The sequence below is a fragment of the Testudinibacter aquarius genome, assembly GCF_004342725.1.
Taxonomy (GTDB): Bacteria; Pseudomonadota; Gammaproteobacteria; order Enterobacterales; family Pasteurellaceae; genus Chelonobacter; species Chelonobacter aquarius.
Genome location: NZ_SMCP01000001.1, coordinates 173015 through 229177, shown reverse-complemented (window position 1 = coordinate 229177; position 56163 = coordinate 173015). Strand labels below are relative to the sequence as shown.

General features: G+C 42.4%; 61 protein-coding genes (2 of these 61 only partly in view). 38 read left to right on the top strand and 23 right to left on the bottom strand.

The genetic code is table 11. The annotated features are described in order from the left end of the window. Window positions 1–1091, bottom strand: the 5' portion of a protein-coding gene (locus tag EDC16_RS01120) for a porin (RefSeq protein WP_132964535.1). The gene continues 238 nt to the left of window position 1, outside the view; the window shows 1091 of its 1329 coding nt (coding positions 1–1091); it begins with the start codon at window positions 1089–1091; the stop codon falls past the left edge of the window. 233 nt (window positions 1092–1324) lie between these two features. Between EDC16_RS01120 and EDC16_RS01115 the strand changes: the two genes are divergently transcribed. Then, window positions 1325–1615, top strand: a complete 291-nt coding sequence (locus EDC16_RS01115; protein ID WP_132964782.1) for a YfcZ/YiiS family protein — start codon at window positions 1325–1327, stop codon at window positions 1613–1615. A 109-nt stretch (window positions 1616–1724) separates the two neighbouring features. Here the strand turns inward: EDC16_RS01115 and EDC16_RS01110 are convergent, their stop codons facing one another. From EDC16_RS01110 to EDC16_RS01090, 5 genes are read right to left on the bottom strand one after another with little or no spacing between them, the layout of a single operon-like run. Then, on the bottom strand, window positions 1725–2564 hold the full coding sequence (locus tag EDC16_RS01110) for a peptide ABC transporter ATP-binding protein (protein ID WP_132964533.1): 840 nt from the start codon (window positions 2562–2564) through the stop codon (window positions 1725–1727). After that, complete coding sequence (locus EDC16_RS01105) at window positions 2564–3628, bottom strand: peptide ABC transporter ATP-binding protein (RefSeq protein WP_132964531.1); 1065 nt, start codon at window positions 3626–3628, stop codon at window positions 2564–2566. The genes EDC16_RS01110 and EDC16_RS01105 overlap by 1 nt, the downstream gene beginning before the upstream one ends. A 49-nt stretch (window positions 3629–3677) precedes the next feature. Next, complete coding sequence (locus EDC16_RS01100; RefSeq protein ID WP_132964529.1) at window positions 3678–4571, bottom strand: ABC transporter permease subunit; 894 nt, start codon at window positions 4569–4571, stop codon at window positions 3678–3680. Next, window positions 4561–5526, bottom strand: coding sequence for an ABC transporter permease (locus EDC16_RS01095; RefSeq protein ID WP_132964527.1), 966 nt, complete (start codon window positions 5524–5526; stop codon window positions 4561–4563). The genes EDC16_RS01100 and EDC16_RS01095 overlap by 11 nt, the downstream gene beginning before the upstream one ends. Before the next feature lie 3 nt (window positions 5527–5529). After that, window positions 5530–7248 carry an ABC transporter substrate-binding protein gene (locus EDC16_RS01090; RefSeq protein WP_132964524.1) on the bottom strand — a complete coding sequence of 573 codons (1719 nt, stop codon included), beginning with the start codon at window positions 7246–7248 and terminating at the stop codon, window positions 5530–5532. Window positions 7249–7378: 130 nt separating this feature from the next. Between EDC16_RS01090 and pspB the strand changes: the two genes are divergently transcribed. From pspB to EDC16_RS01070, 4 genes are read left to right on the top strand one after another with little or no spacing between them, the layout of a single operon-like run. Beyond that, window positions 7379–7615 carry an envelope stress response membrane protein PspB gene (gene pspB / locus EDC16_RS01085; RefSeq protein WP_157330447.1) on the top strand — a complete coding sequence of 79 codons (237 nt, stop codon included), beginning with the start codon at window positions 7379–7381 and terminating at the stop codon, window positions 7613–7615. Window positions 7616–7633: 18 nt separating this feature from the next. Next, window positions 7634–8008, top strand: coding sequence for an envelope stress response membrane protein PspC (pspC, locus tag EDC16_RS01080; RefSeq protein ID WP_132964520.1), 375 nt, complete (start codon window positions 7634–7636; stop codon window positions 8006–8008). A 27-nt stretch (window positions 8009–8035) separates the two neighbouring features. After that, window positions 8036–9454 carry a YcjX family GTP-binding protein gene (locus EDC16_RS01075; protein WP_416069069.1) on the top strand — a complete coding sequence of 473 codons (1419 nt, stop codon included), beginning with the start codon at window positions 8036–8038 and terminating at the stop codon, window positions 9452–9454. A gap of 15 nt (window positions 9455–9469) precedes the next feature. Continuing rightward, window positions 9470–10582 carry a TIGR01620 family protein gene (locus EDC16_RS01070; RefSeq protein ID WP_132964518.1) on the top strand — a complete coding sequence of 371 codons (1113 nt, stop codon included), beginning with the start codon at window positions 9470–9472 and terminating at the stop codon, window positions 10580–10582. A gap of 53 nt (window positions 10583–10635) precedes the next feature. On the opposite strand, the gene metC is transcribed toward EDC16_RS01070, so the two are convergent. Next, on the bottom strand, window positions 10636–11844 hold the full coding sequence (gene metC, locus EDC16_RS01065) for a cystathionine beta-lyase (protein WP_132964516.1): 1209 nt from the start codon (window positions 11842–11844) through the stop codon (window positions 10636–10638). A gap of 280 nt (window positions 11845–12124) precedes the next feature. On the opposite strand from metC, the gene EDC16_RS01060 reads away from it, so the two are divergent. Continuing rightward, entirely contained in the window at window positions 12125–12727 is a 603-nt protein-coding gene (locus EDC16_RS01060; protein WP_132964514.1) for a peroxiredoxin C, read from the top strand. A gap of 62 nt (window positions 12728–12789) precedes the next feature. Here the strand turns inward: EDC16_RS01060 and EDC16_RS01055 are convergent, their stop codons facing one another. The 3 genes from EDC16_RS01055 to grcA all read right to left on the bottom strand — a co-directional run bounded on the left by EDC16_RS01055 (window position 12790) and on the right by grcA (window position 15891). Further along, entirely contained in the window at window positions 12790–13764 is a 975-nt protein-coding gene (locus EDC16_RS01055; protein ID WP_132964512.1) for a TerC family protein, read from the bottom strand. A 447-nt stretch (window positions 13765–14211) separates the two neighbouring features. Continuing rightward, complete coding sequence (locus tag EDC16_RS01050) at window positions 14212–15273, bottom strand: NAD(P)-dependent alcohol dehydrogenase (RefSeq protein ID WP_132964510.1); 1062 nt, start codon at window positions 15271–15273, stop codon at window positions 14212–14214. Between the two features lie 234 nt (window positions 15274–15507). Further along, the gene (gene grcA, locus EDC16_RS01045; protein WP_132964508.1) at window positions 15508–15891 is read right to left on the bottom strand and encodes an autonomous glycyl radical cofactor GrcA; all 384 of its coding nucleotides are present in this window, start codon (window positions 15889–15891) and stop codon (window positions 15508–15510) included. Between the two features lie 356 nt (window positions 15892–16247). Here grcA and ung point away from each other — a divergent pair, with 356 nt between their 5' ends. The 5 genes from ung to pfkA all read left to right on the top strand — a co-directional run bounded on the left by ung (window position 16248) and on the right by pfkA (window position 20456). Then, window positions 16248–16925 (top strand): uracil-DNA glycosylase, encoded by a 678-nt coding sequence (ung, locus tag EDC16_RS01040; protein ID WP_132964506.1) that lies wholly within the window; start codon window positions 16248–16250, stop codon window positions 16923–16925. 92 nt (window positions 16926–17017) lie between these two features. Continuing rightward, window positions 17018–17791, top strand: a complete 774-nt coding sequence (gene yaaA / locus EDC16_RS01035; RefSeq protein ID WP_132964504.1) for a peroxide stress protein YaaA — start codon at window positions 17018–17020, stop codon at window positions 17789–17791. A gap of 16 nt (window positions 17792–17807) precedes the next feature. Beyond that, window positions 17808–18395 (top strand): hypothetical protein, encoded by a 588-nt coding sequence (locus EDC16_RS01030; RefSeq protein WP_132964502.1) that lies wholly within the window; start codon window positions 17808–17810, stop codon window positions 18393–18395. A 30-nt stretch (window positions 18396–18425) separates the two neighbouring features. Further along, window positions 18426–19325 (top strand): cation diffusion facilitator family transporter, encoded by a 900-nt coding sequence (locus tag EDC16_RS01025; protein WP_132964500.1) that lies wholly within the window; start codon window positions 18426–18428, stop codon window positions 19323–19325. Between the two features lie 165 nt (window positions 19326–19490). After that, window positions 19491–20456, top strand: coding sequence for a 6-phosphofructokinase (gene pfkA / locus EDC16_RS01020; protein ID WP_132964498.1), 966 nt, complete (start codon window positions 19491–19493; stop codon window positions 20454–20456). Between the two features lie 162 nt (window positions 20457–20618). Here pfkA and EDC16_RS01015 read toward each other — a convergent pair whose 3' ends face one another. Genes EDC16_RS01015 through EDC16_RS01005 form a run of 3 tightly spaced genes read right to left on the bottom strand, consistent with a single transcriptional unit; the run spans window position 20619 to window position 23465 of the window. Further along, window positions 20619–21899 (bottom strand): TRAP transporter large permease, encoded by a 1281-nt coding sequence (locus EDC16_RS01015; protein WP_132964496.1) that lies wholly within the window; start codon window positions 21897–21899, stop codon window positions 20619–20621. After that, window positions 21896–22456, bottom strand: coding sequence for a TRAP transporter small permease (locus EDC16_RS01010; RefSeq protein ID WP_132964494.1), 561 nt, complete (start codon window positions 22454–22456; stop codon window positions 21896–21898). Before EDC16_RS01010 ends, EDC16_RS01015 begins: the two co-directional genes overlap by 4 nt. A gap of 10 nt (window positions 22457–22466) precedes the next feature. Then, window positions 22467–23465, bottom strand: a complete 999-nt coding sequence (locus EDC16_RS01005) for a TRAP transporter substrate-binding protein (RefSeq protein ID WP_132964491.1) — start codon at window positions 23463–23465, stop codon at window positions 22467–22469. A gap of 370 nt (window positions 23466–23835) precedes the next feature. Between EDC16_RS01005 and EDC16_RS01000 the strand changes: the two genes are divergently transcribed. The 13 genes from EDC16_RS01000 (at window position 23836) to tpiA (ending at window position 35702) form a co-directional block, all read left to right on the top strand. Next, window positions 23836–24849, top strand: coding sequence for a 4-hydroxythreonine-4-phosphate dehydrogenase PdxA (locus tag EDC16_RS01000; protein WP_132964489.1), 1014 nt, complete (start codon window positions 23836–23838; stop codon window positions 24847–24849). Between the two features lie 13 nt (window positions 24850–24862). After that, on the top strand, window positions 24863–25867 hold the full coding sequence (locus EDC16_RS00995; protein WP_132964487.1) for a dihydroxyacetone kinase subunit DhaK: 1005 nt from the start codon (window positions 24863–24865) through the stop codon (window positions 25865–25867). 1 nt (window position 25868) lies between these two features. After that, the gene (gene dhaL / locus EDC16_RS00990) at window positions 25869–26501 is read left to right on the top strand and encodes a dihydroxyacetone kinase subunit DhaL (protein WP_232517212.1); all 633 of its coding nucleotides are present in this window, start codon (window positions 25869–25871) and stop codon (window positions 26499–26501) included. Between the two features lie 65 nt (window positions 26502–26566). Beyond that, on the top strand, window positions 26567–27838 hold the full coding sequence (locus EDC16_RS00985) for an MFS transporter (protein ID WP_132964485.1): 1272 nt from the start codon (window positions 26567–26569) through the stop codon (window positions 27836–27838). Window positions 27839–27848: 10 nt separating this feature from the next. Then, complete coding sequence (locus EDC16_RS00980; protein ID WP_132964483.1) at window positions 27849–28769, top strand: amidohydrolase family protein; 921 nt, start codon at window positions 27849–27851, stop codon at window positions 28767–28769. 24 nt (window positions 28770–28793) lie between these two features. Further along, on the top strand, window positions 28794–29627 hold the full coding sequence (locus EDC16_RS00975; protein WP_132964481.1) for a sugar phosphate isomerase/epimerase family protein: 834 nt from the start codon (window positions 28794–28796) through the stop codon (window positions 29625–29627). A 19-nt stretch (window positions 29628–29646) separates the two neighbouring features. Further along, window positions 29647–30600 carry a sugar-binding transcriptional regulator gene (locus EDC16_RS00970; RefSeq protein WP_132964479.1) on the top strand — a complete coding sequence of 318 codons (954 nt, stop codon included), beginning with the start codon at window positions 29647–29649 and terminating at the stop codon, window positions 30598–30600. A gap of 26 nt (window positions 30601–30626) precedes the next feature. After that, window positions 30627–31082, top strand: a complete 456-nt coding sequence (gene rpiB / locus EDC16_RS00965; protein WP_132964477.1) for a ribose 5-phosphate isomerase B — start codon at window positions 30627–30629, stop codon at window positions 31080–31082. A gap of 50 nt (window positions 31083–31132) precedes the next feature. Beyond that, window positions 31133–32110: a TRAP transporter substrate-binding protein gene (locus EDC16_RS00960; RefSeq protein ID WP_132964475.1), complete on the top strand. Its 978-nt coding sequence runs from the start codon at window positions 31133–31135 to the stop codon at window positions 32108–32110. Between the two features lie 48 nt (window positions 32111–32158). Then, window positions 32159–32635, top strand: coding sequence for a TRAP transporter small permease (locus EDC16_RS00955; protein WP_132964473.1), 477 nt, complete (start codon window positions 32159–32161; stop codon window positions 32633–32635). Next, on the top strand, window positions 32635–33927 hold the full coding sequence (locus EDC16_RS00950; protein ID WP_132964471.1) for a TRAP transporter large permease: 1293 nt from the start codon (window positions 32635–32637) through the stop codon (window positions 33925–33927). The genes EDC16_RS00955 and EDC16_RS00950 overlap by 1 nt, the downstream gene beginning before the upstream one ends. 12 nt (window positions 33928–33939) lie before the next feature. Further along, the gene (locus tag EDC16_RS00945) at window positions 33940–34620 is read left to right on the top strand and encodes a cyclase family protein (RefSeq protein WP_132964469.1); all 681 of its coding nucleotides are present in this window, start codon (window positions 33940–33942) and stop codon (window positions 34618–34620) included. An 11-nt stretch (window positions 34621–34631) separates the two neighbouring features. Further along, a complete protein-coding gene (gene tpiA, locus EDC16_RS00940) occupies window positions 34632–35702 on the top strand; it encodes a triose-phosphate isomerase (RefSeq protein WP_132964467.1) in 1071 nt (356 codons plus the stop codon). Between the two features lie 12 nt (window positions 35703–35714). On the opposite strand, the gene EDC16_RS00935 is transcribed toward tpiA, so the two are convergent. Both EDC16_RS00935 and EDC16_RS00930 read right to left on the bottom strand, forming a co-directional pair. Beyond that, window positions 35715–36293, bottom strand: coding sequence for a thymidine kinase (locus EDC16_RS00935; protein WP_132964465.1), 579 nt, complete (start codon window positions 36291–36293; stop codon window positions 35715–35717). A 20-nt stretch (window positions 36294–36313) separates the two neighbouring features. Then, a complete protein-coding gene (locus EDC16_RS00930; RefSeq protein ID WP_132964463.1) occupies window positions 36314–36550 on the bottom strand; it encodes a hypothetical protein in 237 nt (78 codons plus the stop codon). A 149-nt stretch (window positions 36551–36699) separates the two neighbouring features. On the opposite strand from EDC16_RS00930, the gene dapF reads away from it, so the two are divergent. Genes dapF through xerC form a run of 3 tightly spaced genes read left to right on the top strand, consistent with a single transcriptional unit; the run spans window position 36700 to window position 39127 of the window. Continuing rightward, entirely contained in the window at window positions 36700–37524 is an 825-nt protein-coding gene (dapF, locus tag EDC16_RS00925) for a diaminopimelate epimerase (RefSeq protein WP_132964461.1), read from the top strand. 9 nt (window positions 37525–37533) lie between these two features. Further along, complete coding sequence (locus EDC16_RS00920) at window positions 37534–38226, top strand: DUF484 family protein (RefSeq protein WP_132964459.1); 693 nt, start codon at window positions 37534–37536, stop codon at window positions 38224–38226. A 1-nt stretch (window position 38227) separates the two neighbouring features. Further along, window positions 38228–39127: a tyrosine recombinase XerC gene (xerC, locus tag EDC16_RS00915; protein ID WP_132964457.1), complete on the top strand. Its 900-nt coding sequence runs from the start codon at window positions 38228–38230 to the stop codon at window positions 39125–39127. A 248-nt stretch (window positions 39128–39375) separates the two neighbouring features. Here xerC and EDC16_RS00910 read toward each other — a convergent pair whose 3' ends face one another. From EDC16_RS00910 to lsrR, 4 genes are all read right to left on the bottom strand, one after another. Beyond that, the gene (locus EDC16_RS00910) at window positions 39376–39906 is read right to left on the bottom strand and encodes a SprT family zinc-dependent metalloprotease (RefSeq protein WP_132964455.1); all 531 of its coding nucleotides are present in this window, start codon (window positions 39904–39906) and stop codon (window positions 39376–39378) included. Between the two features lie 9 nt (window positions 39907–39915). Further along, window positions 39916–40749, bottom strand: a complete 834-nt coding sequence (locus EDC16_RS00905) for a class II glutamine amidotransferase (RefSeq protein WP_132964453.1) — start codon at window positions 40747–40749, stop codon at window positions 39916–39918. A 151-nt stretch (window positions 40750–40900) separates the two neighbouring features. After that, window positions 40901–42478 (bottom strand): autoinducer-2 kinase, encoded by a 1578-nt coding sequence (lsrK, locus tag EDC16_RS00900; protein WP_255296785.1) that lies wholly within the window; start codon window positions 42476–42478, stop codon window positions 40901–40903. Window positions 42479–42595: 117 nt separating this feature from the next. Continuing rightward, window positions 42596–43558 carry a transcriptional regulator LsrR gene (gene lsrR, locus EDC16_RS00895; protein ID WP_132964451.1) on the bottom strand — a complete coding sequence of 321 codons (963 nt, stop codon included), beginning with the start codon at window positions 43556–43558 and terminating at the stop codon, window positions 42596–42598. Window positions 43559–43806: 248 nt separating this feature from the next. Here lsrR and lsrA point away from each other — a divergent pair, with 248 nt between their 5' ends. The 8 genes from lsrA (at window position 43807) to EDC16_RS12880 (ending at window position 50715) form a co-directional block, all read left to right on the top strand. Next, a complete protein-coding gene (gene lsrA / locus EDC16_RS00890) occupies window positions 43807–45327 on the top strand; it encodes an autoinducer 2 ABC transporter ATP-binding protein LsrA (protein WP_132964449.1) in 1521 nt (506 codons plus the stop codon). Between the two features lie 19 nt (window positions 45328–45346). After that, window positions 45347–46348 (top strand): autoinducer 2 ABC transporter permease LsrC, encoded by a 1002-nt coding sequence (gene lsrC / locus EDC16_RS00885; protein ID WP_132964447.1) that lies wholly within the window; start codon window positions 45347–45349, stop codon window positions 46346–46348. A gap of 10 nt (window positions 46349–46358) precedes the next feature. Then, the gene (gene lsrD, locus EDC16_RS00880; RefSeq protein WP_132964445.1) at window positions 46359–47384 is read left to right on the top strand and encodes an autoinducer 2 ABC transporter permease LsrD; all 1026 of its coding nucleotides are present in this window, start codon (window positions 46359–46361) and stop codon (window positions 47382–47384) included. A 53-nt stretch (window positions 47385–47437) separates the two neighbouring features. Beyond that, window positions 47438–48457 carry an autoinducer 2 ABC transporter substrate-binding protein LsrB gene (lsrB, locus tag EDC16_RS00875; RefSeq protein WP_132964443.1) on the top strand — a complete coding sequence of 340 codons (1020 nt, stop codon included), beginning with the start codon at window positions 47438–47440 and terminating at the stop codon, window positions 48455–48457. A gap of 27 nt (window positions 48458–48484) precedes the next feature. Beyond that, a complete protein-coding gene (gene lsrF, locus EDC16_RS00870; RefSeq protein ID WP_132964441.1) occupies window positions 48485–49363 on the top strand; it encodes a 3-hydroxy-5-phosphonooxypentane-2,4-dione thiolase in 879 nt (292 codons plus the stop codon). A gap of 85 nt (window positions 49364–49448) precedes the next feature. Further along, on the top strand, window positions 49449–49763 hold the full coding sequence (gene lsrG, locus EDC16_RS00865) for a (4S)-4-hydroxy-5-phosphonooxypentane-2,3-dione isomerase (protein WP_132964439.1): 315 nt from the start codon (window positions 49449–49451) through the stop codon (window positions 49761–49763). Further along, window positions 49764–50477 (top strand): beta/alpha barrel domain-containing protein, encoded by a 714-nt coding sequence (locus EDC16_RS00860; protein WP_132964437.1) that lies wholly within the window; start codon window positions 49764–49766, stop codon window positions 50475–50477. It begins immediately after the preceding gene. Between the two features lie 112 nt (window positions 50478–50589). Beyond that, window positions 50590–50715 carry a hypothetical protein gene (locus EDC16_RS12880; protein ID WP_255296790.1) on the top strand — a complete coding sequence of 42 codons (126 nt, stop codon included), beginning with the start codon at window positions 50590–50592 and terminating at the stop codon, window positions 50713–50715. Window positions 50716–50785: 70 nt separating this feature from the next. On the opposite strand, the gene EDC16_RS00855 is transcribed toward EDC16_RS12880, so the two are convergent. The 4 genes from EDC16_RS00855 to EDC16_RS00840 form a co-directional block, all read right to left on the bottom strand. Next, a complete protein-coding gene (locus EDC16_RS00855) occupies window positions 50786–51112 on the bottom strand; it encodes a type II toxin-antitoxin system RelE/ParE family toxin (RefSeq protein WP_157330449.1) in 327 nt (108 codons plus the stop codon). After that, window positions 51099–51371 carry a type II toxin-antitoxin system Phd/YefM family antitoxin gene (locus EDC16_RS00850; protein WP_132964433.1) on the bottom strand — a complete coding sequence of 91 codons (273 nt, stop codon included), beginning with the start codon at window positions 51369–51371 and terminating at the stop codon, window positions 51099–51101. The genes EDC16_RS00855 and EDC16_RS00850 overlap by 14 nt, the downstream gene beginning before the upstream one ends. Window positions 51372–51500: 129 nt before the next feature. Continuing rightward, window positions 51501–52655: a methionine adenosyltransferase gene (gene metK / locus EDC16_RS00845; RefSeq protein WP_132964431.1), complete on the bottom strand. Its 1155-nt coding sequence runs from the start codon at window positions 52653–52655 to the stop codon at window positions 51501–51503. A 127-nt stretch (window positions 52656–52782) separates the two neighbouring features. Next, window positions 52783–53796: a PTS sugar transporter subunit IIC gene (locus EDC16_RS00840; protein ID WP_132964429.1), complete on the bottom strand. Its 1014-nt coding sequence runs from the start codon at window positions 53794–53796 to the stop codon at window positions 52783–52785. Window positions 53797–53995: 199 nt separating this feature from the next. On the opposite strand from EDC16_RS00840, the gene EDC16_RS00835 reads away from it, so the two are divergent. The 3 genes from EDC16_RS00835 to manX all read left to right on the top strand — a co-directional run. Further along, a complete protein-coding gene (locus EDC16_RS00835) occupies window positions 53996–54607 on the top strand; it encodes an HAD family hydrolase (RefSeq protein WP_132964427.1) in 612 nt (203 codons plus the stop codon). Window positions 54608–54628: 21 nt separating this feature from the next. After that, complete coding sequence (gene rdgB, locus EDC16_RS00830) at window positions 54629–55216, top strand: RdgB/HAM1 family non-canonical purine NTP pyrophosphatase (protein ID WP_416069070.1); 588 nt, start codon at window positions 54629–54631, stop codon at window positions 55214–55216. Window positions 55217–55380: 164 nt separating this feature from the next. Beyond that, a protein-coding gene (gene manX / locus EDC16_RS00825) for a PTS mannose transporter subunit IIAB (RefSeq protein WP_132964424.1) crosses the window boundary here: on the top strand, window positions 55381–56163 show its 5' portion. 195 nt of this gene lie beyond the right edge of the window; only the first 783 of its 978 coding nucleotides appear in the window; its start codon is at window positions 55381–55383; its stop codon lies beyond the right edge, outside the window.

Here is a 56163-nt window from a genome sequence, read left to right as displayed (position 1 = left end):
TGGGCGATACCGGTACGCAGTGTGAATTGTTCGCTGAAATCATAGCTGACACCCAACGCAATCCGCGAAGCGTCTTTAAAGTTTTCATTTTTGTGGAATAACTGATTACCGTTACTGCCTTTGGCGTCTAACTCTTTAAAGCGGCTCCAAAGCGTTTGTTTATAGCTGTAAGACACGGCGAATTTGTCGGTTAAGCGGTGAAAACCGGCAACTTCCCAGTAAGCCGGCAGATTCAGTGTTAACGAACCGGGAATTACTGCACCGGCAGTTCCGCCCATTGCCAGCGGTAATTGATTGGAGAAATCGCCTTTAAACTTAATATCCACATGAGAGTGGTAGGCAAGCCCGATACGGTTGCGCTCATTGAATTCATACACCACACCGGCATTCCAACCATAGCCCCACTCTTTACCTTCCAAACGGGCAGCCACGGTGGATTCGGATAAGCCCAGCGAGCGGGTTGCCGGAGATAAATTAGCGAGTGTGCCGCGAACCCCTAAGTGGCGTTCAACCAACGCATCGGCATACACTGCGTTTAAGCCCAAACCGAAGCTCCAGTTTTGGTTCAAACGGTAAGCCCCGCTCAGATTAAAATTGATAGTGGTTAAATCGGTTTTTCCGGCGAAAACACCGGCCGAGTAGCTGGAGCCAAATTCAGTTGCCAAACCATAATTGACATTGACACCACCGCCAACAGCAAATTTTTCATTGATTGGGTGCACATAATATAGGTTTGGAATTAAGCCGCCTTTGGCAATGTTATTGTGAGATGCATCATCTTTTACTCCGGCTGCGGCATAAGCACTCATCGGGATACCGTTAACCGAATCAATTTTCCCGTTCAAATTGACGTCAGGTTTGATATAAATACCGCCGACCGAGACTTCAGGGCGTTTGAATTGGGTCATTAATGCCGGGTTGACGGCGACTACGGAGGCGTTTTCTGCAATCGCAGCATCACCGGCATACGCACGCCCCAAACCAGAGGTGGAGATTTCAGCCAGCTGAAAAGCCGCGGCAGAGGCATAGCCTGCGGAGAGGGTGATGCTGGTGGCGAGTAGCGTTTGAGTCAATTTGTTTAGTTTAAACATAATTAGGTTCCATTAATAAATAAAAAATGATCAGGTTGTAAAAATGTTAAGAATTCTAATCAATACTGATCGTTAGCGCAAATATTTTTGTTTATTTATGTGATATTAACGCATATTTACTATTGTATTGGCGGAGTTAGCGTATCAGCTTCAGTTGTTATAGATTTTTTATAGTATGGTTTTGTGATAAGATACGAGCACTTTGAGGCAATTTTGACTATTTGGAGAACATGATGACAGAGCAAAAATGTAAAGCAGAAGAGAGTAAAGTATGTTGTTGCGTCGATGTCGGTACGATTATCGACAATGAAGATTGCGGGGTACAATTTGAGCAGGTGTATGCGACTGAGCAGCAAGCTGAAGAAGCACTGCAATATTTGACCGCAAAAGCACGTCAAGCAGAAAGTGACCCTGCGACCATCAAAAGTGCGGTCACGAAGGTTGACGATGGCTATTTGCTGAAGGCGGATTTTGAATTCAGTTGCCAAGCGGAAAGTATGATTTTCCAACTTTCAACCCGCTAAGTGCTTATCAATCAGTTTTGCAACGCCGATGTTATGTCGGCGTTATTGTTATCAATATTATCTGCCTCAATACCGCACTTTGATATCGTATAGACGGTTTAACCTCTGATTATTCAAAAATGGCTGAATCCGGTTCCCAAGCGGAAGCGTCTAAGGCGTGTCCAAAGTGGCTTTCGATCAAACGGCGAGTGAAGTCGTCAGACGGATTGGTCAACACCTCGCGGGTGTTGCCGTATTCAACCATATGCCCGGCTTTCATCACCAGAATATTATCTGAAATGTGTTTGATAATCCCCACATGCTGCCCCAGATAGATGTAGGAAATCCCCAACTGTTTTTGCAAGTTAAGCAGCAAATTAATCAGTTGGGTTTTCACCGAAGCGTCCATAGAAGACAGCGCATTGTCCAACACCAGAATTTCCGGTTCCAGAATCACCGCTCTTGCCAGTGCGACCCGCTGTTTTTGGCTTTGTGACAGGGTGTAAATCGGGATATTGGCGTGGTCGGGCGAGATGCCGACCAAGCGCAAGGTCTGATAAATTTTTTGGTTGCGTTGTTCTTCGTCCCATGGGGTGCTCAAGCGCAGTGGCGTATCCAACACTTGTCCAATGTTCAAGTGCGGTATCAGGCTGTTGTCGGGGTCTTGAAACACCATGCGGATATGACGGCAGCGTGACTGGTAATCGCCAAATTCCAACTCGCGACCTTTAAACCAAATTCGTCCTTTGGTTGGTTTGGTGACGCCGCTGATCATCTTTGCCAGCGTGGATTTGCCGGAGCCGTTTGCACCGACAATCGCCAGTGTCGTGCCTTTTTCCAAGCTGAATGAAATATCGCAGACAGCGGCAAAAGAGCCACTATGCCAGAAGGCATTGTGATCACGGAAAGATTTGCTGAGATCTTCTACTTGCAATAAATAGCGATCGGAATTGATTTGTGGTTTTTCCATTATGCGTGTTCACTTGTTTCGGTAATGGTCAACGGAGTAAAGGCGTTATTATGCTGGATATTTTCATGTTCACGGATATTCAGCGGAAAATAACAGGCAAATTCGTGCTGCTTAATTTTTTTGAGTGGTGGTTTTTGTATACATTTTTTTTGTGCAAACGGACAGCGTGGGCCGAGCCGGCAGCCGACCGGTAGGTTATTCAGCAACGGCACACTGCCGCGCAAAGTGTTTAAATGGCTTTTTAACGCTAAAGGTTGGCTGAAATCCGGGATGGAGTTGAGCAATGACACGGTGTAAGGGTGGTGCGGTTTTTCTAAGATAGCTTGTCTGCTGCCGCTTTCGACCGTTTGTCCACAATAGACAATCGTAAAGCAATCGCACCATTCGCTGACGGTTTTCAACTCGTTGCTGGTTAACAAAATAGTGGTATTCAGGTTTTGATTCATGCTGGAAAGCAGTTTGAAAACCTGCAACTGGGTAGTGGCTTCCAAGGCGTGAGTCGGTTCGTCTGCGACCAATAGGCGCGGTTGGTTGATGACTGCCATGGCAACCATCACTTTTTGTGCTTCACCTTCGGTGATTTCAAACGGGTAACTGTGCATAATATCTTGGTGATCTTTAATACCGATTCGATGCAACAGCTCGATGACTTTACGGTTTTTCCAACCGAACCAACGCCACCATTTCCAGCCTGAGCCCTTGTAAGAAAACGAGGGAATCGCATTGCGCAACTGTTTACCAATTTTACGACTGGGATCCAGACAAGAGAGCGGATCCTGAAAAACCATTGCAATTTCTTTGCCGATCAGTTTGCGCCTTTTCTTCGGGTTTAATTTTAGTAATTCGATATCGTTAAAGCGAAAGCGATCGGCGGTAATTGTCCAGGAAGGTTTGGCGGAGTTGCAGATAATCTTGGCAACCAAGCTTTTACCGGAGCCGGATTCGCCGATCAAACCGCAAATGTCGCCTTCGTTAACCGTCAGGTTAAGGTTGTCGATCATTTTTACTTTACCTTGTGGGGTATTGACTTCAACGGTTAGATTACGGATATCCAGTAATGCCATAATTGGTCCTTAATTAAATCGGCTTATATTTTACGCTTATATTTTGCGCTTATATTTTACGATAGTAACGTTCAATTGCTTTTGCCAAGCCGTCGCTGAATAATAGTGCGGTAATAATCACAAATATCAAAGCGAAACCCGGCAGAACCGAAAGCCAAGGAGCCAAATAAATCAGATCGATAGACTCACGAATCAGGGCGCCCCACTCCGGCAGCGGCGGTTGTGCGCCGAGAGCGATAAAACTCAGGGCGCTGATATCCAACATCGCTAGGGTAAAAATGCGGCTGGTGAGACGAATAAAAACCGGCAGCAGATTCGGCAGCATCACTTTGCTAATCAGATAGCCTTTGGAAGCACCGTCCAAGCGCAGCATAATCACATACTCTTTATTGATTTCGGTTTGTAATGCCAGATAGACCTGATGGATAAAATAGGGCAGTGAAGCCAGCAAAATTGCCAAAATGGCATTCAGCAGGCTGGGTTGGCGCAAGGTAGCGATGATGATCGCCAATAACAAAATCGGAATCGACAGAAAAGCGTCTAGAAAATGCCCTAAAATATTTGATTTAATTCCTTGCCCGGTACCGGCGATCACGCCTAATGCCCCACCGATTAATAGCGTGAGCAGCGCTACGATTAAGCTGCCGCCAAAGCTATAGCGCAGCCCGACGATAATCCGACTGAGTAGATCGCGTCCCAGATCATCGGTGCCCAGAAAGAAACTGATTTTGCCTTCGCTGTTCCACGACGGCGGCAGCAGCTCTTGCCCGACAAACTGCATATTGATGTCATGGGGGGCGACCAGCGGCGCAAAGAACATCAGCAACAATAACGCTAACAGCAGATAGCCGCACATCAGCGCTACTTTATTACGACGAAAAAGTCGCCAAATCTCCGCCACAGGCGAAGTGAAGCGAAACTCTTCAGGCTCTTTATCTAACATACCAACCTTTGCGATTAAACGGATCTGAGATAAACATTAAAAAACCGCTGAACATGTTAATCAGGATAATGAATAAACCGATAATCATCATGCCGGCGGAGATGGCATTGTAATCCTGCTGTTCCACCGCATTGATCAGCCATTGTCCGATGCCCGGCCAGCTAAAAATATTTTCGATCAGCATACACATTGCCAACAGCATGGTAAAAGTGCGGGTTAGTTGCGGCATCAGTGGTGGCAAAGTATTTCTGAGCAAGATAATGTGTGCAATTTTCACTTTTGACCAACCACGGGTTTCTGCTACTTTGATATAGTTTTCGCTGAGCACTTTTTCGGCACGGTTTTGGGTCAATTGAATAATTTCCATCAGCGGCGCAATCGTCAACACCAACACCGGTAATGCCAAGTGCTGAAATACGTTTTGGATAATTTTCAGCTGGTAAGGGTGTTCACCAAACCAGACATCAATACTAGCAAAGCCGGTGATGGTCTTGATTTGATACAGCGGATAGTACTGCCCGATGGCGGAAATTTCCCATTGATAGCTGGCAGCAAAATATAACACGATAGGCGCAATCCAAAATATCGGCAACGAGATCCCGAACGCCGAGCCGAAACGGATGCTTTTGCCCAGCCAGTGCTTAGCATTGAATGCCCCCCAGAAACCCAGTGGTAGACCGAGCAACATCGCCAAAAACAATGCAAAGATACACAATTCGATCGTCGCAGGGAAAACTGCCAAAATTTGATCCAATAAAGGCTGCCCGTCCAAATAGCTGATGCCAAGATCGCCGGAAAACAGGTGTTGCATATAGTTGAGATAGCCGGAGTAAAAGTGCGGTTTGGCAAGAATCGCATTCAACGGATCACGCATCAAAATGTGATAGCTGATCAGCGACAGAATAAACAGCGTGATCAAGGTCAGCAAGGCACGGCGAAGAAAATGTAATAGCATTGTTTATCTCTCCTGCCGCAGTTCCAATTCGGCAAAACGCAGCGTGCCGAGTGGTGACATATTCATATTTTGTACCCGATTATGATAAATCATCAAGCGTTTGACATTGGCAATCGGCAGCAACGGCACTTGATTGAGCGCATATTGCTGTGCAATATCATAATCCAAAGCGCGTGAAATTTGCATCGGTGTTTTCAGGGCGCGATCCAGTACCTGATCGAATGCTTGACTGCACCAGTTGGCAATGTTGGTATGCGCATTGTTGGTATGACAGCTCAAAATCGGACGTAAAAAACCGTCCGGGTCAAGACTGCCCGCTAGCCAACCGCCGAGAATGATGTGGTAGTCGTCTTGCCCCGACAGTAGCAAATGCTCTAATTCGTTGCGTTGTAAATATTTCATCTTGACCTGAACCCCGGCTTGCGCCAAATCAAAGCGGATCATCTCCGCCATTTTCACCGGATTAGGGTTATACACCTGATTGTCAGTCAGTACCCAAAAGTTCAGGGTTAATTTTTTATCTTGTAAAAACTGTTTAGCAATTTCCGGCTGATAATCGTAGGCGAAAGCGCGCATATTGAATTGTGATGCCCACGAACTTTTTGGAATGATCGTATTGGCGACTTCAGCGGTGTCAAAATAGATTTGTTTGACAAGGCGTTCACGGTTAATCGCTTGCGCCAGCGCAATGCGCAATGTGGTATTTTGAGTCAACGGCTGATTCATATTAAATGCTAAAAAAGCCAGGTTCATGCCGTCCACCGAGATCGAACTAAAACGTTGTTTGTCCGAGAGTAGGTTTTCTACCTGACTGGCTTCGGGAAATGCCATGATATCGCATTCTTGATTCAACATTTTTTCTAACCGACCGGATCGACTGCTGGAGAGATCCACCACGACGGTTTTAATACCGCTCTTTTTGCCCCAATAATTATCGTTGCGCTGTAATCTGACATATTGGTTACGAAAATAGTCGCTGACTTGATAAGCCCCGGTGCCGACCGGCAGGGTATCCAGTTGAGCGATATTGTCATCGGCGCTCAGCTGCAAGGCATATTCTTGTGACAGAATTACAGCATATTGACTGGCAAGATGATCCAGAATCGAAGAGTCCGGTGCGTTCAATTCAATTTTCACCTGATAGGGCGAAACTGCGCTGACACTGGCAATTTTGCCGTTGAAATCAATGCTGTCAAAATATGGATAGCGGTTTTGGCGCGCCAGATCGTAATATATCTGATATTGCGGGTTATTTTGTTGGCGGCTCTGTTCTTGTTCCGGTGTCGGATAGGAATATAACCGCCCTAATACTCGGTTCAGGGAAAACACCACATCATCGGCGTTCAAGTCACGGCTAGGGGTAAACCAGATTGTTTGATGAAACTTTACCCCTTTGCGTAAATTGATTAACAGGGTTTTTTGGTTATCGGAAAAACGGTAGCCGGTTGCCAAGGCTGGAATAATCTTTTTGCTTTTATCATTTTTTATATCAAAAAGCTTGTTATAAATCTGTTCTGTCACCACATTCATACTGGTTCCGACATCCACTGTTTGCGGATTAAACGAGAAGCCTGTAGAGTGAGTGCAGTAGATCAAGCCATTATTCAACAGTTCATCGGGAATACGCGGCGCAGCCGACACGCTGTGACTGAGCAAACTGAAAGCTGCTAAGTTTAGGAATAAACTGAAAAAACAGAACCGCACTTTTTTATATAAACACATGGCTTAATACTGGCTTAATAAAATAGAGTTAAATTGTAATTTATCTTGTCGGAGAATGCTATTTTCTTTATGCCGATTTGATTGTCAGGCATAATTTAATATTGTAACGGGTTGTCAAAGGAGAATGTTTATGTTTTGGACAATTGTGATGTTATCAATTTCTGCGTTTATTTTCTGCCTGTTGGTGTTGCCGTTTTGGCTGTATATGCACTACAAAAGCAAGCAGCAAATCGGCGCGGGGCTAACGATGGAAGATAAAGCTAAGATCCAACAATTGAATGAACAGGCGAAAGCATTGCGTCAACGGGTTGAACAACTGGAAGCGTTGCTGGACTATCGGCAGCCGGACTGGCGCAAGTCGCAGTAGCCTGCTGAGGAGATAATCATGATTTATCGTTATCCACAACAAGGTATCATTTCTGGCGTGTGTGTCGGTTTGGCGAAAGCCAGCGGTTTGGAAACGTGGGTGGTGCGGCTGATTGCGGTGTTGCTGTTTTTGTTTGGCGGCTATTTTGTGATGTTGATTGCTTATGTCGCCGCAGCGCTGGTGTTGGACAAAGTACCTGACAGTTACTATCAGCAAGATCCGTACCAATCGCTGTTCGATCAAACGCCATTAAAAGAGAAAACTTGGCAGGCAGGGGCGAGTGCCAATCAAAAATTGGTGGATTTAGAGATGGAGTTCACCATGTTGACACGCCGCATCGGGCAGCTGGAAAATTATACCCGTTCGAGCGATTTTAAACGCCCAACGCCGTAACTATGACGATAATACAGGTTTAATTTAATGTTTGCTTCAATCCAACATTCGGTAAAACGCGAATTGAACGACTGGGTAAACCGAGGTTTTGACCGCACTTTGCGCCTTGCCGTCACCGGCTTGAGCCAGAGCGGAAAAACTGCGTTTATCACCAGTCTGGTCAACCAACTTTTAACCCTTGATCAGTATGACAACAGCCACTTGCCGTTGTTTGCGGCAGCCCGCAACAAACAAATTATGGCGGTCAAGCGGGTTGATCAAGAAAACTGGAGTATTCCGCGCTTTGATTACGAAGCCAATTTGGCTTGCCTGAAACAACAGCCGCCCGTTTGGCCGACTTCGACGCGCGGCGTGGGCGAAACCCGTTTGGCGATTCGTTTTCGTCGTAGTGATGGTTTGTTGCGTCATCTCAAGCAAGAAGGCACGTTGTATCTGGATATTTTTGATTATCCGGGCGAATGGCTGCTCGATTTACCGTTATTGGAAACCTCGTTTAAACAGTGGTCACAAAGTTTGCAAAAACTGGATTTTGGGGCACGGCAACAGTTGGCGCAAGACTGGCTGAAGCAAGTGGAAACGTTGGATTTGAGCGCCAAAGCCGACGAAGACGTGTTGGCACGGTTGGCAAAAAGTTATACCGATTATCTGTTCGCATGCAAAGCACAAGGGCTGCAATTTATTCAACCGGGACATTTTGTGTTGCCGGGAGAATATCAAGGTGCGCCGGCACTGCAATTCTTCCCGTTGACCCAGTTGTCGCCGCAGCAATGGCAAGAGTTGGAAAAAAAGAGCGGCCATGACAGCTATTTTGCACTGCTGCAAAAACGCTATGAATATTATCGCGAAAAAATCGTCAAACGCTTTTATCAAAAATATTTCAGCAAATTTGATCGCCAAATTATTTTGGCGGATTGCCTGACACCGCTGAATTACAGTCAGCAGGCGTTTAACGAAACTAAAGAGAGCTTGCGGCAACTGTTCAGTAATTTTCACTACGGCAACCGCACTTTGCTGCATCGCTTGTTTGCGCCGCAGATTGACAAGCTGTTGTTTGTTGCCAGCAAAGCCGATCATGTCACTGCCGATCAACTGCCGAACTTAATCAGTTTGATGAGGCAATTGGTGCAAGAGGGCGGGCAACACGTTAATTTTGCTGGTGTGAAAAATGATTACACTGCCATTGCCTCCATCCGGGCGACTAAGCCGGTGATAGTGAAAGATAACGGGCAGATGGTAAAAGCGTTGCAAGGGGTTCGTAGCAAAGATAAACAGATGGTGACGCTATTTCCGGGCAGTGTGCCGTCACGTTTGCCAAATGCCGATTTTTGGCAGCAAAATCGCTTTGAATTTGACCAATTCGAGCCGTTGCCACTGGAAGCAGAACGGATACCGCACTTGAGAATGGATACAGTGTTGCAATTTCTATTGGCGGATAAACTGGATTAATTAGGGGTTGTTGATATGAGCAAAAAATATTTTGAATCGTTAATAGAAGACGGACAAATGCAGTCTGAACAACCGAATTTGCAGCAGAAGAAAGAATTTGCCACTGATGAGATTTTTGACGACGTCGAGAGCGAGAGCAATCTGAGCGGATTGGATAGTGAAACCCGCTTTGAGCAACAAATTCAACGTAACATAGTGCCGCAGCCACGTTGGTGGAAAACTGCGCTGATGATGACTGTCGGGCTGTTTTTAGTTGCAGTGGTGGCGCAATCGGTGCAGTGGTTGCTGGACAGCTGGCAGCAGAATCAATGGATTCACTTCGCCTTTGCCATCGTCACGTTTTCAGCCGTGATCTTAGGCGTGGTTGCGCTGGGGAATGAATTCAGACGTTTATTTAAATTAAAACGCTTACTCCGTTTGCAACAGCAGAGTAGAGCGCTGTATCAACCGCTGTATCAACAAAGTGCGGTTGGCTCAGCGCAGCAAAGCGGAGAGCAGGCGCAACGGCTCTGTTTGCAGATTGCCGAGAATATGCAACTGGCTAAAGATGATCTGCGTTTGCAACAATGGCAAAAACAGCTCAGTGAGGTACACACAGCCGAAGAGGTGGGCTATCTGTTCAGCCAAAATGTGCTGAGTGATCGGGATCGCCAAGCACGCAGTTTGGTGAGCAAAGCTGCGGCAGAAGCGGCGATTGTGGTCGGTATCAGTCCGTTGGCGGTGGTTGATCTGTTTTTTGTGGCGTGGCGTAATTTGGCGTTAATCAATAAAATTGCCGCACTGTATGGCATTGAGCTAGGCTATTTCAGTCGTCTTCGACTGCTGCGCTTGGTGTTGTTAAATATGGCATTTGCCGGTGCTACTGAACTGGTGCATGACATTGGTATGGATTGGCTGTCAAAAGACCTGATGGCAAAACTCTCCGCCCGTGCGGCACAAGGACTGGGTGTCGGCTTGTTGACAGCTCGTTTGGGGATTAAAACCATGGAGTTTTGTCGCCCACTGGCATTTCAAGCCGATGAAAAACCCCGTTTGAGCAGTATTCATCAAGAGTTGTTATCAACCCTGAAATCAACGTTGAGCGCCAGTGTGTTCAGCAGTGATAAAACAAAAGCGGAAATGCGCTAAAATGCCTTGTTTGACCGCACTGGGTAGCGGAAAGTGCGGTCAGACTGATTTTGTTACGCCAGCGCATTAATTCGCTCAAACCCAGCCTGTAAATCAGCAATCAAATCATCGCAATCTTCCAAGCCGATATGTACCCGAATCAAGGTTCCTTCCAGTTTACGGCTGATATTTGGACGAATTTTAGCGATCTCTTCAGGTTGGTTATGCAGAATCAGCGATTCGAAGCCACCCCATGAATATGCCATGGTAAACAATTGAAAATGGTTAAAAAAAGCATCCAATTGCTGTTGATTCAATTTTTGTTTTAATTCAAACGAAAACAAGCCGCTGCTGCCACTGAAATCCCGTTTAAAAAATGCATGACCGGGACAGCTCGGCAGTGCCGGGTGAAACACCGCATGTACCTCTTGCCGTTGTACCAGCCATTCGGCAATTTTTAGACTGCTTTTGTGATGTTGTTGCAGACGAATACCTAGTGTACGTAACCCGCGAGCCGTTACATAAGCAGTGTCGGCATCAACCATTTGCCCCATCAGATAAGCATTTTCGCGCAATTGATCCCAGCAACGGGCATTGGCAACCGCTGTGCCGATCATCGCATCGGAATGTCCGACCAGATATTTGGTGCCGGCTTGGATTGAAATATCAATATCCTGTTGCAACGCTTTAAATAGCAAGCCGCCGCTCCAAGTGTTATCAATCATAATCACGATTTCAGGGTTGACCGCCCGTACGGCACGCACAATGCTTGAAATATCCGGTACCTCCATGGTCAGCGAACTTGGTGATTCCAAAAATAGTACTCGAGTATTTGGGCGTACCAATGCGGCGATTTCAGCACCGATCAGCGGATCATAGTAGCTGGTTTCGACATTTAAACGGCTCAGCACATGATTGCAAAAATCCTGTGTGGGTTCGTAAACTGCTCCACTCATCAGCAGATGATCGCCGCTTTTTACAAACGCTAAAATAGTGTTGGTCACTGCCGCTGCACCGCAAGGGAAGAGGTAGCAACCGGCACCACCTTCTAAATCGCACATTGCGTCTTGCAAGGCGAAATGGGTCAAGGTGCCGCGCCGTCCATAAAACAGGCTGCCGTTAGCGCGTTGGATCGTCGCCTGTTTTTTATCGTTCAGGGTGTCAAAAATGAGGGAAGATGCACGCTGGATCACCGGATTAACGCCATGTTGGGTATAGCGGGTTTGACGGCCGCTGTGTACCAGTCGAGTCGCCGTTTTAAAGGTCGTATCAGAATTCGCCATAAAAATCCTTGTATGCTTGACGGGGAAAAGTGCGGTTATTCATAACTCTCTGACAAATAAGATAGTCGTTATCACCGAGGGAAGCAACTGTTCGAGTAGAATTTTGCTTATGATAGTTTTAACCAATGGCAGTGATAGTGTGATATAGATCACGACTTTTACTTTTTATTTCGTTATACTATAAAAAGTCTAATGGATTAGCTCAAAAGTATTACTTTTTAAAAAGCTAGGCTAAATGGAATATAAATTAATATTTGATTCAATACATTAAGGAGAAATTATGGTTTTAGTTACTCGTCAAGCCCCTGATTTTACTGCTTCTGCTGTTTTAGGTAACGGCGAAATCGTCGATAATTTTAACTTCAAACGCCACATTTCCGGCAAACCGGCAGTGGTGTTTTTCTGGCCTTTAGATTTTACTTTCGTTTGTCCGTCAGAGTTGATCGCCTTTGATCACCGCTACAAAGAGTTTCAAGCGCGTGGCGTGGAAGTCGTTGGGGTGTCGATCGATTCACAATTCACCCACAATGCGTGGCGTAAGACTTCGACTGAAAAAGGCGGAATCGGTGAAGTGCAATACGCGATGGTGGCTGATGTGAAACACGATATTTCGAAAGCTTACGGCATCGAACACCCTGAAGCCGGTGTTGCACTGCGTGCTTCTTTCCTGATTGACAAGCACGGCGTGGTACGTCATCAAGTGGTTAATGATTTACCATTGGGACGTAATATTGATGAAATGTTGCGTATGGTCGATGCACTGCAATTCCATGAAGAACACGGCGAGGTTTGCCCTGCACAGTGGGAAAAAGGCAAAGAAGGTATGAAAGACAACCCTGAAGGTGTTGCCAGCTACTTGAAGAAAAACGCAGATTCACTGTAATCAGACCCTATGATGAACCCACTAATTTTATAGATTAGTGGGTTTTTTGTTATACAAGGGGTTTAAAGTACTTTTTTTCTGAGCGAAGCTAAAATCGACACAATTAAAATCATGAATACCATTGCCATCGACAGTGCGATAGGAATATGGATCCCTGCCATCACCAGCAGCATTTTTGCTCCGATAAAGATTAAAATCACCGCCAAACCGTATTTGAGATAAACAAAACGATCGGCAATGTCTGCCAATACGAAGTACATTGCGCGCAAGCCAAGAATGGCGAAAATATTCGAGGTCAGCACGATAAACGGATCGGTGGTGACGGCAAATACCGCCGGAATGCTGTCTACGGCAAACACGACGTCGCTTAATTCCACCATAATAAGCACCAAAACCAGCGGAGTGAACAGGCGTTTACCGTTCTCTATAGTCAAGAATTTCTCGCCGTTGAAATGTTGGCTTAGCGGCAGGCGGCGACGTAACCAGTTGAGTAAGGCATTTTTCGCCAGATCTTCACCGTCTCCTTCATCTTTTGCAGTGAAGATTTTAAATCCGCTGTAGATTAAGAAAGCACCGAAAATATACAGAATCCATTCGTATTCACGAATCAGAATGGCACCTATGCCAATCATCACTGTACGCATGATGATGGCGCCGAGCACGCCGTATAACAACACTTTGTGCTGATATTGTGGTGGTACTTTGAAATAGCTGAAAATCATTAAGAAGACAAATAGATTATCCACCGATAAGGATTTTTCCAATACGTATCCGGTCAGAAACTCCATCACTTTTTCTGCGGCGAATTTCTTGCCGTAAATTGGGTTGCCAGCCAGTTCGAAATACAGCCACAGAGCAAATAAGCAGGAGACCGTGACCCAAACCACGCTCCACCACATCGCCTCTTTGACGCTGACTTTGTGTACTCCGCTTTTTTTCAAGCTCAACAGATCAATCGCCAACATAATGACTACCACAACCGAAAATATCCCATAAAACATCGGGCTGCCGATGTCAGGTAACGCGGGATTCGCCATAAAAATCATACTCCACAAAATAAGCACGGATCAAAAAGACTGCTTAAAAAAGCAGCCGGTTTATCGACAAAATATTTGATAAGGCAAAGTAGAGGCGGATATACAATCCGCCCCAGATTATTGACAAAGATATTTGATGAGGCAAAGTAGGGGCGGATTGCATCCGCCCGTTTGCGAAGTGCGGCATAAGCACTTAATTAATAAAGGAAAAGTGTAAAGTGCGGTTCGAGCGGATATATAATCCGCCCCTACTTTTACAATATTAATCGTGTATTTTAACCTTTGTCAGCAGTCTAAGGCGGATATACAATCCGCCCTTACTTTTATAATACCACCTGTATGTTAATCTTTGTCAGCAGTCTAGCTGCTTAAAAAAGTAGTCTAGACTGGAATTTATTATCAACGATTTGATTTTTTATACAAGGTATAACTCAAATTTTAACGAAGCTACCCGTTTTTTAATGATGCCATATCAATCACAAAACGGTATTTGACATCGCTTTTCAGCATACGTTGATAGGCGGTGTTGATATCTTGCATTTTGATCAGCTCAATATCGGAAACAATATTATGTTTTCCACAGAAATCCAGCATCTCTTGGGTTTCGGCAATGCCGCCGATCACGGAGCCGGCAACCGATTTTCTGCCCAAAATCATCGGTACGGTGTTCAAGAACGGATCCAGTGGACCTAAATAGCCAACCAGAACCAGTGTACCACTGATGTTTAAAGTAGCAACATACGGATTAATATCATGCACATAAGGTACGGTGTCGATAATCAAGTCAAATTCACCTCTTACCGCCTGCATTTGTTGTTTGTCGGTGGAGATCACCACATGATCAGCGCCCAAATCCAGTGCATCTTGGCTTTTATTCGGCGAGCGGGAAAACAGCGTGACTTCCGCCCCCAGACCTTTTGCCAACTTAATTGCCATGTGACCCAATCCGCCCAAGCCGACCACTGCCACTTTGCTGCCGGAGCCGACATTCCAGTGACGCAACGGCGACCAAGTGGTGATGCCGGCACACAACAACGGTGCGGTGGCGGCTAGATCCAAATGGCTCGGTACTTTCAAGACAAAATGTTCGTCAACCACCACTTTTTCTGAATATCCGCCGTAAGTACGTTGGTTTGCCAGATGCTTGTCAGGATCGTTATAGGTGCCGGTAAAGCCGTTTAAGCAATATTGTTCCAGATCTTGCTGACAACTGGAACAGCTGCGGCAAGAGTCGACCAGACAACCGACCGCTGCCAAGTCACCGACTTGGAATTTGCTGACGTTTTTGCCGACACGAGTTACCCGCCCGACGATCTCATGTCCGGGCACTGCTGGGTAAACTGTGCCGCCCCAATCGTTTTTTGCGGTATGCAAATCGGAATGGCAAACGCCACAATATAAAATTTCAATTTCAACGTCTTGTGCCAGCGGCTCACGACGTTCAAAACTGAAAGGAACTAAATCGCTTTGGGTATCCAGTGCGGCAAAGCCGCGTACAGTAAAAGTCATATTTTTTCCTTAAATAAATGAATAAATAAAATATTACGCCCTATGCGTAGTATAAGAAATAATCGTCATTTGGAACAGCATAAACGGTGTATAGACTGATGAATTAAATTCATTCATTTTGGATATTTCGATATAAATAAAGATCAACAGACCCTAAAATTGAAGCAAAAAAACCGCCATTGACAATTTTGCCAATGGCGGTTTGATGTATAACCGGTCAGTTCAGCGAATGGATTACAAACTTTCAGTGAAAGTACGTGCGATAACGTCGCGTTGTTGTTCTTGTGTCAGCGAGTTGAAACGCACTGCATAACCAGAAACACGAATGGTCAATTGCGGATATTTTTCAGGATTGTTGACTGCATCTTCCAACGTTTCACGGCGTAATACGTTGACGTTTAAATGCTGACCGCCTTCCACTTTGACTGTTGGGGCTACGTCAACCGGCAGTTCGCGATATTCGATTTGACCTAATTCGTTGATCGCAACTACTTGATCTTCAGCAAAATCGCCTTTGGCACATAAACAACGAGCTTCGCCTTTGTCATTGTCCAGCAACCAGAAAGAGTTTAACAATGCGTCGTTAGCCGCTTGAGTAATTTGAATACCTTTAATCATGATATAGCTCCAATAAATATGAGGGATTAAGTAATTGCTCAGAATTTTATCACTATTGTTTAAGTTTTCAAATATTTTTAGGGAGAATTAACCGAGATCAACTGATTATTTTTTTGTCAAATTGATTTATTTGACCTGCATCAAAAAAATGAAAAAATTAATTCTCTTGTGTTAACGTTATATTTATTTATTGTTTACATAATAATAACATTTATTATTTTAAATTTAGCGGAAATAGTATTTTGATACCTACTCGTTGGACACAGAGGAAATCCGCATTAGGCTTTTTGCCGATCTTTATTCTATAATTTTGTTTAACTGAATCACCGGAATCAAGATAAGGTAGAAAAATAGTGATGAAAACATGGACAGAAGCGATCGGCGAGGAAAAAAAACAGGCTTATTTTTTGCAGATTCTTGAGCGGGTCGAGCAAGCCAAAAAGAGCGGTAAAACCGTTTATCCACCACACGATGAAGTGTTCACCGCTTTTCGTTTGACCGAGTTTGATCAAGTGAAGGTCGTGATCTTGGGGCAAGATCCTTATCACGGGCCGAATCAGGCACATGGGCTGGCTTTTTCGGTGAAAGCAGGCATTGCGCCGCCGCCGTCTTTGCTGAATATGTATAAAGAGTTGGAGAGCGATATTGATGGCTTTCGCATTCCCCAACACGGCTATTTAGCCGCTTGGGCTGCACAGGGGGTGTTGTTGCTGAATACGGTGCTGACGGTAGAACGTGGGCAGGCACATTCGCATGCGGATTTTGGTTGGGAAACCTTTACCGACAAAGTAATCGCTCAGTTGAACCAACAGCGCGAGCATCTGGTCTTTTTGTTGTGGGGCAGCCATGCCCAGAAAAAAGGGCGGATTATCGATCGTCAGCGTCATCTGGTGTTAACAGCGCCGCATCCGTCGCCGTTGTCGGCTTATCGCGGTTTTCTCGGCTGTCGCCATTTTTCTCAAGCGAATACCTATTTGCAGCAGCAGGGGCAAAGTGCGGTTGACTGGTGTTTGCCTTTGACGCTAGATAGTTAAATGGCCAATTGTACGAACAGTTGAAAGCCATTAGAGAAATTATGCAAGTTTTGTTACAATCGCAACCTGTTTAACTTATTGATGGAAGCACCATGTTAGCGATTATTTCCCCGGCGAAAACCCTCGATTTTCAAGCGACGACACCGCAGTTTGAATTCACCCAACCGAGCTTGACTGACTATAGTCGTCAGCTTATTGAGGTCTGCCGTCAATTGACTCCGGCACAGATCGGTTCGTTGATGAGCATCAGTGATAAACTAGCGGGGCTGAATGCTGCTCGGTTTGCCGACTGGCAAATTGAGCATAACCGGAGCAATGCCAAAGCAGCGATTTATGCGTTCAAAGGCGATGTTTATACCGGTTTGGAAGCAGAAACACTAAATCAGGATGATATTTTGTATGCGCAACAACACTTGCGGATGTTGTCGGGGCTTTACGGTTTGTTAAAACCGTTGGATTTAATGCAGCCTTATCGTCTGGAAATGGGTACTAAATTGGCGAATCCTAATGGCAAAAATCTGTATGAATTTTGGGGCGGTGTGATTACTGAGCAGTTGCAAACAGCGCTGGATCAACAACAGGATAAGCTATTGATTAATTTAGCATCGGATGAATACTTCAAAGCGGTGAAACCGGCGGAATTAAACGCACGGATTATCAAACCAATCTTTTTAGATTATAAAAACGGTAAATATAAAATTATCAGTTTTTATGCTAAAAAAGCGCGTGGTTTAATGTGCCGCTATTTGATTCAACATCGCATCGACAACGTCGAAGCGCTGAAAAACTTTGATTTGGGGAGGTATTGGTTTGATGAAAGTCAGTCGACTGCCGATGAGTTGGTGTTCAAGCGCGATGCACAATAAAAATAAGGAAATCAGTATGTGGCGCTACAGTTTATTATTGGTAGTTTTGTTGGCAGGATGTGTTACAAAACCGAGTGTCACAACACCGCCCCTACCAGATAACAGCAAGGTTTTTCGCCCAGCTAGCGAAGTTGTGCTAGACGGCAAAACCTTTGTGCCGGGCAAAACGGTAGATCTTATTGAAATGGTGAAATATGTTTATGAGCCGAAAGCAGGCACTAAAGGGGCGCTAAGCCGAGAAAAAGTAACTCTGTTTTTTGATAAAAATCTACGGAATATCAATTTACAGCAACGAATGGCGTTGCGTCAGCGCAGTTATCAGCACAGCACAAACAGCATTGCCGATCTGTCGATTCAAGATAATACACTGTATTCTACCGTGATTTATCGCCCTAGCGCGCAGTACGACTATTGGGGGGTAGAAGTTGCTAAAGGGCGAGATCTCAGTGATTGCGGCTTTTTAGAGCTGCAATATGCTTATGCGCAGAATAAACCGAAATTAATCAATGATGAGAAGGCTTTTTTGAACAGCCAAATTTATCCCAATGCTCGTCAATATTTGTCTAAATTGCAGCAGCAACCTTGGTTGTGGCAGTGTGAATAAGAGAACATGAATAAATAATAGAATGCCATTATGTATGAAAAATATAGTCGCTTGGTGCGCCGAGCTTCATTGTTGGCGGTGGCGACCGCACTTTGCCTGATTTTAATCAAGAGTGTGGCATGGTGGCAGACTGGTTCGGTCAGTATGCTTGCCTCGATTATTGATTCATTGCTTGACTTGCTGGCCTCGTTTACCAGTATGTTGATTTTGCGTTTTTCGCTGATGCCGGCGGACGACAATCACTCTTTCGGTCACGGCAAAGCGGAATCATTGGCAACCTTGATTCAAGGAGCGTTTATTTCGGGTTCGGCAATTTTACTGCTGTTGCAAGGTGTTGAAAGGGTGATCAACCCGCAGCCATTGCAAGCGGCGGGTCTGGGGATTACCGTAACCGTAGTAACACTGTTGATGACCTTAGGGTTGATCCGCTATCAACGTTATGTGATCAAAAAGACTCAAAGCCCGGCAATTAAGGCGGATCAACTACATTACCAAACCGATTTACTGATGAATGTGGCAGTGTTGTTGTCATTGGGATTGAGTGCCTTTGGTTATGTGTATGCAGATGGTATTTTTGCACTGATTATTTCGGTATATATTTTAATCAGCGCGCTGAGAATGTTGCTAGACGCGGTACAGCTGCTGCTCGACCGAGCTTTGCCAGACAGTGAAATTGAGCTGATTTGGAAAATTGTCTCTGCACAAAATAATATCATCGGTGTGCACGATTTACGCACTCGTCGTTCCGGCGCCGTGCGTTTTATACAATTGCATTTAGAATTGGACGATCATCTACCGCTATGGCTAGCACATCAAATCACTGATAATCTGGAAAACCGTTTATTGATGGCGTTTCCGATGTCGGATATTATTATCCACCAAGAGCCGACCTCAGTGGTGCAGCAAGAGCCGCAGGCAAGGCAAAAATGAACTGTTTTCGGTTTGTCATAAAATCAAGACATAAGATTGTAAAAATGTTAACAAACAATAAAAAAATAGCAGAAATATGATTTTTTTATAGAGAGTCATTCAGGGATCGTGTACTCTACGCACAATTATTTTAATCGTTTAAATTAAATTAGAAGGTAACTCAACATGGTACAAAAAGTTGCTATTTTAACCAGTGGCGGAGATGCGCCGGGTATGAATGCGGCAATTCGCGGCGTGGTGCGTTCTGCACTATATGCAGGATTAGAGGTATATGGTGTTTATGATGGATATTATGGGCTATATCATAACCACATAGAAAAATTAGAACGCTACAGTGTTTCTGACATTATCAATCGTGGGGGGACAATGCTTGGTTCTGCTCGCTTCCCAGAATTTAAAGATCCAGCGGTACGAGCTAAAGCAGTTGAAAATTTACGTCAGTATGGCATTGATTCTTTGGTAGTCATTGGTGGTGATGGTTCTTATATGGGGGCCAAGTTAATTACCGAAGAGTATGGTTTCCCATGTATCGGAATTCCAGGTACAATCGATAATGATGTCGCTGGAACCGACTATACTATTGGTTTTCAAACGGCGCTAGAAACAGCAGTTACCGCAATTGATCGTTTACGCGATACTTCTAGCTCTCATCATCGGATTTCTATTATTGAAATTATGGGGAGAAATTGCGGCGATTTAACACTGTCAGCAGCGATTGCTGGTGGATGTGAATACATTGTTGTATCTGAAAAACAATTTAATAAAGTAGATTTGATTGAAAAAATTGAGCGTAGCATTGCAAATGGAAAGCGGCATGCTTTAATTGCAGTAACTGAACATATTTGTGATGTTAATGCACTTGCTAAAGAAATTGAGGATAGAGTTAACCTTGAAACTAGAGCAACTATTTTAGGGCACATTCAGCGGGGTGGGACACCTTGTGCTTTTGATAGAATTTTAGGTTCTCGTATGGGCGTTTATGCAGTGGATCTATTATTAGAAGGTCAGGCTGGACGTTGTGTTGGTATTCAAAATGAGCACTTAGTCCATCATGATATTGTTGATGCTATCAATAATATGAAGCGGCCATTTAAAGAAGATTGGTTAGAATTATCGAATCGTTTATTCTAAAATTTCTTTTTTTGTGGAGAATTAGATCTGTTTTTCTACATACATTATTGATTTTATAGCATAGCAACAATCTAATACAGCTGCTACTATGCCACAATTTAGGGAATTATAAAAAACACCGCACTTTATCAATTTAAAGTGCGGTATAGATTACTGATGTAGTTAATAGAATAAGTTTACAACTCCTATACTTATAGCTGGTATATAAGTCACCATAAGTAAGGTTAACAATAATACTGTAATAAACCATACATTATTTTTTGTTACACTCCAGATATCTTTTTTGGCAATTGAAGAGGCTGTAATTAATACACTTGCTACCGGAGGAGTTTGCTGCCCCACTGCAATATTTAGAGTTAATATAATACCAAAGTGGACAGGATCTATTCCTAGCTGAGAAATCAAAGGCATTACTATCGGAACTACGAGAATAATCGCTGCAGCACCATGTAAAAACATACCAATAATAAATAACATAATATTAAGCATCATTAATACAATATACTTATTATTAGAAATATCTAAAATGGCTGAGGCCATCTGTTGTGGAACTTGCTGTTCGGTTAAGAATAGCCCCAATACAGCAGAAGTTGCCACTAATAACATGACAATAGACGTCCCATTGACGCTTTCAGCTAAGGCCTTATAAATGGAAGAAATAGTCAATTCTTTATAAATAAATAATCCGATGATAAGTGCTAGTAATACAGCAAGCCCAGCAGCTTCTGTTGCTGTCGTAAACCCTGAAATAATTCCTCCTAAAATAATTGCTGGTAATGTGAGAGCCCAAAATGCATCTTTAAATGCATTACATAATTTTTTTAAGCTAAAATTCTCTTCTCTAGGTAAATTATATTTTACAGCATAATAATAACAAACAGCAAACATTCCTAATGATGCTATTCCTCCAGAAGCTAAACCAGCAATAAATAATTTAGATATAGATACATCAGCCATTGCTCCATAAATTATCATCGGTAATGAAGGGGGAATAATGACAGCTAATGAAGCAGAAGATGAGGTGACTGCGGCTGAAAAACTACCCGAGTATCCTCTTTTTTTCATTGCTGGAATTAAAATAGATCCTAGAGCTGCGACATCTGCAACTGATGAACCTGATATTTCAGCAAAAATCATGGATACACCAACGTTAACCATAGCTAATCCTCCTCTTATAAATCCAATTAGAGAATTAACAAAGTTAATTAATCTTACTGAAATTCCCCCAGTATTCATTAGAGCTCCTGCTAAAATAAATAATGGAATAGCTAGTAATGAAAAGTTTGAAGCACCATCAAAAATAGATAATGCGACATTATAAACAGAATCAAAACTATTGGTTATTAGCATTCCTATAAGTGATACAATGCCAATTGCAACGGCAATCGGAACATTAATCATTACAAGCAGAACCAAACCAGCCAGAACTAAAAGTGCAATCATTCTAATTTCTCCTTGGCCATTTGTATATCAGAGCTATTATTGGCTTCGTATAAAGCTTTCTCTATTTCATCCTCATCTTGAGTTTTTCCAATTATAAGAAAGCTAAATGCTTTTGGTATCGATAGAACTTCTGCTAGAATAAATAGAATACATCCTATTGGAAGGGCTGATTGCGCAACGGATAATGAAATAAAATTAAGACTAGTTAATGTCTCATCACCAAAAATAGATAAAACATGGAATCCAGCCCAGGCCAAAATTATAAAGAAACTAATTACTATAATTTCATTAATAAAAAATACTATTTTTTTTAAAATTAATGGCATTGAGGCAACTAAATTTCCAAAACCCATATGGCTACGATTTAAAGCACATAGTGCAGCCCCATAGAATGTTAGCCATGCTAATAGAATGGATGAAACCTCATCATACCAGTATAGTGATTTACCTATAAATCTAGTAAAAATAGAGATGATTATAATTATTGATAACATACTTAAAATAGTAACTGAAAGTATGGTTAATATTTTTTTTGTCATGAAAAATAACTTTTCCATAATATTATCCTTAATTTGTTTTTTTCATTATATCTTGTGCCCTTTCTAATATTTCCTTTCCATTTTTTACTTTTGACTTAAATTCATCATAAATTGGTCTACTTGCCTCTATAAAATATTTAGTTTCAACTCTATTCACGATCATTCCACTTTCTAGTAGTTTTAACTCTAACTCAGAGTCTAATCTTTCTGCTTCTTTGTAGCTCCATGATTGTGATAATTTTGCACTCTCTTCAATAATATTTCTTATTTCTTCTGGTAATTTGTTATAGGATTTTAATCCAACAGTTAGATATGCAGGAGAGTAAACGTGGTTAGTTATACTTAAAAATTTTTGAACTTCTTGTAATTTTGCTGAATATATATTAGTCAAAGGGTTTTCTTGACCATCAATAACTCCGGTTCGCAAACCAATAAATACATCACCAAATGGAAGTGGGGTTGGATTAGCCCCCCATGTTTTAAAAATATTTAATCTCCAAGAGCTACTTGGTGTTCGTATTTTTAAGCCTTTAAGATCTTCAGGCTTATTTATTGGCTTAGTATTGTTGGTTATATTCCTAAAGCCATTTTCCCAAAGACCAATAACTTTATAGCCTTTCTTCTCAATTTCAGGAGCAATAAGAGGATAGAAAACTTCAGACTCTAGTTGATGTAAATTTTCTCTATTAGTAATTAAAAATGGTAGTTCAAAAATAGCCATTTGTGGAATATTTGTCGCTAAGGTTGAGGAAAGTAATGCGATATCAATAGTACCCAACTTTAATTTCTGTTGTGTGTCTTTATCATTACCTAACTGACCTGAGCCAAAAAATTTTAGCTGATAATCTGATTTTATTTTTGACAATTTATCGTTTGTAGTATCAACAAAATGCCGTGTTGTTTTATACTGAATAGATCCAATGCTAGCTGTGGTTGATACAATTAATTCTTTTGCTAGAGTATTATTTATTAAAAATAATGTTAGTGATGCTGTAAGGATTGATTTTTTAAAAATAAATAATTTCATATTAAACTCCCCATTAGTATATAAATATTACATCTGAGAGGATAGAAATACTTAATAAACCCTCATTTAAAGATTGAAAAACATTCAGCAAAATTACGATAACAAAAAAATTTCATATGATCAATTGTGTAAATTTTGAATATATGATTGTGATCACGTTTTTCCGTAAGTCTCACATTTTGTAGCCTGTAGAATATGATTTAGCTCACAAAAAAAATTATAAATATAAATTTTTATATAATTTGTGATCCAGTTCACATTTTTAATGAGGAGTATCTGCTTAAATACATGTATCAAAAGTTATCAAAGTGTTCTTTTGATCAGCTTGGGGTAATAACATATCGATTGTACTAAATATTAGGAGATTATCATGATTAAACCAACATTAGCTTTAGTTTTAGGTGATCCTGCGGGAGTAGGTCCAGAGCTAGTTGCAAAATTATTAAACCAGCATGAATATAGAAATAAAGCAAATATACTTATCATCGCAGATAAAGATGAACTACATAAAGGCATGGATATTGCTCAAGTTCAATTTGAATATGATGAAATTACGGAAGATAAACTCTCTAATTATACTTTTAAGCCTAGTATTCCAGCATTAATCACACATAAATGTTCTCATCCACTCCCTTTTGAATATGGAAAAGCGACAGAACAAAGTGGCGTATATATTTTAGAAACCTTAAAAAAAGCTGTTGATTTTGCTCAAGCCGGTTATGTCCATTCGATTTGCTTTGCTCCGCTGAATAAACAGGCAATGCATAAAGGCGGTTTACAATATAGGGATGAGTTACATTGGTTTGCAGATCAAACAAATTTTGATGATTTTGTTTGTGAATTAAATGTAGTAGATGATATTTGGGCAGGACGTGTTACTTCACATATTCCGTTTAAAGATATTGTACCGAATCTTTCTATCCAAAGCGTTGTAGATTGTGTCCGCTTATTGCACAAAGCATTAGTTCAAGCAGGAATTGAAAATCCTAAAATTGCAGTACAAGCGCTTAATCCACACGGTGGTGAAGGCGGCGTATTTGGTGATGAAGAAATTAAAATTATTACTCCAGGTATCGAAAAAGCAAGGGAATTTGGTATTGATGTATATGGTCCATTCCCAGGAGATACCACAATGCATGAAGTTGAACGTTTAAAAATTGATGGTGTTGTGTCTATGTATCATGACCAATTTTCTACTGCTTTGAAATTACTTGGCTTCGAACGTGGTGTTACAGTGCAAGGCGGTATTCCAATTCCAATTACAACCGCAAATCACGGTACTGCATTTGATTTATACGGGAAAAATATTGCTATTCCTACGGCATTTGAAGCGGCTTTCAACATTGCCGTACGTATGGGAACCGGTGTTTTAAAATCTAAATAAGGAAATTGATGGTATGAGCAGAAATCCTAAAAAATTATTAAATGATCCGAATAATGTTCCTGTGGAACAGCTGGAAGGTTTACTTTATGCCTGTGGCGGTAAATTAATTAAAGTTGATAACTATAGTGGCGTATATCGTCACGATATCACCAATGATCAAGTTATTGTTGTTACCGGCGGTGGTAGTGGTCATGAACCTATGTTTGCAGGCTATGTGGGTAAAGGCTTGGCTGATGCTGCTGCTCTTGGCGAAATCTTTGCTTCTCCATCACCGGATATTATCATTGAAACAACTAAAGCTGCGCAAAAAGGAAAAGGCGTTTTATTCGTTTATGGTAATTATGCTGGCGATAATATGAATTTTGATATCGCAACAGAATTACTAGAAGAAGAAGGTATCCAGGTTAAAACCGTACGTGTCACCGATGATATTTCAGCGGCACCACTCTCAAAAATGAGTGATCGTCGAGGTGTTGCCGGTGATATGTATGTATTGAAAATTGCCGGTGCTGCGGTAGCTCAAGGATATGATTTAGAAAAATTGCATGAAGTGACCTCAAAAGCCAACTTTAATACTCGCACAATGGGAGTTGCTCTTGGGGCTTGTTCCATTCCGCAAACAGGTAAATTTAATTTTGAACTTGCCGATGATGAGTTGGAATTAGGTATGGGGATTCACGGTGAACCCGGTGTGCGACGTCAAAAAATGACTTCAGCAGATGAAATCAATGGAGAGATTGTTGCACGTTTATGTGAAGACATTGAATTAAAAAGCGGTGATCGTGTTTGTGTTACCATTAATAATTTAGGCGCTTCTACTTACACGGAATTACTCATTGCTAACCGTAAAGTTCACCAAGAACTTACTGCAAGAGGCATCGAAATTTACGATACGTTAATTGGTAATTATTGCACATCGCAAGAAATGGCAGGATTTTCCGTCACCATCTTCTGTTTAGATGATGAATTGCAAAAACTTTATGATATGCCTTGTGACAGCTTTGCTTGGAGAAAATAGTATGAGTATGAATTTAACAGAAACCAGAGCATTATTACTTTATGTTGCAGAAAACATGGTGAGTAGTGAGCCGATTCTAACTGAACTGGATCTAAAAATTGGTGATGGTGATCATGGATTAGGCATGCAACGTGGTTTTGCTGCAGTGCGAGACTTATTAAAAACCGAAACTTTTCAACCTAAAGATGTAGGCGAATTATTTTTAACCTCAGGCACAAAAATGATGTCTAGCATGGGCGGTGCGTCCGGTGCGATTTTCGGTACATTATTCCGAGCCGGTGGCAAAGCTATTGCAGGCAAAGAAAATTTTGATGCAACAGCATTAGCTCAATTTTTAACTGCCGGTTCAAAAGCTGTTTTTGATCGAGGCGGAGCAAAACCGGGTGATAAAACCATGATGGATGCACTTGTCGCTGCTGAAAAACAAGCTGATTTAGTTAAAAGTAAAAGTTTAAAAGAAGCCTTAATTAAGGTTGTACAAGCTGCTGAAAAAGGAGCGGGGAATACTAGCAATCAAGTTGCAGTTTTCGGGCGGGCTAAAAGTTTAGGTGAACGCTCACTCGGATATATTGATCCTGGTGCTGTTTCGATGTCTTTTATCTTGAAATATATGTCTGAATTTGTGAATAAATAATTACATCATCTTATAAAAAGATAAGGGCGTAGCTTGACGCCTTTATATATGATAGGAGAATAGCTATGGTACAAAATAAAGCCTCAAATATTCGTTGGTTTGTATTTTGCATTATCTTTTTATTGGTCGTTGTAAATTTAATTGACCGAATTTCACTTTCAATTGCAATGCCGACTATCGCAAAAGAATTTGATTTATCCCCAACAATGCAAGGCGTGATTTTAAGCAGTTTTTTTTGGGCTTATGCATTGTTACAAATCCCCGGCGGATGGTTAATTGATAAATATGGTCCACGTAAAATGATTACCGGCTCAACGGTATTGTGGGGCATATTTCAAACATTAGCTGCATTTTCTACAGGTGGTATTTCTCTATTATTATCCCGTTTTATGCTGGGTGCCGGTGAGGCACCACTATTTCCCGCTGGCGGCAAACTCAATGCGACTTGGCTATCTTCTAAAGAACGTGGACGCGGTGCGGTGATTATGGATTGTGGCGGACCTTTAGGAGCGGCTTTGGGTGGTATTATTATTGCCTATATGATTGCTGTAATCGGTTCTTGGAGAACGGTATTCGGAATCATTGGTGTTATCACCATGTTACTTGGGATTGTAACGTGGAAATATTTACGCGATACCCCACAAGAACATACAAAAGTTAATGAACAAGAATTAAAACTTATTACCTCAGGACAAGAAAACGCTACTCAAAGTGCGGTGGATTCTGAACAAATTTCTACAGGTATCGGTATACCGATGTTATCTCTTGCTTCTATTTTATTCGGTCGTGCCGCTTGGGCTATGATGTTCTTCGGATTACTGACTTGGGGACCGAGCTATTTGGCTCAAGCTCGAGGTTTTGATATTAAAGGTGTGGGTAATGCTACTTTCATTATTTTCCTATGCGGTTCATTAGGTTCACTTTGCGGTGGCTTCTTCTCTGATTCTTTAGTAAAGCGCGGCATTGCTCAACGTATTGCCATTAAAGGTGTGCTCAGCATATCAGGTATTAGTACCTTAATCGCTTTTTCTCTTCTACCAAATATGAGTAATCCGATTACCGCCATTACAACCTTATCGGTTGCTGCATTTTTCTTAATGTGGGGGAGTTTATACTGGAGTTTCCCTGCATTGTTGGCGCCGAAAAATAAAGCCGGTCTTGTGGGTGGAATTATGAATATGGCAGGAAGTATCGGTGGAATTGTCGTACCAATTTTAGTTGGATTTATTTTACAGAAATCTAATGACTACAATAACGTATTATTCTTTTTTGCGGGTTGTTCAGTTGTTTATATACTCGGCACGTTAAGTATTCAATTAAGCAAACAAAATAGATAGGAGACGTATTATGCAAACTAAATTATATGACGGACCTATGATTGATGCTCATCAACATTTTTGGCAACCACAGATTAACCCACATCCTTGGTTAGCTCCGGATATATTGATCCCATTTAGATATGGTGATTATTCCTCAATTAAATGCGAATATCTACCACCGGATTATTTAAAAGATGCAACACCAAAGCATAACGTGGTTGCTACAGTGTATATTGATGCCGAATGGGATCCTAAAGATCCGATAGGAGAAACCAAATACATTCATACGGTGGCTGAAAAATATGGTATGCCGAATGCAGTGGTTGCTCAAGCTTGGTTGCATGCTGATGATGTGGAAGCGGTATTAAAAGAGCAATCTCAATATCCGTTAGTAAGAAGTGTTCGTCATAAACCTGCTGGAGCACTATCGCCTGCGGAAGCACAAGCTGGTATAAGAACATTGATGAGTGATGATAAATGGCGGCAAGGCTATGAATTATTAGCCAAACTTGGCTTAAATTTTGATTTACAAACCCCGTGGTGGAATTTACATGAAGCAAAACAATTGGCATTAGATTTCCCTAATACCTTGATTATTTTGAACCATACGGGATTACCCTCCGATCGTTCTCCAGAAGGCTTGGCTGCATGGCACAAAGCAATGGCGTCGTTATCTGATATTCCTAACATTGTTGTTAAAATCTCAGGAATTGGTTTGCCCGATAAGAAATGGGATATTAATGACAATCGCTGGATTGTGCAAGAAACAGTACAAATCTTTGGAACTGAGCGAACCATGTTTGCTAGTAATTTCCCTGTAGATAGTTTATGCGGTAACTTAGAAACTATTTTTACCGGCTTTAAAGAGGCGGTAAAAGACTACAGCTATGTAGAACAACATAAATTATTTTTTGCTAATGCAAAAAAATACTACAAAATTAATATATAAGGCTAATAAATATTGGGGAAGAAAATGGATAATAAACTTACATTATCAGTAAATACATCTATCTATGATGGATATGATTTAGAAACTACCCTAGCATCAATCAAAAAATGCGGTTTTGATCATTTTGAATTAGCATATAACCAAGGGTATGTAGGGAATTTAAATCAAAACTTATTTAGTGTTGAAAATGCAAACATGGTTAATAATTTGAAACATAAATATGCATTATCAACTCTTGCATTAGGTTGCACAATGGATTTATCTACTGATGGGTTATTTGATATTTTCTCTTCAAGATTACATTTCGCTCAATTAATTGGTGCTAAATATATTAATGTCTGTACAACTAAATTAGAAAATAAGCAAAAAATGCTTGAAAACTTAAAGTTTTTACGCCCACTGCTAGAAGAAACCGGTTGTGTATTATGTTTAGAAAATGGTGGGGATTATAATTTTGATGCCTTTATTACCTTAGAAGATGGGGTCACGTTATTAGATATTCTAGGAAAAGATATTTATGCACTTAATTTCGATCCGGGTAATATGTTCACTTATAATAAAGAATTAAATTTAAATTCGCAGTCAGTGAATTCTCTAGCATATAGCCAATATTTTCATATTAAAGATGTCGTAATTTTAGAAGATAAATTTGTATTTACACCTATTGGTGATGGCGTGATTAATTATCAATATATCATTCAAATTTTAAAACAAAAAAATATACCTTGTAGTTTAGAGATTCCATTGAGAATGTATCGAGATTTAGATTCAACCCCTAGAAGAAAAGAAAATAAGGTAGATATTAACCTCATTGAAGAAACGTTGATAAAATCAAGAGAATATATTGAAAACATTTGACTTAATATAGGTAAATAAGATGGATTACAAAGAAGTAGATTTATTGACTGAAATTGCAATTGCATATTATGAACACGATTTAACTCAAGAGGAAATAGCGCATAAATTTAATATTTCAAGAATTAAAGTTGGACGTTTATTAAAAAAAGCAAGGCAAGAAGGCGTGGTAGAAATAAATGTAAAATACCATCCAATATTTACATCACAGCTGGAAAAAAGATTAATCGATAAATTCGGTATTCAAAGAGCCTTGATTGCTATTGATGAACATAATGAAAATGAGCAAAGAAAGCAGGTTGCCACATTAGTCAGCTCTTATTTATCGAATACCTTAAAAGATGGCATGACCGTTGCCGTTGGGCAAGGGCGAAATGTTGCTGCAGTGGGTGAGCATATTGGTATTTATCCGAATCGTCATTGTAAATTTATTTGTGGTATCGGAGGTGTGCAACGTAATGGTGATCCGGTGGATGCGGATCATATTTGTAGGAATCTTTCCCGTAAATTTAGTGGCATAAATGAAACTTTATATGCACCGGCTTATTTAGAAGATAAAGAGTTTCGCGATGTTTTTATGAAAAATGGCGTAATTAAAGAAACATTAGATCGTGCTCGCAAAGCTGATATTGCTTTAGTGGGTATTGGGGATATGAATGAAAATAGCTATATGGTGCAGCTCGGTTGGTTTAGTCCACAAGAAGTGACTGAAGCAAGAATAAACTTAGGTGTAATTGGCGATATTGCTGGTTATGGTTTTTTTAATCTTCAAGGAGAGCCTGTTGATACAGTAATGAATAATCGAGTTATTGGATTAAGCTTGGAAGATTTACAAGCCATTCCTTGTGTTATCGGGATTGCCTCAGAAAATACCAAAGCTATGGCAATATTAGGAGCTTTACGAACAGGGATTATTGACATCATTGCGACTAGTGCAGGAAATGTTAATACAATTTTAAATTTAGCAAAGATCTAATTAATTGAGTTACTTAAGGAGGAAATATGAAAATAGCTATTGGCTGTGATGAAGCAGCATATAACTTAAAGGTAGAGCTTATAAAATATCTGGATTCGTTAGGTATAGAATATGAAGATTTTGGTGCGGATGCAGGAGATATTGTTCTTTATCCCGACGTTGCAGAAGCAGTGGCATTAGCAGTCTCAGAAGGAAAATATGAACGTGCTATTTTAACTTGCGGTACCGGAATCGGTATGTCTATTACAGCAAATAAAATTCCGGGGGTGAGAGCTGCTGTATGTCACGACATATTTTCGGCAGAACGAGCACGCAAAAGCAATAATGCTCAGATTATCTGTTTTGGGGAGCGAGTTATTGGCGTAGAACTCGCTAAATCAATACTAAAAGTATGGCTAGAATGTGACTTTGCCGGTGGAGGTTCAGCCCCCAAAGTTGAGAAAATTAATGAAATTGATGCGAAATATCATAAAACATTGTGATTAAGCACATTATAAATTTGTTTTATCCACAACAACACTAAGAGGTTATTATGAAAAAACTTAATCTTATTTCAGCCGCGGTATTCTTTGCCTCTATTTCCAGCCATACCTTAGCAGCCGGAGAACATATTTTAGCATTAAGTCATTACGGTTCACCAAGTGATACCATTACTAAAGCAACTGAATTAATGGCGAAAAGAGCTAATGAACTTTCTAACGGTCGTATTACTATTAAATTACATCCTAATAGTGAATTAGGTCCGTCAGGTACACAAATTGATGGTACTCGGATGGGAACTATCGACATTGTTGTTGTAGGGAACCCATATTATACCACATTCAATGAAGAGCTTAATTTACTTGATTTACCTTTCTTATTTAGAGATGAAGCTCACGTTGAAAAAGTCTTAGCAGGAGAAATTGGTAATAATCTTCTAAAATCTTTGGAAAAATCAGGATTAAAAGGTTTAGCGTTCTATGAAATCGGCTTCCGTGATATCACCAACAGTAAAAAGCAAATCACCACAGTGAGTGATTTATCCGGTTTAAAATTAAGAACAACACCTAACCCGGCACATATTGCTGCATTTAAAGAATGGGGAGCAAACCCAACTCCAATGCCATTTAATGAAGTATATTTTTCACTCAAAACAGGTGTGATCGACGGTCAAGAAAATCCAGTACATCACATTTATAATAATAATTTACAAGAAGTACAAAAATACCTTTCTTTAACCCATCACGCCTATACCGCAGCACCCATGGCAATGAATTTAGAACGTTTTAATTACATGGATAAAGAAGATCAAGAAATTTTATTACAAGCAGCAAGAGAAGGGGCTGAATTAGAGAAACAATTAAATATTGAAGAAAATAAAATCTATCTTGAGAAACTCAAAGAACAAGGCATGGAAGTAGAAGCTAATCCGGATGTAAATACATTCCAAGTCGGTGCTAAAAAAGCTTGGGATGATTATGCTAAAAAATTCGGTGACAGTATTATTCAACAAGTTACTGATACCAAATAAGTATTTACAACTATAGTTGATTAAATAAAGAAAAAGGAGGCTAACGCTATGATTGAGCAATATGAGAAATTTGTGAATAGGACGTTTCTATCATTAGGATGTCTCTTTTTTCTTGTTATTGTTGTAATGACTTTCGTCCAAGTGATTACTCGATATGTGGTGAATATCTCGTTTCCTTGGGCTGAGGAATTTCTACGATTTTGTTATACATGGATGATTTTATTCGGTATTTTAACAACCACTCAAATACAAGTACCATTACTTCGTATTATGATTTTTGAGCGGCTCAAATATGGCTGGATACTTTCATCAATGTTATATATTGTGATGTTAATCTGCTTATTTATTTTAGTAAAAGGTGGTTTGAAATTATACGAAATGAATGTAAACAGCTATTATTCTGCATTCAAAATTTCTATTTCATGGGTATATGTGCCGTTTATCATTTGCCTTTCCCTTGAAATGATAAGAATCATTATCGCATTTGTATCATTAGCTAAAATTAAAAAAGTGAGGGAATTATAATGTCATTTATTGTATTACTTGGGGTTATGTTCATCCTAACTGTATTCGGTTTACCGTTATTTTATAGTATTATTTTTGCTTCTATTGTAACGTTATTTGTATTTTTACCTTATATTCCTTTTACAATCGTAGCACAACAAGTGATGCAAGGATTAGATACCAATGCATTGCAAGCACTCGCCTTTTTCTTTTTAGCCGGAGAATTAATGAGTGTAGGCGGTATTACTTCTCGCATTATTCGTTTTGTTACTTCCTTAATTGGACGCTGGAAAGGCTCATTAGCATACATTAATATCTTATCGAGTTTATTTTTTGGTTCTATTAGTGGTTCTGCTGTCGCTTCAACTGCGGCTATTGGTAGCTCACTAATCCCTGAAATGAAAAAAAATGGCTACCCGGCTCCTTTTGCAGCAGCATTAACCCAGTCCGCATCTATTATTGGTCCGATTATCCCGCCAAGTGTACCGATGATTGTTTTTGCCGCATTAGCCGGTGCCGGAGTTTCGGTCGGTAAAATGTTTATGTCCGGCATTATTCCTGGAATCATGATTGCTTTAGTGTTAATTTTAATCACATTTGTACTCAGTAAAATTTATAAATATGGTAATAAATCTACCGAATTTAGTCTAAAAGAAGTAAAAAATAGTGCCAAAGATGCTATTTGGGCATTGCTATGCCCGATTATTATTTTATACGGTATTATCTCCGGTGTGTTTACCGCTACAGAAGCCGGGGCTGTCTCCGTTGTTTATGCGTACTTAGTAGGTACTTTTGTATATAAAGAATTGAGCTTTGAGCGTTTGAAAAAAGCCCTAATTTCCTCATTAAAAGGCACTATCACTGTCATGTTGATTGTGGGGGCATCATCTATTTTTGCTTGGATGATCGCACGCCTTCAAATTAGTCATCAAGTTGCGGCTTGGGTATCGTCTGTTTGTGAGAGTCCGTTAGAAGCACTCATTCTCATTAATATCATCGTGTTATTTATCGGCATGGTTATGGATCCGACTGCTGCATTAACTATTTTAGTGCCGGTATTTATGCCGATTGTAAATCAATTTGGCATTGATCCTATTCACTTCGGTTTGGTTATTATTCTTAATTTAATGATTGGGTTGGTTACTCCGCCGGTAGGTTATCTCATATTCTTATCAGCCAATATAGCGGAATGTGAACCGATAAAAGTGTTGAGAAGCAGTATACCCTATCTATTTTCACTATTCGCATTGCTAGTACTCTTAATTATTGTACCTGAATTTAGTACATTCTTACCGAATTTACTCTTCCAATAGGAGAATCGAATTATGAATAAATGGATAGATTTATCAATGCCTATTTCAACCAACCACGTACGTTGGAAAAGTGCGGTAGAAAAAAAGGGAAATTTTGAACAAGGCGATTTATTTGAAGCAACACAATTGCGGGTATCTTGCCATGCGTTTACCCATATGGATGCACTGAGCCATATTAAAAAAGGAGCCTATAACATATTAGATATTGCTCCTGAAGTATTTATCGGAGAATTCCACGTTTTAGATTTGGCAGAGTGTATCACCGATAATTTTGCCATTACTGCTGAAGTTTTAGCAAAAATTTGGCCAACTACGCAAAAATATCAGAAGTTTATTTTTAAAACTTGCTGGGATACGCATTACAGCTATAACTCCAAACAATTTTGGGGAAATGCCCCATATATCACCGATGACGGCGCAGCATATCTTGCAAGTAAAGAGATTGAAATTATTGCCTTTGACTTTCCGCAAGATTATCCGATTCGTGGCTGGCTAACCGACACAATGGAAAAACCACTCAGCAAACATGTTACCCACCATCATTTATTAATGAAAGGTGTTACCTTGGTAGAATATCTGTGCAATACAGATAAGATCACCTACTCAGAAATTGATGCATTAATGATCCCGATTGCTATTGAGAATACAGACGGTGCACCTTGCCGAGTGTTCATTAAAAATAAATCGCATTAAGGAAAAATATCATGTCCACAAAAAAAATTTATTTCGGAACAAATTTAAAAATGTACAAAGGCAATCAAGCAGTTGTTCAGTATCTCTCTGAACTGTCTGATTTTGCCAATAATCTTCAACCAGAATATGAAATTACATTATTCGTTATTCCGTCTTATACCACATTAAAAGATGCCGTTTCTTGCGCGCAGGAAAAAACAGGTCGCCTACCGATTAAAATCGGTGCTCAAAATATGAACCCTAATGATAATGGACAATTTACCGGGGAAATTTCTCCGTTAATGTTAAACGAATTAGGTGTACAGCTGGTGATGATTGGGCATTCCGAACGTCGCCATGTGATGAAAGAAACTGATCAAGAAGAAAATGAAAAGGTATTATCGGCATTAAAACATGGCTTTACTACGTTGCTATGTATCGGTGAAACACTTGAACAGAAAAATTACAATATTTCTGATGAAGTGTTAAGAACCCAGCTAAAAATTGGATTACAGGGTGTTTCAGTGGAGCAACTACCATCTTTATGGATTGCTTACGAACCGGTTTGGGCGATTGGCACCGGTGGCATTCCGGCTACAGCAGATTATGCCGATGAAAAACATACAGTGATTAAGCAATGTTTGCTTGAACTGTTCGGAGAAGAAAGTAAAAAAATTCCGGTTTTATATGGAGGCAGTGTTAATCTGGAAAACTCAAATGAGTTAATTTTACAACCTCATATTGACGGCTTATTTGTGGGACGAAGTGCCTGGGATGCGGAAAACTTCTATCAACTCATTATAAACACTTTGGACGTAGTTTCTGCTGAAGAAATGAGGAGCATTTCGGATGAAAATGAGTTTAGCATAATTGCTAGACAATTGATTAACGAATTAGGGGGGAAAAGTAATATTAGTGCATTAACGCATTGTGCTACACGTATTAGAGTTGTTTTAGATGATGAGACTAAGATAGATAAAATAGCTATTGAAAAAATTAGTATGGTGAAAGGTATTTTTTCAATTACAAAGCAGTTTCAAATAATATTTGATAAGCAAATTATTGATGATATATATTCTGAATTGAAAATATTATTGAAATAGTAGATCGCTACACTAGCATCCCAACCGCTCTTTATAATGCCGGCGGCAAACAGACAAATAGCTGTCATTTCCGCCGATTTGAATCTGCTCGCCGGCTTTGACTACTTCGCCTTTTTCGTTCAAACGCAGTACAAAGTTAGCTTTGCGACCACAGTAACAAATAGTTTTCAGCTCTTCCAGTTGATCTGCCCAGGCTAATAAATATTGGCTGCCTTTGAACAATTCTCCCTGAAAATCGGTGCGTAAACCATAGCACAATACCGGAATGTGCAGTTTGTCGACCACATCACTCAGTTGATATACCTGTGTTTTGGTTAAAAACTGGGCTTCATCGACCAAAATACAGTGCAGCGGTTGTTGACGAATTTGCGCTTTGATTTGTTGGTATAAATCCGTTTCATTGGTGAACACCAATGCTTCTTGGCTGATGCCGATGCGTGAGGTGACTTTGGCTGTGCCGAAGCGATTGTCGATTGCGGCAGTGTAAACCAAGGTGTTCATGTGCCGCTCGCGATAGTTATAAGAGGACTGTAGCAAGGTGGTTGATTTGCCGGCGTTCATTGATGAGTAGTAAAAATAGAGTTTTGCCATAATCTGTGATTCGTTCTAAATCAATTTTTTAGCCAGTAGTAAATCCAGTAGAACAAGACGCTGACTAAAACCGGTAAACATGCCAGCACAAAAATGCCGACAGTGGTGCTGGCGCCAAACCAGTGCCCAAGTGCGGTCAGATAATCCATCAATTGTTCTGTGGGTGGGGTGAACAAAAAATAGGCAATAATGGCAATGCTGATAGCACAACCCAATCCAGCCGCATGCATCGCCTGTGTTTTTTTGATATTTTCCATAACTCGTCCGCTCAAAATAAAAATTGTTGGAATCCTATCATAACAAACTATTTGGCAAAAGGCATTTGGCAAACGGTGCTGATGAATCATTTAGACATTCCCCTAGCTTGGTTTATAATGTGAATATGATTAAAAATAAAGGACATGATATGCAATTTTCAAAAATGCACGGTCTGGGAAACGATTTTATGGTGGTGGACGGCATCACACAGAATGTTTTTTTCCCAGAAGGCACGATTCGTCGCTTGGCGGATCGTCATCGAGGTGTGGGTTTTGATCAATTGTTGTTGGTTGAACCGCCTTATGATCCGGATATGGATTTCCATTACCGCATTTTTAATGCCGACGGCAGCGAAGTGGCGCAATGCGGCAACGGTGCGCGCTGTTTTGCGCGTTTTGTGCAGTTGAAAGGCTTGACCAATAAGAAAGAGATCAGCGTTAGTACCCAAAAAGGTAAAATGGTGCTGAGCATTAAAGATGACGATCAAATCCGAGTCAATATGGGCGAGCCGATTTGGGAGCCGAGTAAAGTGCCGTTCAGCGCCAATAAATTTGAAAAAAATTATATTTTGCGTACCGATTTGGAAACCGTGCTGTGCGGTGTGGTGTCGATGGGCAATCCGCATTGTGTGCTGACGGTTGATGATGTGGTGACAGCGCCGGTCAAACGTTTAGGATCACTGTTGGAACGCCACGAACGTTTTCCGGAGCGTGCCAATATCGGTTTTATGCAGGTTTTAAACCGCGAGCAGATTAAACTGCGAGTGTTTGAACGCGGTGCGGGCGAAACCCAAGCTTGTGGCAGCGGCGCTTGTGCCGCGGCGGCAGTCGGCATCATGCAGGGTGTGTTGGATCATCGGGTCGAAGTCGAGTTGCCCGGCGGAAAATTGTTGATCGAATGGCAAGGCGAGGGCAAACCGTTGTTTATGACCGGTGATGCGACGCATCTGTTTGACGGTTATATTCGATTGTAAGGGGTTGTGATGAGCGAAGAATTGAACGCAAGTGCGGTAGCGGATTATCTGCGTCAGCATCCGGATTTTTTTCAGGACCACCCGCAATTGTTAGACCAATTGCAAGTGACACACCGACAGAAAGGGGTTTTGTCGCTGGTCGAAGCCAAGCTGCAACGCCAACGTGATCAATTGCAGCGGCAACAGCAGGAGCTGGATACGATTCATAAAATGGCAGAACACAATGAGCGAATGTTTTTCAGCTTGTTACCGCTACAAACCCGATTTTCACAAGCTAAACGCTTACCTGACGGGTTAACGATCTTGCAAGACTGGACAACCGCACTTGGCTTGCAAAAAGGCACGCTGTTGCTGTTTCGAGACAGTTGGGTGGAAAGCGAGGAAATCGCAGCGCACAATTGGTTGGATCGCACTGCATTTGAAATTATCCGTTTGGAACGTTTCGGTTTGCAGCGCCACTATTTAGGCACCTTGACGCACCGTGAAAAAACGTTGTTGTTATTGCCGGAGGATTTTCCTGTCGGATCGGTGGCGGTGTGTTTGTTAGGCAAACGTAAATCGCGCCACCCTTACACGGCGGTGCTGTTGTTTGCGGCAAAAGACGAACGCCATTTTCACCGTCATCAAGAGACTACTTTTTTGCAACAGTTAGCGGAAATGGTCGAACAACATTTAGATCATTGGTTGATTGAGAAAATTTAACATGGGTACAAGTGCATTTTTACAACCAGTGCAGAATTATTTGAATTACCTGCGTATTGAGCGTCAGTTAAGCGATTTAACAATTGCCAACTATGAACGTCAATTAATAGTATGTATCAGCATTTTGCAATCACAGCAGATTGAAAACTGGCAACAAGTTGATGCCAGTGTGGTTCGCTTTATTCTAGCCGTCAGTAAAAAACAGCACTTATCTGCAAAAACCTTGGCGCTGCGTCTTTCCAGCTTGCGCGGCTTCTTGAACTATCTGCTGTCACAAGGTGAAATCGAGGTGAATCCGGCAAGTGCAGTTTCTGCACCGAAAGCAGCTAAACGTTTACCGAAAAATATTGAAGCCGAACAGCTTGGATTACTATTGGATAGTTCGAGTAAGGAGCCGATTGATATACGTGATTTGGCGATGATGGAGCTGATGTATAGTGCCGGTTTGCGCTTAAACGAGCTGCGACAGCTGAATGTCCGTGATTTACAAAGCCGCAGCAGAGAATTGCGCGTGATCGGCAAAGGCAACAAAGAGCGGATCTTGCCTTACGGACGCTATGCCGCACAAGCGCTGCAAAAATGGCTGGCGGTGCGGGTGTTGTTTAATCCGGAAGACGATGCCTTGTTTGTTAGCCAGCGAGGCAAACGAATCGGCCACCGTGGGATCCAAAAACGCTTGGAAGTGTGGGGGCAACGGCAGGGCTTGCCAACCCATTTAAACCCGCACAAGCTGCGCCACTCGTTTGCCACCCATATGCTGGAATCCAGCTCCGACCTGCGTGCGGTGCAGGAGTTGTTAGGACACGCCAACCTCTCCACCACCCAAATCTACACCCATCTGGATTTCAAACACCTTGCCGACGTGTACGACTCCGCCCACCCGAGGGCGAAGCGGAAGTGAGTAAGGTTGTGCCGCAATAATTCCTTCTCTCCTTGTGGGAGAAGGACAGATTTTGGCTTCGTTCAGAAGCAAAAATCAGGATGAGGGGGCAGGATGTAGTGCTGTGATCCGATATATCACCCTCATCCGCCCTTCGGGCACCTTCTCCCATCAAGGGAGAAGGAAGTCATGCGTTGGCAATTGAGTTGGTGAAAACGCTGGAGCGTAGTCGTTAGGATTCCCTCTCCCATCAAGGGAGAAGCAAACTATCACCGCACCAGTTTCTTCGCATCTTCTTCCAGTAAAACACCTTTACACACCCGACAATGATAACGCACTTTATTGCGTAGGATATTATTGTGGCGGCGCACGCTGAGCTGGTGGGTTTGGCAGTCGCAGCGGTAAGCAACGGTTTTGCCTTGCACACGTTGCACATCAAATTGGTGGCAGGTGTCGGCGGGCAGTTTAAACAGATGTTGCATCACAAACTGCCACTCTTTGCCGTGTGGTTGCACCCGCCCGAAGACTTGGTACACAATTAAATGCGCCAGTTCGTGTGGTACGACTTGGCGCAAAAATTCCTCGCTGTTTTCCAACAGCAAAGTGCGGTTCAGGCGGATTTCATTTTGTTGCAGATAAGCAACGCCGGCTTTCACACCACGCAGGTTAAAATTAAATTCCGGCATGGCAAAAGTGCGGTTGAAATGCTGTTCGGCGAGAGCCAAACAGGCACGTAAGCGGCGGCTGATTTGCAGATTGAGGTGGCGCAGTTGTTGCTGCTCGTTGGGTAAAATTGACATAAAGTGCGGTTATACAGCCTGAAGCGCCATTTTCAACCCTTTCGCTTCGGTCGGGTAATACGGATTGGGCGGCGTGTGGCGCAGTAAAATTTCGCCGTTTTGAAACAGCGCCAATTCATTGACTGCCAATTGTTGCCAATTTTCATTATCGGTTAACGGCAACGTGGCGATCACCGCCACCCGATCATTCGGCGTGGTGACCGAAGCAAAATCAATTTGCACGTCATCATCAACCAATTTTGCCTCGCCAAACGGTGCTTTACGCACGATATAATGTAACAACGAGCCGGTGTGGGTGATCAACCATTCACCGTTGGAGAGCAGAAAATTCAGCAAACCGCATTGGCGTAATTGCTGTGCGATATTGTCCACTTCGCTAAAAATTTGCTCGACACTTGGCGAGTAATCAAATTTCTGGCGTAAGGTTTCCAGCAAATAGCAAAACGCTGCTTCCGAATCGGTCGTGCCGACCGGGCGGTAATATTGCCCCTCATTTGGTTGAAAGCCTTTCAAATTGCCATTGTGAGCAAACAGCCAATATTGTCCCCACATCTCACGCATAAACGGATGGGTATTCGCCAACAAAATCGGCCCCTGCGTCGCCTTGCGGATATGCGCAATCACATTTTTCGACTGAATCGGATAGTTACGCACCAAATCCGCCACCGGTGAGGTGGCACTGGCTTTGTCGTCGTGAAACAAACGCACACCCTTGTTCTCAAAAAAACCGATCCCAAATCCGTCCGCATGCGAATCGGTTAACCCGCCACGACAACGGAAACCCTCAAACGAAAACACAATATCGGTCGGGGTGTTGCAGTTCATACCGAGGAGTTGGCACATGGTTTTTCCTTAGGTCATGGTTTTGGGGATTATGAGCTAAGTGTATATAACGGCTGAGATAATGTAAAACAATCTCGTGTTCTAAATTAGATTGTTAGGCTATAAATAGAAAAATATCAGACCGTCAATGACAGACCACCAATGACAGCCCCTATAATCCAGGCGCTTTCCAAAGCGAGGTGGTGAGGTCGGAATCGACTAACAGCAGCTGTTGATGGTAAATTTCTATCCACTTCTTTTTATGGGCTTGATAAATGGCGTGGTTTTGTTGGTCGGGCTGATGCTGCCGTTCGAATTTGACCAATTTTTTACCGGCTGCGCGGAGGGAAGGGTAGGCTCCCACGCCGACACCGGCAGCGATGGCACAGCCAAGTGCGGTTGCCTCTTTCACAACAGGAATATTAACCGTTAATCCGGTGACATCGGCTAAAATTTGGCTCCAAAGCTGGCCTTTAGCACCACCGCCGGCAAAAACGACAGAACTCAGTTTAACCCCTGAAAATTTTTGCACTTGATCTAAATTACAGGATGAAACAATCGCGGCATTTTCCTCCAACGCGCGGAACAGTGCTGCTTTATTGCATTTGGCGGAGTCCAAAGAGAGATTAATAAAGGAAGGCGAAGCGTGATACCAAGATTTAAAATGCATTGCATCGGAGAACACCGGCACAATGTCATTGGAACCGACCGGTACCCGAGCTGCCATTTGTTCTAATAATGTGTAGGTATCAATGCCCAGTTGTTCGGCAAGGTGCTTTTCCGCTTCACAAAAAGCATCTCGGAACCAGCGCATGGTTAACCCGGTGAAAAAGCTGATCGATTCGGCTTGCACCAGTGGCGGAATAACATGCGGATTAACACGGATATTCATCTCAGGATCGGTTTTTGCTTCAGGCAAATTGACCACCTGCTGCCAGAAAGTGCCGCCGATAATCGCTGCTTGCGAAGCTTCGGTGATGCCGAGTCCGACGCAACCCAGTTGCACATCACCACCGCCAACAACCACACATGTTTCGGTGTTAAGCCCGGTTGCTGCTGCAATCTCTGACCGCACTTTACCTAATAAGCTTCCGGTTTCTTTCACTGCTGGCAAAATATCTGAGTTTAAGCCGACCGCCTCTAACAAATCCGGTTGCCAATTTCGGGTTTTCAGATTTAGCAGACCAGTGGTTCCAGCGTTTGACGGCTCTACCACCAGTTCACCGCTCAACATAAATGCCAGCCAGTCGCTAATCATGCTGATGGCATGAACTTGGGCATAAAGTTCGGGCTGATGTTTCGACAGCCACAATAAACGGGGAATCGCACTTAATGCTAAGGTTTGTCCTGAGATATCATACACTTTTTTCTCAAAAGTGCGGTCATTTAACATTTTTAATGCTTTAACTTCTTCGACTGCTCTGGCATCAACATTGCCGCATGCCCAGATAGCACGCTGTTGTTGGTCATAAAGCACGATCCCCTCACGCATTGAGCAGGTTGAAACCGCTACAATTTGTGCAGCGTCTATGTTGGCGCGTTGGATTGACTGTTTAATACATTCACTGGCAAGTTCCCAATTAGGCTGTAAATCAAAATTCATTGATCCTGGAATTTGTGGATCGGCTAAATGTGTCCACTCTTTTTGTGCCGAGCTGATTTGGTTGCCTTGTAAATCAAAAATAACCGCTCTTACACTTCCGGTTCCGGCATCTAAAGCCATGAGATAATGATTTGAGTTGCTATCCATTTGATTTCCTCCAAGTGAATGAAATAAATGTATAGGCGTTTGATTTTAAAATAATACCGTGTTAACTCAAATTGGTTGCTTGATCTTAAACTTAAACGCCTACAGTTTTTAATGCCACTATACAATTTGTGCCAAAATCATTTTTGCTGTCTTCTCCTCGGTCACGAGGGAATTGATATATTTTCCGTTTAAAGCGCTTAAAATCGCATCGACTTTGTTCTCGCCGCCGGCAATTCCGATAACGGTCGGTATTTTGACTAATTTTTCTAACGGTAGGCTGATCAGTTCATCGTGCAATGGGATATCGGGCTGTAATGTACCGTCATGCTGCATAAAATAGCCGAGAATATCACCAATAGCGCCTTTGGAACGTAATTCTTGTTGCCCTTCTTCATTGATATAACCAGAACGAATCAAGGTGGCTTGCCCTTTTTGTTGGGTAGAGCCTATCCCGACAATCGCCACATCGGCGGCACCGGCGGCAAGCATAATATCGCGGACACAGGCTTCTCGTTTAAATAGTTTTGCGGCTTCAACTGAGGAAGCTCTTAATGGCGCCGGAATGATGCTGATACTGCAAGACCCGTCCAATTCTCCGATGCCTTTCATATATGGACCAACACCGCCGGAAAGCGTAATTAATTTCAACTGATTACTGGTGATAAATTCGTTGCAGTATTTGATTGTCTGCATAATTGTTTCACCAAAACCGATTGCCATCAGCTGATTCGGCTTCATCAGCGACATCAACATCTGCGAAGCGCCGATCCCTAACCGGGTATTAATTTCGTGCTGTTCCAATGCCGGTAAGACTCGAATATGCTTGAGATGAAAATATTGTTGCAGCGCTTCCTCTAATTCCAAACAGCCTGTAAAGCGTGAGTTAATTTGTACTTTTATCACGCCAAGCTGTCGCCCTTTTTCCAGTAAACGCGACACTTTCAATCTAGGAATATCGAGCCGTTTGCCTATTTCTCCTTGGGTCAGATTATCGTGGTAGTAAAACCATGCAATTCTGGCCAGCATCTCCTCTTCAGTCATGCTGTGTGGAATATGTTCCGCTTCTTTTACTCGGCTCATCTTAGGTTTCCTTATTCTTGTTTAATGTATTATTCATATGATTTTATTTTTATCAATTGTTCATTTTGTTTTTATTGCATAACCGTGATTGAGATCACAGATAACGCTTAAATCAGATTTTTCGCTTATTTTACACTAAATCAATCTATTTTTTGTGATATTGATCACTGTTATTTAAATTTTTATCTGATAGCTTAATGAACAAATGAAAAATAAAAATATATTTGTTCATTAATTTGGTGGGGGTTATGGAAAACAGATCTTCAGAAAAAAGATTATTACTGAGAACACAAGGTGTCAGTAAATCATTTTCCGGCGTTGAAGTTTTAAAAGACATCAACTTTGAGCTGTATTCCGGACAAGTTCATGCGCTTTTGGGGGGAAACGGGGCGGGAAAATCGACCTTGATGAAAATCATTGCCGGTATTCAGCCGCAAGACAGTGGCGCAATTGAGATTAACGGTCAGTTACAAAGTTCGTTATCGCCGAGCAAGGCGCATCAGTTAGGCATCTATCTGGTGCCGCAAGAACCACTGCTGTTTCCGAATCTCAGCGTGAAAGAGAATATTTTATTTGGTTTGAAAGCCAATCAGCAGAGTGAAAACAAAGTGAATTCGTTGCTACAAGAGTTGAATTCACATCTGAAATTGGAGATGCAGGCTGGATTATTGGAGGTGGCGGATCAACAGCTGGTTGAAATTATGCGCGGATTAATGCGCGATGCCTCTATTTTGATTTTAGACGAGCCCACAGCGTCTTTAACTCCGGTCGAAACCGAGAGCTTGTTTAAAAAGATCCGCTCGCTATTGGCAAAGGGTGTCGGAATTGTCTTTATCTCGCATAAGCTACCGGAAGTTTGGCGAATTTCAGATGTGATCAGTGTGATGCGTGACGGCTATATTGCGCTTAATGGGGCAATAAACACGCTGAATCGAGAGGCTGTGATTGCAGCGATTACGCCAAAATCCAAATCAGCCCATTTAAGCGAAGCACAAAAACTCTGGTTGGAATTACCGGGACATAATCGAGTCAAAACTACCGATGTGCCGATTTTACAAGTGAAAAATTTGACCGGCGAAGGATTTAAAAATATTAGTTTTGAAATTTACCCCGGAGAGATTTTAGGTTTGGCAGGGGTTGTTGGCGCAGGCAGAACCGAGTTGGCAGAGACTTTATATGGTTTGCGTAAAGAGAAAAACGGAGAAATTATTTTTGATAACCACACAATAAATCCGCTTGGCATCAAACAGCGGTTGCAACAGGGAATTGTTTATTTGCCTGAAGATCGACAGGCTTCGGGACTGTATTTAGATGCACCACTTTCTTGGAATACCTGTGGTTTGACTTATACCCAGATGGGATTTTGGCTTAATCAAGCAAAAGAAGAGGCGATTTTAGAGCGTTATCACAGAGCAATCGGCATTAAATTTAACCACCCTTCGCAGTTGGTCAGAACATTATCCGGCGGCAATCAGCAAAAAATTCTGATCGCGAAATGTCTGGAAGCCGATCCGGCGTTATTAATTATTGATGAACCTACTCGTGGGGTTGATATTGGCGCGAGGGCGGATATTTATCAATTAATAAAAAATATAGCCAAGCAAAATGTGGCTGTTTTATTTATCTCTTCCGATTTAGAGGAAATTGAGCAGATGTCGGATCGGGTTTTCGTGATGCACGATGGGGAAATTGGATCGGCGTTAACCGGGAAAAATATTAATTCAGATAATATTATGCACATGGCATTCAGTGGCCAGACCGCACTTTAATCAATAAAAGGATTTTATTATGTGGAAGTTTATACAAAATAACCGTGAGTTGACTATTGTATTCGCTATCCTGTTTTTATTTCTGTTATTAATCATGTGGAGTGACAGTCGTTTTAATTTGCAAACGGTGACAATGATATTTACCTCTGCGCAAATCGTGATGTTGCTGTCAATCGGGGCGACCTTTGTTATTTTAACTCGAAATATTGATGTATCGGTCGGCTCAATTATGGGATTGTGCGCGGTGATTATGGGCAGTTTGCTTAATTTAGGTTATGAACTGAGCGTTGCTTTTATGTGCACAATACTATGCGGCTTTTTAGCCGGATTATTTAATGGCATTTTGGTGACAATATTACGGATCCCTGCCATTGTCGCTACATTAGGCACGTTAGGTTTATATAAAGGTATTATGTTGTTATTAACCGGCGGTAAATGGATTGAGGGGTTGCCACAAGAACTAAAATCGTTATCGAAACCGATGTTATTCAATATTTCCCCTATCGGTTGGTTATTAATTCTATTCATTATCGCAGCTTATATTTTGTTGACTAAAGTGCGGTTAGGCAGAAATTTTTATGCGGTCGGCGATAATTTGCAAGGCGCATTACAGCTTGGTGTGAACGTTAATTTAATTAGAATATCAGCCTTTGCCATTAATGGTATCACCGCTGCGTTAGCCGGCATTGTGTTTGCCGCACAAATAGGATTTGTCCCCAATTCAACGGGGAACGGGCTGGAGATGAAAGCCATTGCAGCTTGTGTATTAGGCGGCATTAGTTTATTGGGCGGTTCGGGTAATATTATCGGTGCAATATTAGGCGCTTATTTTCTTATTGAGATTGATACGATTCTGGTCTTATTAAAGGTGCCGGCGTATTGGAATAATTTTGTGGCAGGTATTGTTTTATTAGCAGTTTTAGTATTTGACGGGCGTATTCGAATCATGATCGAAAAAAATATTAAATTACAACGTTATGCCCGCTTTCTGAAAAATGATCTCACCCAAAATAAATTATAGGGCAGATGATATGTTGAAACTAAAAAGCAATATCAGAAAATATGGTTGGGAAACCGCACTTTTTTGCCTGTTGATCATCGAAATATTAGGCTTTGGAATGTTGAATCCCAGAATGCTGGATATGAATGTTTTGCTGTATAGCACCAGCGATTTTATTTATATCGGTATGTTGGCGTTGCCGTTAACCATGATTATTGTCAGTGGCGGTATCGATATCTCTTTTGGTTCGACGGTTGGTTTATGTGCCATTTTTCTCGGCGTTTTGTTTAAAGCCGATATCTCCTTGTTTATTGCGATTCCATTAACGCTGTTATTGGGTGGAATATGCGGTTTGTTTAATGCCGGATTGATTATTTACACCAAAGTCAATCCGCTCGTCATCACGTTGGGCACTATGTATCTCTATGGCGGCGGTGCATTACTGCTATCCGGCTTTGCCGGGGCAACCGGTTACGAAGGCATCGGCGGTTTTCCGGATAGTTTGCTGGAATTTGCCAACCAAACCCTATTTGGAATTCCGACACCGATTATTTATTTTCTGATTATGTCGGCCATGTTTTGGTTATTAATGCATAAAACAACTGTGGGCAGAAGTACTTTTCTGATTGGTCAAAGTGAACGAACCGCACGCTATAGTGCGGTGCCTGTGAATAAAACGCTGTTTACCATCTATTCGGCCATTGGCTTGGTAGCGGCATTTGTTGCGATTTTACTGGTTTCCTATTTTGGTTCTGCCCGATCGGATTTAGGCAGTTCGTTATTAATGCCGGTGTTAACCGCCGTGGTATTGGGCGGTGCGAATATCTACGGCGGTTCGGGTTCTATTCTTGGCACGGCAATCGCTGCATTATTAATAGGTTATTTACAACAAGGCTTACAGATGATTGGCATTCCCAATGAAATATCCAGTGCGTTATCAGGAGCACTTTTGATTCTTGTGTTAATTGGGAAGTCCGTCAGTTTGCATTACGGCACAATACGTTATTGGATGCGTCGCAAAATCGGAAAGTCGGTGATTCATCATCACCAACCATAAAGGAGCATACTGATATGCAGTATGTTTTATAAAACTCAAGCAGGAGAACACTTATGAAACATTTACTTATGAAATCAACCGCACTTGCAGTGGCGTTAGGCTTATCTGCAATCAGTACCGCCAATGCTGCCGATCGTATCGCTTTTATTCCTAAGTTGGTTGGTGTGGGGTATTTCACCAGTGGCGGACAAGGTGCGGTTGAAATGGGAAAAACGTTGGGTGTGGATGTGACTTATGACGGACCGACGGAACCGAGCGTTTCCAACCAAGTACAGTTGATTAATAACTTTGTTAATCAAGGATATAACGCAATTGTGGTTGCAGCAGTTTCACCAGACGGTTTGTGTTCTACGCTGCAACGGGCGATGAAGCGCGGGGTAAAAGTGCTCACTTGGGATTCCGATACTAACCCAGAATGCCGTAGTTACTATATTAACCAAGGGACACCAACTCAACTAGGTTCTATGTTGGTTGAAATGTCGTCCAGCCAAATTACCAAACCGAAAGCCAAAGTGGCGTTTTTCTATTCCAGCCCGACGGTTACCGATCAGAATCAATGGGTAAAAGTGGCGAAAGAAAAAATTGCAGCGGAGCATCCGGAGTGGGAAATCGTCACGACTCAATTCGGCTATAACGACGCCATTAAGTCGCTACAAACGGCAGAAGGTATTTTGAAAGCCTATCCGGATTTAGATGCAATTATCGCACCGGATGCCAATGCGCTACCGGCGGCAGCGCAGGCAGCAGAAAATCTTAAACGGGAAGGGGTGACGATTGTCGGATTCAGTACCCCAAATGTGATGCGCCCTTATGTGAAGCGCGGTACAGTGAAACAGTTCGGGCTATGGGACGTGGTACAGCAAGGCAAAATTTCAGTTGCGGTGGCAAATGACGTGCTGAAAGGAAAATCCCTAAAAGTGGGTGATAAATTAGATATTCCGGGGGTGGGAATGGTCGAGGTATCGCCAAACAGTGTACAGGGTTATGACTATGAAGCGGCAGATAACGGTATTGTTGTTTTACCGCAACGGGTGGTGTTCACCGCAGAAAATATTGATAACTACAATTTCTAATCATTTGGACATTAACAGGAGATAAGCATGGCAGATTTAGATGATATCAGAGATGGTAAGGACTTTGGTGTGGACAGACCACAGACCAATAAAGCATTTTACATGAAAGGAGTCGGCGCTTTGGACTGGGGAATGCAGTCGCGTTTGGCGAATATATTTAATCCCAAAACCGGCAAAACCATTATGTTGGCATTTGATCACGGCTATTTTCAAGGGCCGACAACTGGTTTGGAACGGATTGATTTGAATATCGCACCGTTGTTTGAATATACCGATGTGTTGATGTGTACCCGCGGAATTTTACGCAGTGTTGTGCCACCGGACACCGGTAAGTCGGTGGTGTTGCGGGCATCAGGTGCTAATTCGATTTTAACTGAACTTTCCAATGAGGCGGTTGCGGTCTGTGTGGAAGATGCGGTGCGGTTGAATGTGTCGGCAATGGCAGCTCAGGTTTATATCGGGACCGAACATGAACACCAATCGATTAAGAATATTATTCAATTGGTGGATAGTGGCATGCGTTATGGCATCCCGACCATGGCAGTCACCGGGGTTGGAAAAGACATGGTGAGAGATCAACGCTATTTTTCATTAGCTACCCGTATAGCGGCAGAAATGGGCGCGCATGTAATCAAAACCTATTATGTTGAGAAAGGGTTTGAGCGTGTTACGGCAGGTTGTCCGGTGCCAATTGTGATTGCTGGCGGTAAAAAACTTCCTGAACAAGAAGCATTGGAGATGTGCTACCAAGCGATTGATCAGGGGGCAGCCGGTGTTGATATGGGGCGCAATATTTTCCAATCGGATGCGCCGATTGCGATGTTAAAAGCGGTGCATGCGGTTGTACATGGCGGAGAAAACGCAGCAACAGCTTATCAACTTTATCTCAGTGAAAAAAATAAATAAATAACGATCAACCGATCCTAATGGCAGGTGTCGCAACGCTTGCCATTATATCGTTATCTAAGTTTGGTATATTTAGGAGCCTACTATGTTTGCTATGTTGGTGGAAATCAATATCAAAGAAGGAAAAGAGCAAGCTTTTCTAGATGTTTTTGCGGCAAATCATTATGGGACTCGGAAAGAGCCCGGTAATTTACGGTTTGATGTGTTGCAGGATCCGGAAGTTAAAACCCGATTTTATGCCTATGAAGTATATAAAAATGAGGCTGCTTTGCAAGCGCATCGGCAAACGGCTCATTATCATCAATGTGTCAAAGAGTTGGAACCGCTGATGACCGATTCCAGAAGTAAAAAAGTCTTTAATTGGATCTTGCCACAAGACATTAGCGATGAAGAGAAGTAAATGAAAAAAAGTAAATCACAAGTTATTCAAGCGATGAAATCTCAACCCCTTAGCGTTGGGATTCTCTCTTCAAACTGGTTGGAATTAAAGCAAAACTTATCTATTTTACAGAATAATCGGCTTAAATTGCTGCACTTTGATCTGGCGGATGGACAATTTTCACCGCTGTTTACGGTAGGCGCCGGGGCGATAAAGCAATTTCCGGATCTCTTCTATAAAGATGTACATTTGATGGTGAAAAATCAGTGTGAACTGGCGAAAACCTGCGTGGCAAATGGGGCGGATATTGTGACATTACAGCTCGAAGGTGATGGTGATTTAGCGGAGACATTGGCATGGTTAAATGCGCAAAGTGCGGTTGAAGAACAGCAGCCTGTTTTGGGCGGGATCAGCTTATGCCCCGACACCGATCTATCACAATTAGCACCTTACTTGGATCAGGTTGATGTAATCCAAGTGCTGACCTTAGATCCGCGAAGCGGCGAAAAAGCGGATGAGTTTTCCGTGCTGACGCGAATTAAATCTATAATTAATATCTTAGGAACAAAAAGACAGGATAAAATTATCAGTGTTGACGGAGCGATGACACTGGATTTAGCAACGAAAGTGCAAGCATTAGGCGTAGATTGGGTGGTTTCCGGCAGTGCGTTATTTGCCGATGGCAATTTAGAGCAGACATTAAAAACTTGGCAGGCGCAGTTAGGCTATCAGTAACAAGTGCGGTTCAACTTTTTTTGATCTGCGCCGTTTTAATGTTGTGTTGGAAATGCCGAATTTGCTGATCCGCAACAAAGAAGCCTTGATTCGGGAGTTGGCAGGTTCGTAGTTGAGGGAAGTCTATATCTGTTATTTCTCACAATCTGAATCGCTCACGCTGGCGATATTGACCCGTGCGGTGAATGTGGTTTCAGAGATTGCTACCGTTGAGCCGCAAAAACCGTTTGCCGAGTAATTGCTGACCGCACTTGAAGGGGAGTGTTAGTTGAAAACCGCAGGGAAAGTTGCCGCGCTGGGGTTTTGAACTAGGGATTTAATAGCGCCGCCCAGTTTCGCTTTACATAAATAATTCGGACGATATTCACGGTATTCTTTGTTCCATTGAGTCTGAAAAAAATCGCATACTTTTTTACTGAAATTTGGCGGTAGCCCATTGCCGCCAATTTTTTATCTCTAACCAATGCAATACGTTGAGGCATTTCAACCAGTGATGCTATAGTGGTTTCAAACTCCTCCAGCAGTTGAAGAGCGGTTATTGGTGCCGAAAGTTGTGAAAAAACATAGGTAATAATGTCGTGTAAATCTGTTTTAGCCGTATCTGATATTTCGACATGATATTTATTGCTTGTCACCAATCACCTCATTGCGCAGCTCTTGGAATACTTGTTCAAATGGGTGTGTTTTGCCCGCAGCAATCGCTTGTTCGCCCTCTTGCAATAAATGGTATAACTCTAAACGTCCGACTAATTTTTCGTAGGTTTCGATACTCATCACGGCAAGATCTCCTTGCCCATTTTTGGTGATAAACACAGGTTCTTGTGTTTGATTGCAAAAAATCGAAATCTCATTATAGTTATTTCGTAATTCGGTGCTGGATTTAATCGTAGGCATACAATGTCCTTAATACAGAGGTTGGCTAAAGATATTATAAAGAAATTTCTGTAGATTAACAGACCCTAGAGTGGCGAAATAAAAAATGCGGTTCAGCCTTTCAGCCAAACCCTACTTTTCAGTCAAAGATTATTTTAACCCAGCCGCACTTCTCAATTCTTCGGCACGATCCACTTTTTCCCAAGGGAATTCATCGCGTCCGAAGTGGCCGTAGGTGGCGGTTTTGCGGTAGATCGGTTGGATCAGATCCAGCATTTTGATTAAACCGTATGGGCGTAGGTCAAAAAATTCACGCACCAGTTTCACCAATAATTCTTCGCTGACTTTCGCCGTACCGAAGGTTTCGATCATAATCGAGGTTGGTTCGGCAACGCCGATAGCATAGGAAAGCTGGATTTCGCAGCGTTCGGCTAAACCGGCGGCAACGATGTTTTTCGCCACATAGCGCGCGGCATAAGCCGCAGAGCGATCCACTTTGGACGGGTCTTTGCCGGAGAATGCACCGCCGCCGTGACGGGCAGCGCCGCCGTAGGTATCGACGATAATTTTACGTCCGGTCAAGCCACAGTCGCCCATCGGGCCGCCGATGACAAAGCGACCGGTCGGGTTGATAAAATATTTGGTGTCGGCGGAAAGCCATTCGCTCGGCAGAATTGGTTTGATAATCTCTTCCATCACCCCTTCGTAAATCTGTTTTTGATCCACTTCTTCGCTGTGCTGGGTGGACAGCACCACGGCGTCAATCCCGACAATTTTATGCTTGTCGTATTGGAAAGTGATTTGGCTTTTGGCATCGGGGCGCAACCAGTTCAATGTGCCGTTTTTGCGCACTTTTTCTTGCTGTTCCATTAAGCGGTGGGCGTAAGTAATCGGTGCTGGCATAAAGACTTCGGTTTCGTTGGTGGCGTAACCAAACATAATGCCCTGATCGCCTGCGCCTTGTGCCAGCGGATCGGCGCGGTCAACTCCTTGGTTAATATCGGAAGATTGTTTGCCGATGCCGTTCAGCACCGCACAAGAGTGGCCGTCGAAACCCATGGTGGAGGAGGTGTAGCCGATATCGCAAATCACTTGGCGTGCGATATGTTCAATATCGACCCACGCTGAAGTAGTGATCTCGCCGCCGACTAATGCCATACCGGTTTTTACATAGGTTTCGCAAGCGACGCGCGCTTTCGGGTCTTGTTCGATGATGGCGTCCAACACCGCATCGGAAATCTGATCGGCGATTTTGTCGGGGTGGCCGGCGGAAACGGATTCGGAAGTAAATAGATAATTAGACATATTTTCTCTTTTGTTTGCTATTACGTAATCTGGGAGTTACGCTATTTTGGACGCGTAACCATCTGGACGGCTATAATACCGATTTTGCCTAAAAATACCAAATAATTTTTACTGGCTAACCGCACTTTTAACTATTGATTTTGAGATCACCGGCTTTAATCCACCCTTTACGTCGAAAAATTTGCGCAATGCTCAGGGTTAAAACGGCAGGCAGGATAAAATGCAGTAAAATAATGGCTAACCAAACCGCACTTGAGTTGCCCATGGCATCGAGGGTGCCGATCTGCCCGACTAAGCCGCTGGTGCCCATACCAGCGCCGCTGGGAATATTTGACATTTGAAAGGTGAGGGTGGCGACCGGACCTAAAATGGCACTGCTGATGATCGGTGGCAGCCAGATTTTTGGGTTACGCACAATATTCGGCATTTGCAGCATGCTGGTGCCCAGTCCTTGACTGAGCAGCCCGCCCCAACGGTTTTCGCGAAAACTCATCACCGCAAAACCGACCATTTGGCAACAACAGCCGACAGTGGCAGCACCGGCGGCTAACCCGCTTAAAGATAAGGAAATCGCAATAGCAGCGCTGGAAATCGGCAGGGTCAACACAATTCCCATGACCACGGCGACCACCATACCCATTACTAGCGGCTGCAACTCGACCGACCACATAATCAAGCTACCGATTTGATTCATTAATGCCGAAATTGGTGCGCCAAGCAGTTGCGCTGTGGCGACACCGACACACAGCGTCACCGCAGGGGTGACAATAATATCCACCACCGTGATTTTGCTGACCAACTTGCCGAATTCCGCGCCAATCGCAGCCGCAAAGAAGCAACCGACCGGACCGCCTAGCGCGGCACCGGCCAGACCGGTGATAGTGCTGCTGAGTAATACTAATGGTGGCGCTTGTAGTGCATATGCTACACCGACACCAATGGCGGCACCCATTGCCTTTTGTGCCTGCAAGCCGACATCAACCAACCAGCTAATCTCCGTCCAAGTGCCGATATTTTTTAAAATTAAGCCGATAATCAGCGAGGAAAACAGCCCTAACGCCATAAAATTCAAGGCGTCAATCGCATAACGTTTGAGGCTGAATTGAATATTCTGCTGTTGCAAAAAGGTTTTAATTGTCATCACTCGGTTCCTTGGTAATTGTTTTTTGTAGCATATACTTTTCATTTTGGTCGTCAAGCGGTTTTTATCGCGCAGCATAAATTTATAAAAAGAGATTGATCATCAGAAATTTGTTCAACATCGCAAAGTGCGGTCGACGTGGCTATCTAAAATAGGAGGAATCGGCTAAGATAACTTGAATTGAATTCAGGAGGTGGTTATGCCAAATAATATGCGAAAAACCGTGATTTTTGATTTGGGTAATGTGTTGATCAATTGGGCGCCGGACGAGATTCTGCAACGTTTCACCGCAGATCCTGTTGAAAGAGAGCAGTATCGACAGGTGTTTTTCAGCCAAACTTGGCTGGCGTTGGATGCCGGTTTAATCGAATATGACAATGCGCTGAAGCTGTTTTCGCTACTGTTGGAAAAACCGTTGAGTGAAATGGAACGTTTTATGCAAACCGTACGTGAGTCGCTCGATCCACTGCCGTTAGCGTTGGCGTTATTGCATGATTTGGCTCGCCGTAAAGTTGATTTAATCTGTATCAGCAATATGCCGCTGCACGCCGATGCTTACCTGAGAAAGCGTTATGATTATTGGCCTCTGTTTCGTGGCATCGTAATTTCGGCACAGGTGCAATTGCTGAAACCGCACTTGGATATTTTTCACTATGCGATCGAACAGTATCAGCTCGCCCCTGATCGCTCGTTGTTTATCGATGATTCGAAAGCCAATATTGATGCCGCACAAAAGTGCGGTATTCAAGGGGTGTGGTATCAGAATGATCAGGCAGGGATTGAACAGGTGTATCGTTTTTTAAATCAGTAAGGCTATGCAAAGGTATAAATAATGAAACAAAAAATCGTTTTGGCAACCGGTAATCAAGGCAAAGTGAAAGAGATGTCGGATGTGTTGGCACAGTTTGGTTTTGAAGTAGTGGCGCAGAGTGAATTCGGTATTGAAAGTCCGGAGGAGACCGGTTTGACTTTTGTAGAAAATGCAATTTTGAAAGCACGCCATGCGGCAAAAATCAGTGGCTTACCGGCGATTGCCGATGATTCCGGTTTGAGTGTGACCGCACTTGGCGGTGCGCCGGGGCTGTATTCCGCCCGTTATGCCGGAGAAGAAGGCAATGATGCCAAAAACCGAGTAAAGCTGTTGCAACAAATGGAAAATCAATACGATCGTTCAGCAAAATTTGTTAGCGTGATTGTGCTATTGCAACACGAAAACGATCCAACTCCGATTATTGCGGAGGGAGAGTGTCATGGTGAGATCCTGTCAGAAGAACGAGGTTCGAATGGATTTGGTTATGATTCACTGTTTTTTTATCCTCCAAAGCAAGCAAGCTTCGCCGAATTGCAACAAAATGAGAAGAAAAAAGTGTCACATCGTGCTCATGCGCTACAGCAATTACAGTTGAAATTGGTTAATTAATAGGCTGATTAGAATTATATCAATGTTATAGGTGGCATATTGTTTTATTAAAGTGTGATCGTGATCAACTAATTGAATATTCATAATAGGTGGAGTGGTGATTTGCTTATAAAATCCGCCCACCAAAACTAATTAATTTTTCCTATTAAATAAAAGAGGTGGAGATGAGTATTGCAATTATCATTGCAACACATGGTGTCGCCGCAGAGCAACTGTTGAAAACAACAGAAATGCTAATCGGGGATCAAGAAAATGTTGCATACATCGATTTTGTTCCCGGTGAGAATGCGGAAACCATTATCCAAAAATACCAGGCGAAATTGTCAACCGAACTGGCACATTGCTCCGAAGTATTGTTTTTAGTCGATACTTGGGGTGGCAGTCCGTTTAATGCCGCTAGCCGCGTGGCGGAGGGCAAGGCAAATATGGAAGTTGTTGCCGGAGTGAATGTGCCGATGTTGGTCGAAACCTTTATGGGACGAGATGATAACCCATCGTTGCAGGAGTTGACGGCGATTGCCTTGGAAACCGGGCGTGGTGGCGTGAAAGCATTGAAATATGTTGAACCGGAAGTGCAAGCGGCGAAAGCCGAGCCTGTGGCTCAGCCTCAACCTCAAGCTATGGTTAATGTGAGCAAAAAAACCGGCAATATGGTGATTGGGCTGGCGCGTGTTGATGATCGTCTCATTCACGGTCAGGTGGCAACCCGTTGGACCAAAGAGACCAAGGTCAGCCGTATTGTGGTGGTCAGTGACGCCGTAGTGAAAGACACTGTGCGGGCGACGTTGTTGAAACAGGTGGCGCCGCCGGGCGTGACCGCACATGTGGTGGGCGTCGAAAAAATGATACGGGTGTATAACAATCCGGAATATGCCGGAGAGCGGGTGATGTTGCTGTTCACCAATCCGCAAGATCCGTTGACACTGATTGAAGCGGGCGTCGGCATT

What these genes read in the sequence shown, in the direction of transcription:
- EDC16_RS01115 (WP_132964782.1), top strand. Translation starts at nt 1,325, where the DNA reads ATGACAGAGCAAAAATGTAAAGCAGAAGAGAGTAAAGTATGTTGTTGC.
- EDC16_RS01110 (WP_132964533.1), bottom strand. Translation starts at nt 2,564, where the DNA reads ATGGAAAAACCACAAATCAATTCCGATCGCTATTTATTGCAAGTAGAA.
- EDC16_RS01105 (WP_132964531.1), bottom strand. Translation starts at nt 3,628, where the DNA reads ATGGCATTACTGGATATCCGTAATCTAACCGTTGAAGTCAATACCCCA.
- EDC16_RS01100 (WP_132964529.1), bottom strand. Translation starts at nt 4,571, where the DNA reads ATGTTAGATAAAGAGCCTGAAGAGTTTCGCTTCACTTCGCCTGTGGCG.
- EDC16_RS01095 (WP_132964527.1), bottom strand. Translation starts at nt 5,526, where the DNA reads ATGCTATTACATTTTCTTCGCCGTGCCTTGCTGACCTTGATCACGCTG.
- EDC16_RS01090 (WP_132964524.1), bottom strand. Translation starts at nt 7,248, where the DNA reads ATGTGTTTATATAAAAAAGTGCGGTTCTGTTTTTTCAGTTTATTCCTA.
- pspB (WP_157330447.1), top strand. Translation starts at nt 7,379, where the DNA reads ATGTTTTGGACAATTGTGATGTTATCAATTTCTGCGTTTATTTTCTGC.
- pspC (WP_132964520.1), top strand. Translation starts at nt 7,634, where the DNA reads ATGATTTATCGTTATCCACAACAAGGTATCATTTCTGGCGTGTGTGTC.
- EDC16_RS01075 (WP_416069069.1), top strand. Translation starts at nt 8,036, where the DNA reads ATGTTTGCTTCAATCCAACATTCGGTAAAACGCGAATTGAACGACTGG.
- EDC16_RS01070 (WP_132964518.1), top strand. Translation starts at nt 9,470, where the DNA reads ATGAGCAAAAAATATTTTGAATCGTTAATAGAAGACGGACAAATGCAG.
- metC (WP_132964516.1), bottom strand. Translation starts at nt 11,844, where the DNA reads ATGGCGAATTCTGATACGACCTTTAAAACGGCGACTCGACTGGTACAC.
- EDC16_RS01060 (WP_132964514.1), top strand. Translation starts at nt 12,125, where the DNA reads ATGGTTTTAGTTACTCGTCAAGCCCCTGATTTTACTGCTTCTGCTGTT.
- EDC16_RS01055 (WP_132964512.1), bottom strand. Translation starts at nt 13,764, where the DNA reads ATGGCGAATCCCGCGTTACCTGACATCGGCAGCCCGATGTTTTATGGG.
- EDC16_RS01050 (WP_132964510.1), bottom strand. Translation starts at nt 15,273, where the DNA reads ATGACTTTTACTGTACGCGGCTTTGCCGCACTGGATACCCAAAGCGAT.
- grcA (WP_132964508.1), bottom strand. Translation starts at nt 15,891, where the DNA reads ATGATTAAAGGTATTCAAATTACTCAAGCGGCTAACGACGCATTGTTA.
- ung (WP_132964506.1), top strand. Translation starts at nt 16,248, where the DNA reads ATGAAAACATGGACAGAAGCGATCGGCGAGGAAAAAAAACAGGCTTAT.
- yaaA (WP_132964504.1), top strand. Translation starts at nt 17,018, where the DNA reads ATGTTAGCGATTATTTCCCCGGCGAAAACCCTCGATTTTCAAGCGACG.
- EDC16_RS01030 (WP_132964502.1), top strand. Translation starts at nt 17,808, where the DNA reads ATGTGGCGCTACAGTTTATTATTGGTAGTTTTGTTGGCAGGATGTGTT.
- EDC16_RS01025 (WP_132964500.1), top strand. Translation starts at nt 18,426, where the DNA reads ATGTATGAAAAATATAGTCGCTTGGTGCGCCGAGCTTCATTGTTGGCG.
- pfkA (WP_132964498.1), top strand. Translation starts at nt 19,491, where the DNA reads ATGGTACAAAAAGTTGCTATTTTAACCAGTGGCGGAGATGCGCCGGGT.
- EDC16_RS01015 (WP_132964496.1), bottom strand. Translation starts at nt 21,899, where the DNA reads ATGATTGCACTTTTAGTTCTGGCTGGTTTGGTTCTGCTTGTAATGATT.
- EDC16_RS01010 (WP_132964494.1), bottom strand. Translation starts at nt 22,456, where the DNA reads ATGGAAAAGTTATTTTTCATGACAAAAAAAATATTAACCATACTTTCA.
- EDC16_RS01005 (WP_132964491.1), bottom strand. Translation starts at nt 23,465, where the DNA reads ATGAAATTATTTATTTTTAAAAAATCAATCCTTACAGCATCACTAACA.
- EDC16_RS01000 (WP_132964489.1), top strand. Translation starts at nt 23,836, where the DNA reads ATGATTAAACCAACATTAGCTTTAGTTTTAGGTGATCCTGCGGGAGTA.
- EDC16_RS00995 (WP_132964487.1), top strand. Translation starts at nt 24,863, where the DNA reads ATGAGCAGAAATCCTAAAAAATTATTAAATGATCCGAATAATGTTCCT.
- dhaL (WP_232517212.1), top strand. Translation starts at nt 25,869, where the DNA reads ATGAGTATGAATTTAACAGAAACCAGAGCATTATTACTTTATGTTGCA.
- EDC16_RS00985 (WP_132964485.1), top strand. Translation starts at nt 26,567, where the DNA reads ATGGTACAAAATAAAGCCTCAAATATTCGTTGGTTTGTATTTTGCATT.
- EDC16_RS00980 (WP_132964483.1), top strand. Translation starts at nt 27,849, where the DNA reads ATGCAAACTAAATTATATGACGGACCTATGATTGATGCTCATCAACAT.
- EDC16_RS00975 (WP_132964481.1), top strand. Translation starts at nt 28,794, where the DNA reads ATGGATAATAAACTTACATTATCAGTAAATACATCTATCTATGATGGA.
- EDC16_RS00970 (WP_132964479.1), top strand. Translation starts at nt 29,647, where the DNA reads ATGGATTACAAAGAAGTAGATTTATTGACTGAAATTGCAATTGCATAT.
- rpiB (WP_132964477.1), top strand. Translation starts at nt 30,627, where the DNA reads ATGAAAATAGCTATTGGCTGTGATGAAGCAGCATATAACTTAAAGGTA.
- EDC16_RS00960 (WP_132964475.1), top strand. Translation starts at nt 31,133, where the DNA reads ATGAAAAAACTTAATCTTATTTCAGCCGCGGTATTCTTTGCCTCTATT.
- EDC16_RS00955 (WP_132964473.1), top strand. Translation starts at nt 32,159, where the DNA reads ATGATTGAGCAATATGAGAAATTTGTGAATAGGACGTTTCTATCATTA.
- EDC16_RS00950 (WP_132964471.1), top strand. Translation starts at nt 32,635, where the DNA reads ATGTCATTTATTGTATTACTTGGGGTTATGTTCATCCTAACTGTATTC.
- EDC16_RS00945 (WP_132964469.1), top strand. Translation starts at nt 33,940, where the DNA reads ATGAATAAATGGATAGATTTATCAATGCCTATTTCAACCAACCACGTA.
- tpiA (WP_132964467.1), top strand. Translation starts at nt 34,632, where the DNA reads ATGTCCACAAAAAAAATTTATTTCGGAACAAATTTAAAAATGTACAAA.
- EDC16_RS00935 (WP_132964465.1), bottom strand. Translation starts at nt 36,293, where the DNA reads ATGGCAAAACTCTATTTTTACTACTCATCAATGAACGCCGGCAAATCA.
- EDC16_RS00930 (WP_132964463.1), bottom strand. Translation starts at nt 36,550, where the DNA reads ATGGAAAATATCAAAAAAACACAGGCGATGCATGCGGCTGGATTGGGT.
- dapF (WP_132964461.1), top strand. Translation starts at nt 36,700, where the DNA reads ATGCAATTTTCAAAAATGCACGGTCTGGGAAACGATTTTATGGTGGTG.
- EDC16_RS00920 (WP_132964459.1), top strand. Translation starts at nt 37,534, where the DNA reads ATGAGCGAAGAATTGAACGCAAGTGCGGTAGCGGATTATCTGCGTCAG.
- xerC (WP_132964457.1), top strand. Translation starts at nt 38,228, where the DNA reads ATGGGTACAAGTGCATTTTTACAACCAGTGCAGAATTATTTGAATTAC.
- EDC16_RS00910 (WP_132964455.1), bottom strand. Translation starts at nt 39,906, where the DNA reads ATGTCAATTTTACCCAACGAGCAGCAACAACTGCGCCACCTCAATCTG.
- EDC16_RS00905 (WP_132964453.1), bottom strand. Translation starts at nt 40,749, where the DNA reads ATGTGCCAACTCCTCGGTATGAACTGCAACACCCCGACCGATATTGTG.
- lsrK (WP_255296785.1), bottom strand. Translation starts at nt 42,478, where the DNA reads ATGGATAGCAACTCAAATCATTATCTCATGGCTTTAGATGCCGGAACC.
- lsrR (WP_132964451.1), bottom strand. Translation starts at nt 43,558, where the DNA reads ATGAGCCGAGTAAAAGAAGCGGAACATATTCCACACAGCATGACTGAA.
- lsrA (WP_132964449.1), top strand. Translation starts at nt 43,807, where the DNA reads ATGGAAAACAGATCTTCAGAAAAAAGATTATTACTGAGAACACAAGGT.
- lsrC (WP_132964447.1), top strand. Translation starts at nt 45,347, where the DNA reads ATGTGGAAGTTTATACAAAATAACCGTGAGTTGACTATTGTATTCGCT.
- lsrD (WP_132964445.1), top strand. Translation starts at nt 46,359, where the DNA reads ATGTTGAAACTAAAAAGCAATATCAGAAAATATGGTTGGGAAACCGCA.
- lsrB (WP_132964443.1), top strand. Translation starts at nt 47,438, where the DNA reads ATGAAACATTTACTTATGAAATCAACCGCACTTGCAGTGGCGTTAGGC.
- lsrF (WP_132964441.1), top strand. Translation starts at nt 48,485, where the DNA reads ATGGCAGATTTAGATGATATCAGAGATGGTAAGGACTTTGGTGTGGAC.
- lsrG (WP_132964439.1), top strand. Translation starts at nt 49,449, where the DNA reads ATGTTTGCTATGTTGGTGGAAATCAATATCAAAGAAGGAAAAGAGCAA.
- EDC16_RS00860 (WP_132964437.1), top strand. Translation starts at nt 49,764, where the DNA reads ATGAAAAAAAGTAAATCACAAGTTATTCAAGCGATGAAATCTCAACCC.
- EDC16_RS00850 (WP_132964433.1), bottom strand. Translation starts at nt 51,371, where the DNA reads ATGCCTACGATTAAATCCAGCACCGAATTACGAAATAACTATAATGAG.
- metK (WP_132964431.1), bottom strand. Translation starts at nt 52,655, where the DNA reads ATGTCTAATTATCTATTTACTTCCGAATCCGTTTCCGCCGGCCACCCC.
- EDC16_RS00840 (WP_132964429.1), bottom strand. Translation starts at nt 53,796, where the DNA reads ATGACAATTAAAACCTTTTTGCAACAGCAGAATATTCAATTCAGCCTC.
- EDC16_RS00835 (WP_132964427.1), top strand. Translation starts at nt 53,996, where the DNA reads ATGCCAAATAATATGCGAAAAACCGTGATTTTTGATTTGGGTAATGTG.
- rdgB (WP_416069070.1), top strand. Translation starts at nt 54,629, where the DNA reads ATGAAACAAAAAATCGTTTTGGCAACCGGTAATCAAGGCAAAGTGAAA.